Annotated in this window: 35 protein-coding genes (1 of these 35 running past the window's edge); 18 read left to right on the forward strand and 17 right to left on the reverse strand. The window is 62.0% G+C overall.

What is annotated here, in order from left to right:
* Nucleotides 1-222 precede the first annotated feature (222 nt).
* The 3 genes from AB5Z20_RS05905 to AB5Z20_RS05915 are packed head-to-tail and all read left to right on the forward strand — an operon-like array spanning nucleotide 223 to nucleotide 4,448.
* Nucleotides 223-729, forward strand: coding sequence for a MarR family winged helix-turn-helix transcriptional regulator (locus AB5Z20_RS05905; RefSeq protein WP_006235682.1), 507 nt, complete (start codon nucleotides 223-225; stop codon nucleotides 727-729).
* Nucleotides 722-2,536, forward strand: a complete 1,815-nt coding sequence (locus tag AB5Z20_RS05910; RefSeq protein ID WP_368156658.1) for an ABC transporter ATP-binding protein — start codon at nucleotides 722-724, stop codon at nucleotides 2,534-2,536. Before AB5Z20_RS05905 ends, AB5Z20_RS05910 begins: the two co-directional genes overlap by 8 nt.
* Nucleotides 2,529-4,448, forward strand: a complete 1,920-nt coding sequence (locus AB5Z20_RS05915) for an ABC transporter ATP-binding protein (RefSeq protein WP_215693947.1) — start codon at nucleotides 2,529-2,531, stop codon at nucleotides 4,446-4,448. The genes AB5Z20_RS05910 and AB5Z20_RS05915 overlap by 8 nt, the downstream gene beginning before the upstream one ends.
* 234 nt (nucleotides 4,449-4,682) lie before the next feature.
* On the opposite strand, the gene AB5Z20_RS05920 is transcribed toward AB5Z20_RS05915, so the two are convergent.
* Complete coding sequence (locus tag AB5Z20_RS05920) at nucleotides 4,683-5,561, reverse strand: LysR family transcriptional regulator (RefSeq protein WP_349090466.1); 879 nt, start codon at nucleotides 5,559-5,561, stop codon at nucleotides 4,683-4,685.
* Nucleotides 5,562-5,794: 233 nt separating this feature from the next.
* On the opposite strand from AB5Z20_RS05920, the gene AB5Z20_RS05925 reads away from it, so the two are divergent.
* From AB5Z20_RS05925 to AB5Z20_RS05940, 4 genes are all read left to right on the forward strand, one after another.
* A complete protein-coding gene (locus AB5Z20_RS05925; RefSeq protein ID WP_195246938.1) occupies nucleotides 5,795-6,676 on the forward strand; it encodes an SDR family NAD(P)-dependent oxidoreductase in 882 nt (293 codons plus the stop codon).
* A 66-nt stretch (nucleotides 6,677-6,742) separates the two neighbouring features.
* Nucleotides 6,743-7,999 (forward strand): MFS transporter, encoded by a 1,257-nt coding sequence (locus AB5Z20_RS05930; RefSeq protein WP_368156659.1) that lies wholly within the window; start codon nucleotides 6,743-6,745, stop codon nucleotides 7,997-7,999.
* A gap of 69 nt (nucleotides 8,000-8,068) precedes the next feature.
* Nucleotides 8,069-9,109, forward strand: a complete 1,041-nt coding sequence (locus AB5Z20_RS05935) for a Gfo/Idh/MocA family oxidoreductase (RefSeq protein ID WP_117655361.1) — start codon at nucleotides 8,069-8,071, stop codon at nucleotides 9,107-9,109.
* 411 nt (nucleotides 9,110-9,520) lie between these two features.
* Nucleotides 9,521-11,668, forward strand: coding sequence for a Tex family protein (locus AB5Z20_RS05940; protein ID WP_368156660.1), 2,148 nt, complete (start codon nucleotides 9,521-9,523; stop codon nucleotides 11,666-11,668).
* Nucleotides 11,669-12,050: 382 nt separating this feature from the next.
* On the opposite strand, the gene AB5Z20_RS05945 is transcribed toward AB5Z20_RS05940, so the two are convergent.
* Together AB5Z20_RS05945 and AB5Z20_RS05950 are read right to left on the reverse strand one after the other, a co-directional pair.
* Nucleotides 12,051-12,755: a transaldolase gene (locus AB5Z20_RS05945; protein WP_368156661.1), complete on the reverse strand. Its 705-nt coding sequence runs from the start codon at nucleotides 12,753-12,755 to the stop codon at nucleotides 12,051-12,053.
* A 193-nt stretch (nucleotides 12,756-12,948) separates the two neighbouring features.
* On the reverse strand, nucleotides 12,949-13,776 hold the full coding sequence (locus AB5Z20_RS05950; protein ID WP_368156662.1) for an HAD-IIB family hydrolase: 828 nt from the start codon (nucleotides 13,774-13,776) through the stop codon (nucleotides 12,949-12,951).
* 75 nt (nucleotides 13,777-13,851) lie between these two features.
* On the opposite strand from AB5Z20_RS05950, the gene rlmKL (AB5Z20_RS05955) reads away from it, so the two are divergent.
* Nucleotides 13,852-16,419 carry a bifunctional 23S rRNA (guanine(2069)-N(7))-methyltransferase RlmK/23S rRNA (guanine(2445)-N(2))-methyltransferase RlmL gene (gene rlmKL / locus AB5Z20_RS05955; RefSeq protein ID WP_368156663.1) on the forward strand — a complete coding sequence of 856 codons (2,568 nt, stop codon included), beginning with the start codon at nucleotides 13,852-13,854 and terminating at the stop codon, nucleotides 16,417-16,419.
* Nucleotides 16,420-16,513: 94 nt separating this feature from the next.
* Here rlmKL (AB5Z20_RS05955) and AB5Z20_RS05960 read toward each other — a convergent pair whose 3' ends face one another.
* The 5 genes from AB5Z20_RS05960 to AB5Z20_RS05980 all read right to left on the reverse strand — a co-directional run bounded on the left by AB5Z20_RS05960 (nucleotide 16,514) and on the right by AB5Z20_RS05980 (nucleotide 22,268).
* A complete protein-coding gene (locus AB5Z20_RS05960; protein WP_368156664.1) occupies nucleotides 16,514-17,227 on the reverse strand; it encodes a response regulator in 714 nt (237 codons plus the stop codon).
* Nucleotides 17,228-17,231: 4 nt separating this feature from the next.
* Nucleotides 17,232-18,857: a sensor histidine kinase gene (locus tag AB5Z20_RS05965; RefSeq protein ID WP_368156665.1), complete on the reverse strand. Its 1,626-nt coding sequence runs from the start codon at nucleotides 18,855-18,857 to the stop codon at nucleotides 17,232-17,234.
* Between the two features lie 111 nt (nucleotides 18,858-18,968).
* Nucleotides 18,969-19,163 carry a hypothetical protein gene (locus AB5Z20_RS05970; protein ID WP_368156666.1) on the reverse strand — a complete coding sequence of 65 codons (195 nt, stop codon included), beginning with the start codon at nucleotides 19,161-19,163 and terminating at the stop codon, nucleotides 18,969-18,971.
* Between the two features lie 69 nt (nucleotides 19,164-19,232).
* Nucleotides 19,233-21,260 (reverse strand): KUP/HAK/KT family potassium transporter, encoded by a 2,028-nt coding sequence (locus tag AB5Z20_RS05975; RefSeq protein ID WP_368156667.1) that lies wholly within the window; start codon nucleotides 21,258-21,260, stop codon nucleotides 19,233-19,235.
* Between the two features lie 159 nt (nucleotides 21,261-21,419).
* On the reverse strand, nucleotides 21,420-22,268 hold the full coding sequence (locus AB5Z20_RS05980) for a nitroreductase family protein (protein WP_368156668.1): 849 nt from the start codon (nucleotides 22,266-22,268) through the stop codon (nucleotides 21,420-21,422).
* Nucleotides 22,269-22,482: 214 nt separating this feature from the next.
* On the opposite strand from AB5Z20_RS05980, the gene AB5Z20_RS05985 reads away from it, so the two are divergent.
* Nucleotides 22,483-24,783, forward strand: a complete 2,301-nt coding sequence (locus AB5Z20_RS05985) for an LTA synthase family protein (RefSeq protein ID WP_368156669.1) — start codon at nucleotides 22,483-22,485, stop codon at nucleotides 24,781-24,783.
* Between the two features lie 470 nt (nucleotides 24,784-25,253).
* Here the strand turns inward: AB5Z20_RS05985 and AB5Z20_RS05990 are convergent, their stop codons facing one another.
* The gene (locus AB5Z20_RS05990; RefSeq protein WP_368156670.1) at nucleotides 25,254-29,192 is read right to left on the reverse strand and encodes a fibronectin type III domain-containing protein; all 3,939 of its coding nucleotides are present in this window, start codon (nucleotides 29,190-29,192) and stop codon (nucleotides 25,254-25,256) included.
* Nucleotides 29,193-30,881: 1,689 nt separating this feature from the next.
* Between AB5Z20_RS05990 and AB5Z20_RS05995 the strand changes: the two genes are divergently transcribed.
* Nucleotides 30,882-34,820: a fibronectin type III domain-containing protein gene (locus AB5Z20_RS05995; RefSeq protein ID WP_368156670.1), complete on the forward strand. Its 3,939-nt coding sequence runs from the start codon at nucleotides 30,882-30,884 to the stop codon at nucleotides 34,818-34,820.
* A gap of 470 nt (nucleotides 34,821-35,290) precedes the next feature.
* Here the strand turns inward: AB5Z20_RS05995 and AB5Z20_RS06000 are convergent, their stop codons facing one another.
* On the reverse strand, nucleotides 35,291-37,591 hold the full coding sequence (locus tag AB5Z20_RS06000; protein WP_368156669.1) for an LTA synthase family protein: 2,301 nt from the start codon (nucleotides 37,589-37,591) through the stop codon (nucleotides 35,291-35,293).
* A gap of 214 nt (nucleotides 37,592-37,805) precedes the next feature.
* Here AB5Z20_RS06000 and AB5Z20_RS06005 point away from each other — a divergent pair, with 214 nt between their 5' ends.
* The 5 genes from AB5Z20_RS06005 to AB5Z20_RS06025 all read left to right on the forward strand — a co-directional run bounded on the left by AB5Z20_RS06005 (nucleotide 37,806) and on the right by AB5Z20_RS06025 (nucleotide 43,560).
* Nucleotides 37,806-38,654: a nitroreductase family protein gene (locus tag AB5Z20_RS06005; RefSeq protein WP_368156668.1), complete on the forward strand. Its 849-nt coding sequence runs from the start codon at nucleotides 37,806-37,808 to the stop codon at nucleotides 38,652-38,654.
* A gap of 159 nt (nucleotides 38,655-38,813) precedes the next feature.
* Complete coding sequence (locus AB5Z20_RS06010; protein WP_368156667.1) at nucleotides 38,814-40,841, forward strand: KUP/HAK/KT family potassium transporter; 2,028 nt, start codon at nucleotides 38,814-38,816, stop codon at nucleotides 40,839-40,841.
* A 69-nt stretch (nucleotides 40,842-40,910) separates the two neighbouring features.
* Nucleotides 40,911-41,105, forward strand: coding sequence for a hypothetical protein (locus AB5Z20_RS06015; RefSeq protein WP_368156666.1), 195 nt, complete (start codon nucleotides 40,911-40,913; stop codon nucleotides 41,103-41,105).
* Between the two features lie 111 nt (nucleotides 41,106-41,216).
* The gene (locus AB5Z20_RS06020) at nucleotides 41,217-42,842 is read left to right on the forward strand and encodes a sensor histidine kinase (RefSeq protein WP_368156665.1); all 1,626 of its coding nucleotides are present in this window, start codon (nucleotides 41,217-41,219) and stop codon (nucleotides 42,840-42,842) included.
* 4 nt (nucleotides 42,843-42,846) lie between these two features.
* The gene (locus AB5Z20_RS06025; protein ID WP_368156664.1) at nucleotides 42,847-43,560 is read left to right on the forward strand and encodes a response regulator; all 714 of its coding nucleotides are present in this window, start codon (nucleotides 42,847-42,849) and stop codon (nucleotides 43,558-43,560) included.
* Nucleotides 43,561-43,654: 94 nt separating this feature from the next.
* Here AB5Z20_RS06025 and rlmKL (AB5Z20_RS06030) read toward each other — a convergent pair whose 3' ends face one another.
* On the reverse strand, nucleotides 43,655-46,222 hold the full coding sequence (gene rlmKL / locus AB5Z20_RS06030) for a bifunctional 23S rRNA (guanine(2069)-N(7))-methyltransferase RlmK/23S rRNA (guanine(2445)-N(2))-methyltransferase RlmL (RefSeq protein ID WP_368156663.1): 2,568 nt from the start codon (nucleotides 46,220-46,222) through the stop codon (nucleotides 43,655-43,657).
* A gap of 75 nt (nucleotides 46,223-46,297) precedes the next feature.
* Here rlmKL (AB5Z20_RS06030) and AB5Z20_RS06035 point away from each other — a divergent pair, with 75 nt between their 5' ends.
* Together AB5Z20_RS06035 and AB5Z20_RS06040 are read left to right on the forward strand one after the other, a co-directional pair.
* Complete coding sequence (locus AB5Z20_RS06035) at nucleotides 46,298-47,125, forward strand: HAD-IIB family hydrolase (RefSeq protein ID WP_368156662.1); 828 nt, start codon at nucleotides 46,298-46,300, stop codon at nucleotides 47,123-47,125.
* Between the two features lie 193 nt (nucleotides 47,126-47,318).
* Entirely contained in the window at nucleotides 47,319-48,023 is a 705-nt protein-coding gene (locus AB5Z20_RS06040) for a transaldolase (protein ID WP_368156661.1), read from the forward strand.
* Nucleotides 48,024-48,405: 382 nt separating this feature from the next.
* On the opposite strand, the gene AB5Z20_RS06045 is transcribed toward AB5Z20_RS06040, so the two are convergent.
* The 4 genes from AB5Z20_RS06045 to AB5Z20_RS06060 form a co-directional block, all read right to left on the reverse strand.
* The gene (locus AB5Z20_RS06045; protein WP_368156660.1) at nucleotides 48,406-50,553 is read right to left on the reverse strand and encodes a Tex family protein; all 2,148 of its coding nucleotides are present in this window, start codon (nucleotides 50,551-50,553) and stop codon (nucleotides 48,406-48,408) included.
* Between the two features lie 411 nt (nucleotides 50,554-50,964).
* The gene (locus tag AB5Z20_RS06050; RefSeq protein ID WP_117655361.1) at nucleotides 50,965-52,005 is read right to left on the reverse strand and encodes a Gfo/Idh/MocA family oxidoreductase; all 1,041 of its coding nucleotides are present in this window, start codon (nucleotides 52,003-52,005) and stop codon (nucleotides 50,965-50,967) included.
* Nucleotides 52,006-52,074: 69 nt separating this feature from the next.
* Entirely contained in the window at nucleotides 52,075-53,331 is a 1,257-nt protein-coding gene (locus AB5Z20_RS06055; RefSeq protein WP_368156659.1) for an MFS transporter, read from the reverse strand.
* Nucleotides 53,332-53,397: 66 nt separating this feature from the next.
* Nucleotides 53,398-54,279 carry an SDR family NAD(P)-dependent oxidoreductase gene (locus AB5Z20_RS06060; RefSeq protein WP_195246938.1) on the reverse strand — a complete coding sequence of 294 codons (882 nt, stop codon included), beginning with the start codon at nucleotides 54,277-54,279 and terminating at the stop codon, nucleotides 53,398-53,400.
* A 233-nt stretch (nucleotides 54,280-54,512) separates the two neighbouring features.
* Between AB5Z20_RS06060 and AB5Z20_RS06065 the strand changes: the two genes are divergently transcribed.
* Nucleotides 54,513-55,391 (forward strand): LysR family transcriptional regulator, encoded by an 879-nt coding sequence (locus tag AB5Z20_RS06065; RefSeq protein ID WP_349090466.1) that lies wholly within the window; start codon nucleotides 54,513-54,515, stop codon nucleotides 55,389-55,391.
* Between the two features lie 234 nt (nucleotides 55,392-55,625).
* On the opposite strand, the gene AB5Z20_RS06070 is transcribed toward AB5Z20_RS06065, so the two are convergent.
* Both AB5Z20_RS06070 and AB5Z20_RS06075 read right to left on the reverse strand, forming a co-directional pair.
* On the reverse strand, nucleotides 55,626-57,545 hold the full coding sequence (locus tag AB5Z20_RS06070; protein WP_215693947.1) for an ABC transporter ATP-binding protein: 1,920 nt from the start codon (nucleotides 57,543-57,545) through the stop codon (nucleotides 55,626-55,628).
* On the reverse strand, nucleotides 57,538-57,671 hold the 3' portion of the coding sequence (locus AB5Z20_RS06075) for an ABC transporter ATP-binding protein (RefSeq protein WP_368156658.1). Its footprint extends 1,681 nt past the window's final position; 134 of the gene's 1,815 nt are visible here — the last part of the coding sequence; the start codon falls outside the window, past its right edge — the gene reads right to left on this strand; it ends in the stop codon at nucleotides 57,538-57,540. The genes AB5Z20_RS06070 and AB5Z20_RS06075 overlap by 8 nt, the downstream gene beginning before the upstream one ends.

A 57,671-nucleotide genomic window follows, 5' to 3' on the forward strand; every position in this document is an offset into this window, starting at 1 on the left:
AGGTGCCTTGAAACAAGGCGGCATTGACCTTCTGGTCATGCCGCCGAAGTTGAAAGGCAGATTGCCGCTCTGGCGGGTTTGCAGCGTCGAGCGGTTACGGCGTTTGGCAAAACGCCGTAACTTAATAAGTTTGGTACCTTGACATTGATTTCTCACGCTCCTAAATTGGTTAGGCACAAAACAATTCCACTACCTAACTAAAGAAAGGAGCAACACTAATTCATGTGCGATGAACCTCTTAACCTTTGTTCGCACGAGCCCGGCGGTGACCCGTCGCAACCGGTAGACATACCCGAAGCGGTCAGCGCCGAAGACAAACTCGCCAAGCGCATCCTGAGCGGCCTGGGTTTTTGCGGCCATTACATGCATTTTCATGGCGGAGGCGTGTCCGGCAAGGCGCCCATCATCTGCCTGCTGGCCAAGCAGCCCGGCGGCGAGATGTCGCAGCAGGAACTCGGCATGCACTTTGACCTCAAGCCGGGGTCGCTTTCCGAGATCCTGTCCAAGCTCGAGGTCAACGGCCTCATCGAGCGCAGCCGTAACCCCAAGGATCGACGGCAACTCACCATTCGCCTGACCGAAACCGGCCGGGAAAACGCCCGCATCGACCAGGCGGCCCGCATCCGCTTTAGAGAACGGGCCTTTAGTGCCCTCACTCACGACGAGCGCGAGCAGCTCGCCGAAATGCTCGAGAAAATCCGTGTAACCTGGGAGGAACTGGATGATTAAAACCCTCATGGGCAGCATCCGCGACTATATGAAAGTCGCTGTTGCCACGCCATTGCTCGTGCTTGGCGAGGTGCTCTGCGAGATGCTGATTCCATTTATCACCGCCAACCTGATCGACGCCATCAAAGACGGCACCACCGTAGCCGAGATGCTTCCCACCGCAGGCTTTTTGGTGCTCATCGCGCTGACGTCGCTTGCTTTTGGCGCCGCTGCCGGCGTCACCTGCAGCCATGCGAGCTGCGGCTTCGCCAAGAACCTGCGTCACGACCTGTTCTACAAGATCCAGACGTTCAGCTTTGCCAACATCGATGAGTTCTCGAGCTCCTCGCTCGTCACGCGCCTGACCACCGACATCAACAACGTGCAGCAGGCCTTTATGATGATTATCCGTATCGCCGTGCGCGCGCCGCTGGTATTGATCTTCGCCTTTACCATGGCGTTTATCATGGGCGGCAGCGTCGCCATGGTCTACCTGGTCATCATTCCGCTACTGGGCTTTGGACTGTTCTTTATCATCTTTAAGGTGCGCCCCATCTTCTCGCGCGTGTTCCACAAGTACGACGCACTTAACGAGTCTGTCGAGGAAAACGTCACCGGCATGCGCGTGGTCAAGAGCTATGTGCGCGAAGACTTTGAGAAGGAGAAGTTCGCGACCGCCGCGCGCGACGTCCAGATGGACTTCACCCGCGCCGAGAAACTGCTGGCCTTTAACAACCCCATGATGAACATCTGCGTCAACGGCGCGTTTGTCGTCATCATCTACCTGGGCTCCAAGCTCATCATCACGAGCCAGGGCACGCTGTTCGATGTGGGCCAGCTCTCCTCGATCTTTACCTATGGTTTCCAGATCCTTATGAGCCTGATGCAGCTGTCGATGATCTTTGTCATGGTGACCATGGCCGACGAATCGGCGCACCGCATTACCGAGGTGTTGGCCGCCGAGCCCACGATCGCCAATCCCGCCGAGCCCGTGCTCGAGGTTGTCGACGGTTCCATCGACTTTGACCACGTGAGCTTTAAGTATTCCGCGCATGCGAAGCGCCAGGCGCTCGACGATATCGACCTGCACATTAAGAGCGGCGAGACCATCGGCATCATCGGCGGCACTGGCTCGGCCAAGTCCACGCTTGTAAACCTCATCGCCCGCCTGTACGACGCCACCGAAGGCACCGTGCGCGTGGGCGGCATGGACGTGCGCGACTACGACCTGGACGCCCTGCGCCACCAGGTCGCCATGGTGCTACAGAAAAACGTGCTGTTTAGCGGCACCATCGCCGAAAATCTGCGCTGGGGCGACCCGAATGCCACCGACGAGGAGGTCCGCGAGGCGGCACATCTGGCCTGCGCCGATGAGTTTGTCGACGGTTTCCCCAAGGGCTACGACACCTGGATCGAGCAGGGCGGCTCCAATGTTTCCGGCGGTCAGAAGCAGCGCCTGTGCATTGCGCGTGCCCTGCTGCGTCGCCCCAAGATCTTGATCCTGGACGACTCCACCAGCGCCGTCGACACCAAGACCGACGCCAAGATTCGCGCAGGGCTGGCAAGCTATCTGCCTAACACGACCAAGCTCATCATCGCCCAGCGCATTAGCTCCGTGCAGGACGCAGACCGCATCATCGTCATGGAAGGTGGCCGCATCGCGCAAATCGGCAACCATGACGAGCTGCTTAAGACAAGCGAGATCTACCGCGAGACCTTTACCTCGCAAAACAAGATGTCTGCCGAGGGCGAAGGGGCCGTCGAGGCCGACACCGAGGCATCCGCAACGCAAGCTCAGACCCAGGAAGGAGGCGAGGCACATGAGTAAGGCAACGACCGCCGAGCGCGCGCTCAACCGCAAGGGCGGCACCATGTCGCGCCTCATCAAGACGCTCTTTGGCTTCTACCCCGTGCTTTTGCCCCTCGTCGTCGTCGGCGTGGTGCTCTGCGCCATCATCAACTCCATCGGCGCGACCTTCCTTCAGAGCGCCCTGCAGATTATTAGCGAATCGTGGCAGTCGGGCGATTGGGAAGCCGCACAGCCCAAGATCGCACAGCTCGTGACTACCCTCGCCTGCATCTACGGCGTCGGCATCCTGTCTTCGCTCTTCTGGAACCGCGCCATGGCCATCGTCACGCAGGGCTCGCTCGAGAAGCTGCGCGAGAAGATGTTCAACCGCATGCAGGACCTGCCGATTCGCTACTTCGACACGCACCAGCGCGGCGACATCATGAGCCACTACACCAACGACATCGACACGCTGCGCCAGATGATCAGCCAGTCGCTGCCCAACCTGCTCATGACGACCATCGTCATCGTCACGGTATTCTTTATCATGCTGTACTACAGCGTGTGGATGTGCCTGGTCATTGTGGCCGGCGTCGTCTTTATGACCTTTATGACCAAGCTGCTCGGCTCCAACTCCGCGCGTTTCTTTATTGCGCAGCAGTCCGAGCTCGGCGTGGTCGAGGGCCATATCGAGGAAGTCATGAACGGCCAGAAGGTTGTCAAGGCATTCTGCCACGAGTCTGCCGCCGAGGCTGATTTTGACGAGCGCAACGAAAAGCTCTTCGAGGTCTCGCAGAAGGCCAACATGTACGCCAACATCCTCATGCCTATCCTTATGAACCTGGGCAACCTGCTCTACGTGCTGGTCGCACTGGCAGGCGGCATTTTCCTGGCGCTGGGCGTGCCCAACCTGAGCATCTCGGGCATGACGCTGTCCATCGCCGTCGTGGTGCCGTTCCTCAACATGACCAAGCAGTTCTGCGGACAGATCGGTCAGATCTCGCAGCAGATCAACGCCGTGGTCATGGGCCTCGCCGGCGCCGACCGCATCTTTGAGCTCATCGACGAGGAGCCCGAGGCCGACGAAGGCTACGTGACGCTCGTCAACGCGCAGGTGAACCCCGATACCTGGCAGCTCGAGGAGGCCGACCACCACACCGGCATGTGGGCGTGGAAGCATCCGCACCGCGCGACCGGCGAGATCGAGTACGTACCGCTGCGCGGCGACCTGGTCATGGACAACGTCGACTTTGGCTACACGCCCGACCACGAGGTGCTGCACGGCGTGTCCGTGTTTGCTAAGCCGGGCCAGAAGGTCGCGTTTGTCGGTGCCACCGGTGCCGGCAAGACGACCATCACCAACCTCATCAACCGTTTCTATGACATCGCCGATGGCAAGATCCGCTACGACGGCATCAACGTCAACAAGATCCGCAAGGCCGATCTGCGCCGCTCGCTGGGCGTGGTGCTGCAGGACGTGAACCTGTTCACCGGCACCGTGATGGATAACATCCGCTACGGCAACCTGGACGCCACCGACGAGGAGTGCATCGCGGCGGCCAAGCTCGCGGGCGCGGACGACTTTATCACCCGCCTGCCCGACGGCTACGACACGATGCTCACCGGCAACGGCGCGCAGCTGTCGCAGGGCCAGCGCCAGCTGATTTCGATCGCACGCGCCGCCGTCGCCGATCCGCCGGCGATGATTCTGGACGAGGCCACGAGCTCCATCGACACCCGCACCGAGGCCATCGTGCAAGCGGGCATGGACAAGCTCATGGAGGGTCGCACGACGTTTGTCATCGCGCACCGCCTGTCCACCGTGCGCAACTCCGACGCGATCATCTGTCTGGACCACGGCCGCATCATCGAGCGCGGCAACCACGACGAGCTGATCGCCAAGCGCGGGTATTACTACCAGCTCTACACCGGAGCGTTTGAGCTGGAGTAGCTCAAAACAGCCCCAACGCTCCCAACGGAGTTCCCCGAGGGAGACGGGGTGTTTACTCCGTGCTCAAACATTCTCGCTTCGCTGCGAAACTGCGCGCGGAGCAAACACCCCGTCTCCCTCGGGGAACTCCTACGCGCAGCCTTTTCTCGCAGCCTAAAAAGAAGTGGTGAGGCCCTGGCCGTTTGGCCAGGGCCTCATTTTGTAAGGAGTCAAAAAAGTCCCGTTCCAGGTGAGCTACTTGAGGAGTTGGGCCATGGCGTTCACGAATTTTTGGACTTGGAGGGTGGGCTCGAGCGGGTAGTGCAGAAAGACCGGTACCTCGCGACCGCACAGGAACGGCACGCCCACAAAGGCCGGGTGCACCCCCGACCACGCTCCGCAGGTGAGCACCGCGTCACCCTTTTCCTCCGCCTCGTTAAAGAGCGCAAAGTCGAAGCTATCCACGTCGATCACGTCCACGCCGCCGTCGGCCAACAGGTCGATGCGCAGGCTGTCCATGGCGTCGTTGCCGTGGCGGAGCACGCGCAGGCGCATGCCCTCCAAGTCGGCGACCGTAATGCGTGTCTTGCGCGCCAGCGGGCTCGTGCGCGGCACGTCGATATAAAACGGCACGTTGACGATGCGGAGCTTTTGGCAGGTGTCGCCCCAGCGCGGGGTCGAAAAACTCGACTGCACCACATCGACCTCGCGGCCCAAGCTGCGCATGACGGATTCGCGCTCGTCGTAGAGGTCGCTTACCGGCGCGATCTCAAATCGCAACGATGGCTCCAGCTCGTGGATGCCCGTCCACATCGACAGCGTTTGGCGCCCCGGGCACATCATCGACACGCCCAGGCGCACGGCACCGCCATCGCCCGCCGCGCGTCGGGCACGGCGCAGCGCGTCCTCGGACTGCCGCATGATCGAGCGTGCGTCGTCCACCAGCAGAGCGCCCGCCGGCGTCACCTTGACGCCCGAGTGCGAGCGCTCGAACAACGTGACGCCAAACTCGGCCTCGAAGCCCGACACCTGCTTGACGAGCGCCGGAGTCGACACACGCAATTTTGCCGCCGCACGCGAGAAGCTTCCCAGCTCCGCGGCGGCCGATATGGCCTCGAGTCGTCGATCGTACACGTCAATCTCCCGTTTTCGCGCCCGTGACCGCATGGGGCCACAGGGGGTTGTTTTCGCAGGTCACGCGCTCAATTGAGAATAAACTGCATCGCACAGTGTAAACCTACGGTTAACGCTATTCTAACAAATATGCAATTCACCTGCGCAAATGCAAAGCATACGATAACCAGCGAAAACCACGTGGGTCGGTTAATGGGAGCGACCCACCGGGAGGCACAAGAAGGGAAGTTCCTATGAGCAACTGGCTTAAGCTCGAGGGCGATGTCTGCGCCGTGACTGGCGCACTCGGCGGTATGGGCGTCGAGATCTGCCGCGAGTTCGCCCGCAACGGCGCCAATGTCGTCCTGCTCGACCTGGACGAGGAAAAGGTCAAGGCCGCAGCCGCCGACCTCGCCGCCGAGTTTGGCATCCACGCCGAGGGCTACAAGATGAACGCCACCGACGAGGCCGAGGTTCAGGCCGCCGTCGATGCCACCATCGCCGACTTCGGCCACGTCGACGTTCTCGTCAACACCGCCGGTATCCTGCGCTTCGCAGCCATGGAAGACCTGCCGCTCTCCGACTGGAACGAGGTCATCAACGTCAACCTCACCGGTTACTTCATCACCTCGCAGCGCTTTGGCCGTGAGATGATCAAGGCCGGCCAGGGTCGCCTGGTGCACATCTCGACCGTTGCCAGCCACTCCCCCGAAACGTTCTCGGGCGTGTACAGCTCCACCAAGGCGGGCGTCAACATGATGTCCAAGATGCTGGCTGCCGAATGGGGCCCCTACGGCGTGCGCTCCAACTGCGTCGAGCCCTGCTTCGTCAAGACCCCGATGTCGGCCAACTTCTATGCCGACCCCGAGGTAGAGAAGAGCCGCAGCCGTCTGATCGCCACGCGTCGCATCGGCGAGGTCAGCGATATCGCCAACGCCGTCATGTTTCTGGCGTCCAAGCGCTCGGACTTTACCACCGGCGACGCCATCAAGGTCGACGGCGGCTTCTCCAACATGATGGGCGACCTCACCGCCAAGCCCGGCGGCCGTCGCGCATACGCCGACAACTACCTTAAGAACAAGGGTGTCGAGCTCTGGTCCGATGAGTCCGGCGTCGCCAAGCCGACTGACCAGTAAACCAACCTAACAGGGAGGCCCCGCGGACACGCCCGCCCCTCCCCCGTATCGATGAGAAAGAGTCCAATGGCTTCCACCAACTCCAACAAGGGTCGCGCCGTCGTGCTTTCCGCCGCGTGCGTCACCATGTTCTTCATCAGCTCCATCGCGCTGTATTCCGTCGTGAGCAAGAACCTGCTCGCCGTCTACCCCGAGTGGTCGAGCGCCCTTACCTGGGCGTTCCCGGTCTTCCAGACCATCATGGCCGTGACGGGCATCTTCGCCGGCCGCATCTCCGACAAGATCGGTCCGCGCAACGTCGTGATCGCTGCCGCCGTGTGCTACGGCCTGGGCTGGTTCATGTCCGGCACCGTCACCGAGCCGTGGCAGTTCTACCTGTGGTTCTCGCTCGTCGCCGCCATCGGCAACGGTCTGGGCTACAACCCGGCGCTCACCACCGGCCAAAAGTGGTTCATTGACAAGAAGGGGCTCGCCTCCGGCATCACCCTGGCCGCTTCGACCGCCGGCCCCGCCGTGCTGTCCCCGGTGCTCGCCTCGCTGCTCATCCCGAGCCTGGGCATCTTTGGCGCCCTCAAGGCACTCGGCGTCATCTTCTTTGTGACGATCGCCGCCTCCGCCCTGTTCCTGAAGGCCCCCGAGGCCGGTTGGCTGCCCGAGGGCTTCGAGGCCCCCAAGGGCGGCGCGCATGCCGGCACCTTCGGCGACCTCACCCCGGGCGAGATGGTCAAGGCCCCGCGCTTCTGGGTCCTCATCGTCACCTTCGCCTTTGCCGCCACCGCGGGCACCCTGCTCGTGGGCAAGGTTGCCTCCATCGCCGCCGTCCAGCTTTTCGCCGACCCCACGAGCGCCGCGGCCGTCGCCCTCGGCGGTGTAGTGGTCTCCGTCAACACCTGCGCCAACCTGGTTGGTCGTCTGTCCTTTGGCCAGATCATCGACAAGCTCGGCGCCTATAAGTCGCTGCTCATCAGCCTTGTCGTCACCATCGTCGCACTCGTCATCATGTCGATGAGCTTTACGCAGAGTATGTTCTTTGTGGCGCTCGCCCTGCTCGGCTTTAGCTTTGGCGCCCTGCTCGTCATCTACCCGCCGCTCACCGGTGGCGCCTTCGGCACCAGCAACATCGGCGTCAACTACGGCATCATGTTTTTGGGTTACGCCGCCTCCACCTGGATCAGCCAGCCCATCACCGCCGTGCTGTATCACGCCGAGGCCGGCAGCGCCGCCTACCAGCAGTCCTTCTACGGCGCCATCGTGATCGCCGCCATCGCCGTCGTGCTCACCGTCTACATGATGGTCTCCGACAGCAAGAAGAAGTCCGCTTAGTAATTGCCAATGCGACAAAGGGACTGCCCCTTTGTCGCATTCCACCGCCACCAGTATTAAGGAGTCGAAATGTCTGAGCTCAACCCCGTCCGCATTGCCGTTATCGGCGCCGGCGCCATGGGCCGCAACCACATCCGCTTTGTCACCGAGGAGCCCGAGGCCGAGCTCGTCGCCATCGCCGACGCCTTTGAGGGCGCCCGCGCCACGGCCGAGGCCGCCGGCGTGCCGTTTTATACCGATCCCGCCCAGATGATGGACGAGGTCAAGCCCGAGGCCGTCATCATCGCCACGCCCAACGACCTACACCTGGGCGTTGCCCGCGAGGCTGTGAAGCGCAACATCGTGCCGCTGGTCGAAAAGCCGATCTCCAACGACCTGGAGGATGCCCAGGCCTTCGCCGCCGAGGCCGAGACCGCCGGCGTGCCCGTGCTCGTGGGTCAGCACCGTCGCCACAACCCCTTCGTCAACAAGGCCAAGGAGATCATCGAGTCCGGCGAGCTGGGCAAGCTCACCGTGTCGAGCTTCCACTACATGATCTATAAGAATGACGAGTACTTCGATGTCGAGTGGCGCCGCAAGAAGGGTGCCGGCCCGATCCTGGTCAACCTGGTGCACGACGTCGACCTGCTCCGTTACCTGCTGGGCGAGCCCGTTGCTGTCCAGGGTATGCAGTCCAGCGCCGCCCGCGGTTTTGAGACCGAGGACTCCGCCGTGGTCAACGTCCGTTTTGCCGATGGCGCGCTTGCGAGCATGACCATCTCCGACGCCACCGCCAGCCCCTGGAACTGGGAGGCCACCGCTCGCGAGGATCCGCAGTACCGCCCCTTCGACGCCGACGCCTACTTTATTGGCGGAACCTTGGGTGCCCTTTCGCTGCCCCGCCTGCACCAGTTCTCCTACGACGGAGCCTCCAACTGGCACAAGCCGCTGCAGATGGAGATTCCGGCCGTCGACCCGGCGCTGCCGCACAAGATGCAGCTCAAGCACTTTGTGAAGGTCGTTCGCCGCGAGGTCGAGCCCGTCGTGACCCCCGCCGACAACGTTAAGACGCTCACGCTGCTTAACGCCATCAAGGAGGCCGCCGAGACCGGCCAGCTTGTCGAGCTGTAATGCCTTAAGAGCGGCCGCGGCAGAAACCCCATGCCGAACCCCTCGGTCCGCCACAAATATGCCCCTCTTCTTTGCCCCGCGAGCAGCCTCCTGCCCGCGGGGCTTTTTGCTACCTTAACGACGATTTTTCTGGGGCGGGGGCTATTTTGCACCTCGGCTTGATTCGTTCGCCACCAAATGGGCCTATCTACTACGTTTAACCGATTACCCTCAACCATGCCGAATTTCGCGAAATTAAAACCGCAGGTAGACGGCTTGCGTATTCTCGGAAAACCGGGGGATGGTCGACCCATACGGTTCAAACGTAGTAGATAGGCCGTTTTCGTGACGCAGCCCCAAAACAGTCTTTTGGGACGGGTGGTATCCTTGGTAGCTCTGCGCTGCAAACGTACCTCAAACGCAAGGAGTCCCATGGATCTTATCGCCCAGCTCGCCGGCGAGCTCAACCTCAAGGCCGCCAACGTCGAGGCAGCCGTCAAGCTCATCGACGAGGGCAACACCATCCCCTTTATCTCGCGCTACCGCAAGGAAGCCACGGGCGGCATGGACGACGTCGCCCTGCGCGCACTCGACGAGCGCCTGTCCTACCTGCGCAATCTTGAGCAGCGCAAAGAGGACGTCATTCTGCTCATCGACGCCCAGGGCAAGCTCACGCCCGAACTCGAGCAGCAGATTCGCGAGGCCACGCAGCTGCAGCGTGTCGAGGACCTCTACAAGCCCTACCGCAAAAAGCGCATGACCCGCGCGCAGAAGGCCCGCGAGGCAGGCCTGGAGCCGCTCGCCAACATGATCATCATGCAGGCCTCGACCAAGGGCAGCGCGCTCGACGCCGCCGCGGCATACGTCAACGAGGGGGCCGGCTTCGACACGCCCGAGAAGGCGCTCGCCGGCGCCGCCGACATCGTGGCCGAGACGGTAGCCGAGGACCCCGAGAACGTCGCCGACCTGCGCGCCTTTACGCAAAACACCGCCGACATCGTCGTCGAGGCCACCGACCCCGCCGAGAAGACTCCCTACGAGCCCTACTACAACTTCGACGAGCCGCTGCGCCGTATACCCAACCACCGCGTGCTGGCTATCGACCGCGGTGAGCGCGAGGGCAAGCTCCGCGTGCGCGTGAACGTCGACGGCACTGCTGCCACGGCACGCCTCGGCAGCCGCTGGCCCCGTCGCCAGGGCGTGTTTGCGCCCGTCTTTGACGCCGCTATCGCCGACGGCTACAAGCGCCTCATGGCCCCCTCGCTGGAGCGCGAGGCCCGCGCCAAACTCACTGTCCGTGCACAGACCGAGGCCATCAACGTCTTTGCCAAGAATCTCGAGGGCCTGCTCTCGGCACGCCCCGTCCGTGGCGCCCGCGTGCTCGCGCTCGACCCGGGCTACCGCACCGGCTGCAAGGTCGCCGTCATGGACGAGACCGGCAAGCTACTCGACCACGGCGTGGTCTACCCCACCAAGCCGCGCCACGACGTCGCCGGCACCAAGCGCGAGCTCGCTCGCCTCGTCAAAAAGGACGGTGTCAACACCATCGTCATCGGCAACGGCACCGCTAGCCGCGAGACCGAGGAAGTAGTCTCGGAGTTCATTGCCGAGCAGGCGCCCAGCCTTCGCTACACCATCGTCAACGAAGCCGGCGCGTCGGTGTACTCCGCCTCCGAACTCGCAAGCCAGGAGTATCCCGACCTGGACGTCACCGTGCGCGGCGCCATGAGCCTGGGCCGCCGTCTGCAAGACCCGCTGGCAGAGCTCGTCAAGATTCCGCCCCAGTCCATCGGCGTTGGCCAGTACCAGCACGACCTTGACCAGGCAGAGCTTTCGCGCACCCTGGGCCACGTGGTGGAGGACGTCGTCAACCGCGTGGGCGTCGACGTAAACACCGCGAGCGCGAGCCTGCTGGGATACGTATCGGGCATCACGCCGAGCGTGGCCAAGAGCATCGTGGCCTACCGCGAGGAAAACGGCGCCTTTACCGATCGCCGCCAGCTCAAGAAGGTCCCCAAGCTGGGACCCAAGGCATATCTCAACGCCGCGGGCTTCCTGCGCATCAGCGGCGGCAGGAACCCGCTCGACGCGACAAGCGTCCACCCCGAGAGCTACGAGGTGGCCACGTCCGTCTTGGAGCGCGCAGGCGTTAAAGCCAGCGAGCTCAGCCGTGGCGGCGTGCCCGACATTGAGCGCCGTCTGGGCAGCATCTCGGCGCTGGCAAGCGACCTGGACTGCGGCACCCTCACGCTCATCGACATCGTCAACGAGCTCAAGAAGCCCGGCCGCGACCCGCGCGACGACGCGCCCGAGGTGGTCTTTAGCCGCTCGGCACTTTCTATCGATGACCTGGAGCCCGGCATGGAACTCAAGGGCACGGTGCGCAACGTCGTAGACTTTGGCGCCTTCGTCGACGTCGGCGTGCACCAGGACGGCCTCGTGCACATCTCCAAGCTGGCTAACCGCTTCGTCAAGCACCCGAGCGACGTGGTACGCGTCGGCGACACGGTAAAGGTGTGGGTGGAAAAGGTCGATCGCGACCGCAAGAAGATCTCGCTCACCATGGTGCAGGGGAAGTAAACCACCTAAAGCAAGGGTCCCCCCTCTCGCGACGTGCAAAATCGCGAGTATTCTGCAATTTCCGCCGCCCCGAACGCCCCTCAGAGGCAATAAAGTCAAAAACAGCCCCCGTTTTAGCGTCGTCAGAGCCAAAACGGGGGCTGTTCCGTGCTTCAGCTAGCTGATAAAAACCTTTACCTTGCTGAATACTCTCGATTTTGCACGTCGCAGGCGGGGGTACCTTTGTCCACGGCAGGATATGGAAGCCAAACACCAACCTACTAGCAAGTTCGTGTCGGCAGCCCCGGCCTTTCCTTTGCCTAGCGCGACCCTCGCGAAGCGCGTGAGCGATAGGGAAAGGAAAGGCCGGGGCGAACAACCCTCGGCGCAGCCAGCGTTCGCGTTACGGCAGGATATGGAAGCCGAGCGAGGCGATATCCTTGGCAAAGCCGCGCACGGTGTCGAGCGAGACCTCGTAGTGGTCACGGCCGATGTTCTTGCGCTTGGCCAGGATGCTGTTGGGCACCGTGATGATCTGGCAACCGCAAGCTTCGGCCTGGTAGATGTTGATGAGCTCGCGCGTGGACGCCCACAGGACCTCGCAGTTGGGCTTGACGGCGGCCTTCTTGACCGACTCCGTCACAAACGGAATGGGATCGACGCCGGTATCGGCGATACGGCCGGCAAAGAGCGAGATGATGGACGGCGTCTCGGCGTCAACGGCCTCGACCATCTCGTCGACCTGCTCGGGCGTAAAGATGGTGGTGACGTTGACCTTGATGCCATCGGCCGAAAGCTTGCGGACCAGCTCGGCGGTGGACTCGCCCTTGGTGGTCACGCACGGAATCTTGACGTAGACGTTGTCGGCCCAGGTAGCGATCTCGCGAGCCTCGACCTCCATGGTCTCGACGTCATCGGCAAAGACCTCAAACGAGACGGACACATCGGTGATGTGGGTCAGGACCTCCTTGGCAAACGCGCGGTAGTCCGTCACGCCGCCCTTCTTCATAAGGGACGGGTTGGTCGTGAAACCCTGAACGTTGCCGTTCTCGTACATGTCGAGCATGCCCTCGAGGTTTGCACCGTCAGCGAACACCTTGATTGCCATCTGCCTGATTCCTTTCGTTTGCATGCGGCCGATAAACTGCTAAACACTTTACCTATGTTTATCAAGGCGTGAGCTGCGGGTTTTTATCTTCTCGGCGAACGGTATAAACACCTCAGTGTTTGGATTGATAAATCGATTGAGCATGCAAAAGCAGAAAGTCGCAGTTCGAGCAAACGTCAGAACGCGGGATTCATTAGATGAGGCCGAAATGCTGCATCGCTGTGACGGTACCGTCGTGCGCGACATCGTCGGTCACGTAGTCGGCGACCGCCTTGACCTCGGGCATGGCGTTGCCCATGGCCACGGCTGTCTCGACGGCAGCGAGCATGCCCAGGTCGTTGCCCGAATCGCCAAAGCCAAAGGTGCGCGCATTTCCCTCGCGGCCCAGATACGCCAGTGCTCGCGCCACGCCCACGCCCTTGTCAATGCCCTTGGGGCTCAGCTCGCGATTCTGACCACCGGTATCGCACAGCTCAAACTCGCAATCGATAAAGCCGTCATCGTTGGCTACGCGAGCCAAACTGGGCGCAGTGAGGCCTACCTTGCCCACGCGCAGACTGCCGTCGACGCGCATCTCCTCGGTGCTGTGCGCCACAGAAGTGCCGATCAGAGACGACTGCTCAACACCCGCGGGTTCCAGGGCAAAAGTAGCCACGTTGGTCTCGAAAAAGGCCTCAATCCCTGCCGCGGCCATACGGCGTGCAAGCTCCTCGATAACGTCCTCGCCAAAGCAGTCCTCGTGTACCACGCGTCCCTCGACCTCGAGCGTGGCTCCCGCCATGGCAACGATGCCCGCGGGGTCGAGCGCACGCAGGCTATCGGCGATAAGCCACAGGGGGCGGCCCGTGCAGATAAATGCCTTGTGCCCTGCATCGCGCAGTGCACGGAACGCCTCAACCACCGTCTGCGAGGGGTGAACCGCCGAAAAGTCCTTATCGGTCATATCGTCGGGATCGAACGACGTCAGCGTGCCGTCCACGTCAAAAAAGAGGACGGCGGAATCGGGGCACGCATCAATCATATGGGTTCCTTTCGAGGATAAGGGCAAACGAAGCATCCATCATATAATGGAGCGACGCAACCAGAGAGGTCACCCATGGAATTTTACGCAAGCTGCCCCGAGGGCTTTGAGTCCGCACTCGCCGATGAGCTTAAACGCCTCGGGCTTTCGCATGTCCGCCGCCTGAAGGGCCGCGCTACGTTTGAGGGCGAGCTTGAGCAGGGCTATCGCGCGTGCCTGTGGTCGCGCCTGGCGAGCCGCGTGTTCGTGGTAGTCGGGCGCTTTGAGGCGCAGGATGCCGATGAGCTGTACGATAGCGTTTACGACATCGCCTGGGAGAGCATCGTCCGCCCCGGCGCCACCATCGCCATCACAGCCCGCGGCGTGACCGAGCAGCTGCGCAACACGCGCTTCTCGGCCCTGCGCGCCAAGGACGCGCTGTGCGACCGCCTGGCCGAGACCACGGGACGTCGCGCCGATGTCGACGCCGCCGACCCCGATGTTCACCTACTGCTTTCGCTGCGCCAGCGCCGCGCGAGCATAAGCCTGGACCTTTCGGGCGACCCGCTGTTCAAGCGCCTGCCGCCCGCCGCGACCCGCGCCGGCGAGGGCGCGCACGTGCTGCGCCCCGACTACGCCGCCCTGGTGCTGGCGCAGGTCGGCTGGACTGCACTGTGCGAGCGCGAGCTGACGGCCGATGATTACGAAAACGAAGCGCTGCCTACGCTGATCGACGCCTCGTGCGCCGGCGGCGGTCTGCTGCTGGAGGCCGTGAATATTCTGACCGACCGCGCCCCGGGCGCCGCACGCGAGCGCTGGGGCTTTGAGGGCTGGCAGCTGCACGACGCCGCTCTGTGGGAGCAGTTGCTTACCGAGGCACGCGAGCGCGAGACGGCAGCACGCGAGCGCCAGGCACGCATCGTGGCCGCGGATGTTGACCCCGCCGCCCGCAAGACCGCCGAGCGCATGGTCAAGTGCGCCGGCTACAAGCGCTTTGTCGATTTTTGCGCCGCCAAGTCCGCCGCCGTGCTGGACCATGCGGGCGCCGTCGCCGGCGCCGCCGTGGTCGCAGACACCACCGAGACCCCGCTTTCGCTCATGCACGACGCCATGACGCTGGTCGGTGAGCTGCGCCGCGCGCCCGAGCTTGCCGCGGCGCAGCTCGCCGCGCTCACCCGCGACGGATTGCTGGCCCGCGCGCTCCACGCCGAGCCCGAGTGCGCGATCGCCGTCATGCCCAACAACGAGGAGGCGACCGTCGAAGTCTGGCCCTCGCTCGACCACGCCGCCGCGGCGTTTGAGGCTTCGACCAGTGCGGATGCCGAGGCCGAGGTTGCGGATGCCAACGAAGTCAACGACAACGCCGCCAACACCCCCATGCCCGAACCTGCCGCCACGCTCGACCTGGGCGACGGCAAGCCGCTGCCCGTGCTCATCCCCGAGTCGGAGCAGTTCGCCAACCGTCTGCGCAAGAACGCCCGCCTGCGTCGCAAGTGGGCCAAGCGCGAGGGCGTGAGCTGCTACCGCGTCTACGATGCCGACCTACCCGATTACTCCGCCGCCATCGACCTGTACGAGGGCTGTCCGCAGACGCCGGGCCGCTGGCTCGTCATCGCCGAATACGCCGCGCCCAAGACCATCGACCCCGCACTGGCCCAGGCCCGCATGCTCGACATCTTGGCCATCGCACCGCGCATCCTGGATGTTCCGGCCGAGCACGTGCACGCCAAGGCCCGCATGCGCTCACGCGGCGGCTCGCAGTACGGCAAGCAGGGCGCCGGCAAGGGCGGCTCGAGCGAGCGCGCTAACATCGCACGTCGCCGTCTGCCGCTCATCGAAGAGGGCGGCCTTACCTTTGCCGTCAACTTTGACGACTATCTGGATGTGGGCATCTTCCTGGATCACCGCGTCACCCGCAACCTGGTGCGCGAACATGCCAAGCAGGCGCGCCGCTTCCTCAACCTGTTCGCCTACACCGGCACTGCCACCTGCTACGCAGCCGATGGCGGCGTCGAGGAGACCGTGACGGTCGATCTTTCCAACACCTACCTGGACTGGGCCGAGCGCAATATGCGTCAGAACGGCTTTGTGGGGCCGCAGCATCACTTTGTGCGCGACGACGTGCTCGCCTGGATTCGTGACCAGCGCCAGACGCGCAACCGCTGGGACCTGATCTTTGTCGACCCGCCCACGTTCTCGAACTCGTCCAAGATGGGCCGTCGCACCTGGGATGTCCAGCGCGACCATGTCGAGCTTTTGGCCGGCGTATCGCGCCTGCTCGCACAGGGTGGACATGCCATCTTTAGCTGCAACCTGCGTGGCTTCCGTCCCGAGACGCGCAAGCTCGCGCGCGCGGGCGTGGTGCTGGAGGACATTACGGCGCAGACCATCCCCGAGGATTTCGCGCGCAACCAGAAGGTGCATCATTGCTATATCGTGCGCCGCCTGCCCATCGAGGACGCCATGGCCGAGGTCGGCTTTAGCGCCGAGGAAATTGCCGAGCGAACCGAGGAGCTGCGTAACCCCGAGGCCCGCAAGCCTCGTGCAACGGCGCCCGCGCACGCACAGGCCGGCGACCGAGGGCCGCACGGCAACGGCAAACCCTCCCCCGCCGGCAAGCCCAAAAAGAAGAAGTTCTACGCCAGCAAGCCCAAGGGCAAATAACAAAGTTGCGGTGGAATACGGACTGTTTTGCCTGGAATGAGGCAAATTAAGACCGTATTTCACCGCAACTCATATTGGGATGGTGGCTGGCGATCTAGCCTTGGGTGACCAATCGGTAACCGATACCCACATGCGTTTGAATATAGCGCGGATGCGCGGGGTCGGACTCGATCTTCTTGCGCAGCGTGCCCATAAAGACACGCAGGCTCGCCAGGTCGCTCTTAGTTGCCGTGCCCCAAATCTCGTGCAGGATAAACTGGTGCGTCAGCACTTTGTCGGCGTTATGCGCCAGCAGGCACAGGAGCTTGTACTCGATCGGCGTCAGATGCAGCTCCTCGCCATCCATCGTGGCGATGCCGGCATCAAAATCGATATGCAGCTCACCGGTATCGAACGAGCCCTCGGAGGCAACGCCGCCCGTTTGCGCATACGAGAGACGCCTGAGCGTCGTGCGAATGCGCGCGAGCAGCTCCTCGACCGAAAACGGCTTGGTCAGGTAGTCGTCGGCGCCGGCATCGAGCGCGCGAATCTTGTCCGCGTCCTCGCTGCGCGCCGAGACCACAATGATCGGCATGCCCGACCATGTACGCACCGACTCCACCACCTTGACGCCGTCCATATCGGGCAGGCCCAAATCGAGAAGCACGATGCTCGGCGTCTGCGATGAGGCGGCGGCGATGGCGGCATGGGCGGTCTCCACGGCCATATGACGCAAGCCGTGCGCCTCGAGCGCAGCAACGATAAGGTTGCGAACAGCTGGGTCGTCCTCAACGACCAAGATGAGCGGTTTTACGGCAGAGTTCGGCACGGCGCTACTCCTTATCAAACGAAACGTCAGCGACGGGAAGCTCAATCGTAAAGACCGAGCCGTGCGGGTCCGCCGCGGCAACCTCTATGCTACCGCCATGCGCTAACGCAATGGAGCGGCAGAGCGAAAGTCCCAGGCCCACGCTGCGGTGGCTGTCGGCCAAACCGTGGTTGGCGGTGTAGAACGACTCAAAGATCCGCTCGCGATCCTCGGGCGTGATGCCCGGGCCGTCATCGGCCACTGAGCACGTCACGTGCCCATCGTCAACGCCAATCGAAATCACGATATGCGAGCCTGCGGGCGTATAGGTGATGGCATTGTTCACCAGATTGACCACCAGCTGCACCATCAGGCGCGCATCGACGTTAACGAGCGCCGGCTCGTCGCACGCCACCACCTTAAGGTCGTGCTCGCGCACGGCCGGACTTACGTGGCGCAGCGCCTCCTCGACGATATCATCCATGAGCTCGAGCGTAGTCGACAGATGCATGCCGCCGCCCTCGAGCTTGGTGATGGCGAGCAGGTTCTCGACGGTAGCGTTGAGCCATTGCGCATCCGAGCGAATGGACAGGAGCAGGCCGCGGCGCGTCTGGGCGTCGAGCACGGCGGTGCCGGTCGAGCCCTGGTCGAGCAGCACGTCGGCATTACCCGAAATACTGGTGAGCGGTGTGCGCAGGTCGTGCGAGATGGAGCGCAGCAGGTTGGCGCGCAGCTGCTCGTTTTTGGCGAGCACCGCCGCCTCCTCGCGGGCCTCCATGGCGCGGGCGCGATCGAGTGCCAGCTCGCCTTCGCTCACGATGGCATCGGCAAGTGTCCGTTCCTCGTGCGTCAGCACGTCGGGCTCGGCAACGATAGCCAGCACGCCCACCACCGAGGCGGGGTCGCCCGAGCGCACGAAGCCGTCGCCCGAGCGCACAGTCAGGTATATACCGTAGAACGCCGAGCCGCCAAACGTGGCGTCGAGCGGCATCCCCACATAGGCGGACGCCGAGAGCCGCGGCGGCATCTGCGGCGCCAGCTCGTGCACCGGGGCGGCATCGCCCACGGCCGTGTACGTCGCACGCGGCAGTAGGTCATCGCCCTCGGCATCGGCGCTGTACCACACAACCGGACGGCCCGAAAGACGCGCCAGCTGCGTGGCCATGGCGTGAACGATCTGATGCTGATCGGCGCACCGCTGCAGCATGCGGTTGGTCTCGAGCACCATATGCGTGCGGCGGTCGCTGGCGGCAGCCTGTGCCAAGGCGCGGCGCAGGGCCAACGCAATCGAGCTCGACACAAGCGAGACCACGAACATGATGAAGAACATGCCGGGATAGACGCGGTCGATAAGCGACAGCGAGTAGCGCGGGTCGATAAACAAGAAGTTGTAGAGCGCCACGGCGGCAGCCGAGCTCAGCAAGCAATACAGGCGACTCCAAGTAAAGAATGCGCACAGCTGAACGGCGAACACATAGACGATCATGATGCTCGGCGCGAGACCCGGATGGTCGAGCAGCGCGCCCACAATCGTCGCCGCGACCAGCAGCCCCACCGATACGCAGGCGTCATACAGAGGGCCGCGGCGTGTCAGCGTTGTGCGCCGCCACCAAAAGCTATCGGCAATATCGCCGTCCGTACGGACGTCCATCAGCGCCCCGCCCCTCTCTCAAAAACAAAACCACCACAAAGGGACAGGCACCTTTGTGGTGGTTTTCCCTCGTGGTGGTTCCAAGTGTATAGCCTTTGCAACCTGCGGTCGTTAGACAAACAGCACGTGCGCGAGCAGTGCGCACACGCACACCGCTCCAAATACCAGTGCCACGATCGAAATCACGCGATCGGCCATGTCCATGTTGGCACGATTCGTAAAGAACCGATCTTCGGCGGCATCGGCGCGTGCCTCACGCACCATCTCGGCAGCAAGATCGCAACCGTCAAGCACCTTTGCATCCATGGTTTCCTCCCAGGACTCAATCCCCATCAATACAAGCCCGCCCGTTCGCAGACAAACCTCGAGCGTCGACTACGGGCGCTCGTTGGGGGCCAGGCGCTGCATCTTGTTCACGGCTTTGAACTTGGTGAACAGCGGCACGTACTCAAAGCTCACGTTGGAGTTCTCCAGGCCGTACCAACGCGCAGGCGTGCCGGCGGCGCGACGGATGATGTACTTGAGCGTGATGGCCGTACGCTCGCTGGGCTCCACATCGCTTTCGGGCGCCAGAAGCTTACGGATCAGGACGAACTTGAACGTGCCGATGTTACCCGGATCCTTGTAGACCGAGTAGTCATGCGTCTGCGGCGGCAACTCGCCGGTGGCAGCCAGGTCCTGAACAACCTGACGCAGGTAGGCATTGACGCGCTGGTTGATCTTGTAGCCCAGGTACAGATGCACGCGGAACACGTAGTCGGTGCCGAACGTCTCGACCGAATAGGCAAAGGTGTGCGGTTCGTCCATGGTCTCGACATTCACAAACCACCAGGCGCGGGCGCGCTTGGGATGCTTGTCCAAGATCGAATAGACGATATCGCGGTCGATGTAGTCGGTATGGGTGTCCTTGGTCAGGTACACGACGTTGTCGCTCATGCGCTCGTAACGGTCGTCGTCGCGCAGGCGCTTGAGCTGCGGCAGGTAGCTGCGCAGCGGCAGCAGCGTAAACTGGCGCTGCTCGACCGCCGTGCCGTTGTACCAGCACACCATAATGCCCATGATGAGCATGGCCATCAAAATGGTGAAATAGCCACCGTGGAAGAACTTGGTAAGCGAGCTCACAAAGAAGAAGCCCTCGAGCATGAGGAAGAACGCAACGAAGATATACGGGGCAATCTTAAGGCCGCGATCAACATGCAAGTAGAAGAAGAGCAGCAGCGTCGTGCACATCATGGTCAGGGTAATCGCCAAGCCGTAGGCGGCCTCCATGTGCGCCGAGCTCTGGAACAGCAGCACCACGATGACGCAGCCCACAAGCATGACGTTGTTGACCATGGGAATATAGAGCTGGCCCTTGGTCTCGGCAGGATAGAAGACCTGCATGTGCGGCATGAGGTCCAGGCGACTGGCCTCGGACACCAGCGAGAATGCGCCGGTGATGAGCGCCTGCGAGGCAATGATGGCCGCGACGGTGGAAAGGCCGACGGCAAAGGGACGCAGGCCCGGGGTGAGCATCTGGTAGAACGGGTTGAGGTCGGCAACGCCCATGAGCTCGGGGTTGGCAGCGTTGTTCATAAGCCAAGCGCCCTGGCCCATATAGGAAAGCAGCAGGCAGCACTTAACGAACGGCCAGGTGGCGTAGATATTGCCGCGACCCACATGGCCCATGTCGGAGTAGAGCGCCTCGGCACCGGTGGTGGCAAGGAAGCAGCTGCCCAAGATCATGATGCCCGCATGGTTGTTGGGACTCAACAAAAAGCCGATGCCGCGCAGCGGGTTGAGGCACAGCAGCACCGCGGGGTGCTGGAAGACAAAGAACAGACCCGTACCGCCCAGGAACAGAAACCACAGCGTCATGATGGGGCCAAAGGCACGGCCGATCTTGGCCGTGCCGATGCGCTGCACCAAGAAGAGCACAATGATGATGGCAAGCGTGATGGCCACGACGCGGCCCTGATCGTCGCCCAGCACGGCATGGACTGCCGGGATGGTGCGCAGGCCCTCGATGGCCGTGGTAACGGTAACGGCAGGTGTCAGGATGCCGTCGGCGAGCAGCGCGGCGCCACCCAGCATGGCGGGGATGATGAGCCACTTGCCGCAACGCTTGACCAGGCTGTACAGGGCAAAGATACCGCCCTCGCCGTGGTTGTCGGCGCGCAGCGAGATCAGCACGTACTTGACGGTCGTCAGCAGCGTGACCGTCCACACGACAAGGGAGAGCGCGCCGAGCACGAACTCCTCCGTGACGCTTCCGATGCCGCCGTTGCCGGCAACGAGCGCCTTGGTTACATACATGGGGCTGGTGCCGATATCGCCGTACACCACGCCCAGCGTGACGAGCATCGCCGAGATGCTCACAGGAATCGCAGCGTGCGAGGCTGCCTCCTTGGCCTTTTGTTCCATAAGCCGGTTTCCTCCCAACTTTAATGTTCGAAGGGATTATAGATAATCGGCCCATGTTTGAATGGCACTGTTTTCCCAGCTAGATAAACATTTATACGGCCTTTAGGCCACCGCGGCGATATGGAATGTGACAAAGGGACGGTCCCTTTGTCACATCCGTCATTTTCCGAGCCAATTTTTGAACCACCACTCCATGGAGCGGCTCATCTCGGCCATAAAGGGACTGGTGTGCTTGCGGGTATAGATATCCGCGACGCGCTCCCCCACCTCGCGGGCGTGCGGACGGAACATCGCGTCCATCTCGTCCACCTGCGCGTCCATGGTCGCGGCATCCGCACGGCAGTAGCGCTCCTCGTGCACCAGGTTCACCACGGGGTGTGCGATCGCCGGACGCTCCTTACGGGGCGTGCCGATGATGAGCATCGATAGCGGCATGGTATAGGGCGGCAGATCGAGCAGCTCGGCAACTTCCTCGGCATTCTCGACGATATCACCGATATAGCAGCTCCCCAGGCCCAGGGCCTCGGCGGCAACCACGGCGTTTTGCGCGGCGATCACGGCATCCTGAGCCGCGATGGCAAAGTCGCCCAAACCCGGCGCGCGGCGGGGCGCCTTGCCCGTGCGCTCGACAAACTCGGGCTCAAAGCAGCCCACGTGCTCAAACAGATCGATCCACTTGGCATAATCGACCACAAATATAAGTGCCCAGGGCGCCTTGGCAATCATGGGCTGGTGATCGCACAGGTCGGCGAGGCGGTCCAGCGTAGCCTGCTCGCGAATGCTTACGATGGAATACATCATCATGGCGCCCGCCGACGGCGCGCGACTCGCCGCATGCAAAATTGCCGCCCGCTGCTCGTCGGTCACCGCCACGGGACGGTCGTCGTCATCACGCGCGAAGGCACGCGTGGAGGAACGGTGCTCCAACGTGTCCAGCACCGCATTGCCCGTGGTCTCGACCGGATAGCCACACGTATCCACAGCCTTGGTGCAAACCTGCTCGTTCATCGCCTCATCCTCGCTAATTCTTTAAGAAGCCTTTACGTTTCCGTGTAATTCCCGTCCATTATCGCGCAGGTCGCCACTACATTGCGCCACACCGCCACACGTGCGCGTTAATATGGCTGGTCGTTGTGCGCAGACACCAATTGCAGCGCATATCTTGGTAACAATCGGGTAAACCCCCGCTTTCGTAGGTTTTAAGTTTGTGAGGAGTCTCAGCATGTTCGCTGCCGCCATCTCGCTCGTCGGTCTTGCGGCGACCGTCTACCTTGTCTTGCGCGAGGCCAAGGCCATTCGCGCTCAGTCGGGCACCGTTGCCAAAAGCGCTCTTGGGTGGAGCGTCGCCTTCGGCCTGTTCCAGGTCTTTTTGACCGTTTGGGGCGCCATTGGCCTCGTCGCCCAAAACGAGCCGCTCGCCTTTGTGATGCTCATCCTGACCAACGCCATCCTCACCGGCTGCGCTTGGGCCAGCATCGCACGCGACCGCATCGCCCCGCGCGTCTTTGCGTTCGCCGCGCCCGACGCCCCCGCCCCCACCGGCAAGCTCGCCCGTCTGCGCGGCGCCTTTGTGGGCAAGCCACTCGTCGCCGCCGTCCTGTGTCTGCTGCTCGCCGGCGTCTTTGCGCTGCTGGGCATGGAAGTCTCGTCCAACCACGACTTTACCTGGGTCTACCCCCTGTGCATCCTGCTCGAGTGGGCCATCATCACCGTGCTCATGACCGGCTTGTTCTTCCTGTTCCAGCGCCACGGCGCAGCTCCGGCCGTCCTGGCCTTCGCCCTCTTTATCCTGGGCATTGCCGAGTTCTTCGTCATCACGTTTAAATCCATGCCCATCCAGCCGGGCGACCTTTCGGCCATCTCCACCGCCGCCGCGGTCGCCGGCACCGGCTACACCTTCTCGATCTCACTGTTCTGCGTGCTGTCCATGGGCTTTACCGCCATCGCCATGCTGCTGTGCGAGTACGCCGGCCTGGTGGCACCGCACCGTCAGAAGGGCGCCGCCAACGCCAAGCGCATGCTGCTCACCAACCTGCTCGTGGCGGTGCTGTGCCTGGGCGGCGTGACCGCGCATGTCACGCTCATCGACTACTACAACACCCTCGGCATCACCGTCTACACCTGGCGCCCGCTCGAGAGCTACTGGCGCGAGGGCTACCTGCCCGCTTTCATTAGCGCAGCGCAGTCCATCAAGCCGCCCAAACCCGCCGACTACTCCGTCGACGATGCCAAGGCCACGCTCAAAAAGTACGCCAAGGCCTACGACAAGTCCGACGCCGCCAAGAGTGACGAGCGCACCGTCGCAAAGGAGCAGTTCGACAGCGAGAAGCCCACGGTCATCGCCATCATGAACGAGACCTTCTCGGATCTGTCGATCTACCAGAACATGCGCGCCGGCTACGAGGGTCCGCAGTACTTTAAGAACCTGTCCAACTGCCTCAGCCGCGGCAAGCTCTACGTGAGCGCCTACGGCGGCGGCACCGCCAATACCGAGTTTGAGTTTATGACCGGCAACTCCATGGCCAACCTGGGCTCGGGCGTGTACCCCTACACCATCTACAACATGGAAACGACCGGGAATCTGGCAGAGCAGTTCAAGTCGCTCGGCTATTCCACCACCGCCATGCACCCCAACCACGCGACCAACTGGAACCGCGAGAACGTGTACAAGGACTTTGGCTTTGACCAGTTCCTGTCCATCAACGATTTCCAGGGCGCCGATACCCTGCGCGGTATGGTGACCGACCAGGCGACCTACGACAAGATTCTTGAGCTGCTCGACCAGAACGCCGATCCGCAGTTTATCTTCGACGTGACCATGCAGAACCACTCGGGCTACGACACGGGCCTGCTGCCGGCCGACAAGCAAATGCACCTGAACATCGACACGACCGACCTGGACGCTAAGACCGTCGAGGACGGCACGCTCTCCGATGTCGACGAGTATGTCTCGTGCATCGAGCAGTCCGACCAGGCGCTTCGCTACTTCCTCAACGCCCTGAGCAAGCTCGACCGTAAGGTAGTCGTGGTGTTCTGGGGCGACCACCAGCCGTTCTTCCCGTCCAAGTTCAACGACAAGTGGTTTACCGGCGAGGACGATGCCACGCACCAGGAACGTCTGTGGCAGACCGACTACATCATCTGGGCCAACTACGACGTTGCCGGCTGCGACCAGACGAGCGAGGTCGACGACCTGTCCACCAACTACCTGTCCACCCAGCTGATGCAGCTGATCGGTGCCCCGCTTTCCGACTATCAGAAGGCGCACATGACGCTGCGCGAGTCGCTGCCCGCCATCAACTCGGTGGGCTACGAGGACGCCAGCCTGCGCTGGGCGCTCTCCTCCAACGTCACCGGTGACGACGCCGCCGCGGCAGCCGCCACCAAGGCGCGCGAGGATTACGCCAAGATGCAGTACTACGAGATGTTCCGCGACGGCAAGAACGTGTACACCGAGCACTTCCAGACCGAGGCCAACGAGACCGACCCCAACCTGGCGCCGGGCACGACCAAGATCAAGTAGCTGCTAGCTGCGAGTTCATAACTGAAACGTCTGTCCGGGCGGAGGTATGTAAGGTTCCCTGCTCGGACAGTCCTGCGCAAGACGGAGGCCACATTAAGTGGCCTCCTTTGCGTGCGGAACTCGCGATGAACCTTACATACCTCCGCCCGGACAGACGCCCTGTTGTTGGAGCGTGGCTTGTCTTGGGTGTATCGCCGAACATATATAAGTTGAAGGCCACGTTATGTGGCCTTCTTTGTTTGCGGAAAGTGTGTCCCGGAATTCTTGTCTGGAATGGGATGCAGTTTCCGCTTGGGACCCGATTGGGAAAGTGTGTCCCACTATTCAGCTGGATTCCGGGATGTATTCCGTTCCGGGCGCTAATTGTGGGATGCAGTTTCCGCTTGCGGAGTCTCCACTCAACAGAAAACCCGGGTGGCCTGTTTTTTGGCTACCCGGGTTTTTGGGTTGTCGATATGTTCGACTGGCTACTAGTGGGTCTTGCGGCGCTTGATCAGCATGATGAGGGCTATCACTACGAGCGTTGCTCCCGCTGCTGCTGCGGTGGCGACTAGGGCGAATGTTTGGTCGCCGGTGTTTGCGAGGTTCTTCGCTGTGGTCGTAGTCTTGACCTTGGTGTCGGTCTTAGCTCCGTTGTCGGACTTGGGCTTGTCCGGGTTCGTCGGGGTCTCAGGAGTCTCGGGGTCCTTTGAGCCTTCGGAATCGGTTGGGCCGGCGGTGTTTACCAGCGTATGGTCCAGGAACTTCTTGGCGCCCGCACTTGCCTGTGAGAACAGGCGGCGCGTGCGGATCGGGGTGGCGTTCACCGTTGTGGGCGCCGTCTCCTCGGCCTCGATATTCACGAGCGTCGTGCCGGTGTCGAGGCCCACGTCGTTGTATCCCACGTGGCAGTAATACTGCGCACCGTCATCGTCTGCGGTCAGGTCAATCTCGAGCTTTGAGGCCGTTCCAGCCGCGAGGTTGCCATCGGCACCCACGAGCTTAAACTCTGTCTCGCCGCGGCCCTTGCGGTACCACATATAGGTCGGTGCCAGCCCTGTTTCGCTATCGTCGGCACCGAGTTGCTTCACATGGCCAATCGCCGAGAGCGTCAGGTGGCTTCCCGCCGTGCGCTCAACCGAAGAGTCGTATCCAAGATCCGGCCCCTCCGCAGCATCCGCCGCAGGTCCGCTCACGGTCATCGTCATGCCATCGGGCATGGTCTTGACCGTGATGATTGCCGAGCGAATACCTGTTTCGGTCGTGGATCCATTCTTAACGGCGGCGATGGCGAATCGATACTCCGTATTGGGCTGCAGCCCATCCCACTTGAGCGAGGTCTGCGTGTTGTCGGCAATCTTCCAGCTATTGACGACCGCATCCGCCGCATTGCTCTGCAGCATGCCCACGCCGTAGCTAAAGCCACTCTTGTTTGCGAGTACATCGTCCCAGCTAAACGTAACGCTGGTCGAATCGACGGCGTTTGCCGTAAAGCCCGTCACGGCCGGCGCGTCGGGCATCTCGACGTCCTTAACGTCATAGCCCACGATCCAGAACTGGTCGGTGTCCTTGGTGCCGAGCTTGTCGCCCGAGTCTGCCTCGAACTTGTCGACGTCCACCGCGTTGACGCCCAGACGCCACACAAAACCGTACTTGCCCTGCGCGGCCTCGGGCAGGTTGTCGACGGTGCCGCCGTATTCGGTCGATTCACTCGAGGAGTTACCCGTAGTAAAGCCGGCGTTGGCACCAAAGCACAGGCCGCCAAACAACTCGTGCTTTGCGAGCTTCGCGCCCATGACAACGCTGCCGTTCAGCGTCAAGCCGAGCTCGAGCTCCTGCTCCTTGCCCTCCTCGACTTCGATGGTCTGCTCAATGCTCGCCCCCGACTGCGCGGCGGCGCCGTTAAACCCATCGTGCGTGTAGGCGCGCGTTACGCCAGGCTTGCCCAGGCCAAAGGAATCCCCAACGGGAGTCTCGCCGTTGAGCGTCGTTTGATAGGTTCCGGGTTCTCCCGACCGGTTGGTCAAAAAGTAGCTGAGCGGCGTCATATTGTGCTGTTTGGCAATGCGGTCATAGGCCTCGACATTAACGACCGAGGTCTGCGCGCCGAGCGACACGGGCGCCGCCATCACGCCCTTGCCACCAGTTTCCTCATTTTCGATCTCATACTCGTAATAGACCATCGGAATCGTGTAGAGCACGGCCTTGTCACCCTCGCCGGCATGCGACTCATAGCTTACGCTTGCGCTGACCGTGCGCTCGCTCCGGTAGTCATAGCATCCCTCGGCGGCAAAATCGACTGAAGCATTCATCGCGACCAGGGGCGGACCGGTCTGCACCTCGACGGCAACGCCCAACTCGGCGCCAATGGTATAGCCCTGGGATGTCCCCGTGCCCTTTTCCTCTCCGTATGACGTGCCGCCCAACACCAGATAGCCGTATGCCTGCTCCAGATCCTCAACATAGGGCGCATCCTGCAGCACGGCAAGCACGCGCGGGTTGGTATAGACCTTGTAGCGGTCCTTGTACGTGATCTTGACGCTGTCGTTGTCGACATCGGGCAGCGCGAGCGAGATAAATGTGCCGTAGGTAGTGCCGCGACGGTTGCTCTCGCTAATCACCTGCTCCTCGCCGCGGCGCACCTTTCCGTTCTCGTCGAGCGAAAAATGCGAGGCGGTCATCCAATAGTAGTCATCGTTCTTGCGCAGGTCCTCGTCGCGGTGTTTGCCCACCACAGCGATAAAGCTCTCGTTATAGCGGTCCGAACCCGAGACGCTGCCCGCTTTGACGTCGCTGATCCACACCTGCTCTATACCCTTGTGGTCATGCTTGTTGCTGCTGTTGTATTGCTGACCGCTCATGCTCATGGTTCCGACCATGGACCCCAAGCCCTGAGCCCCGCTCTGTGCCGTGTTGCAGGCAAAGTCGCGGAACACATCGCCGCCCACGAGCACCTCGTCGACCGCCAGCTGCTCGGACAGGCCGTCAAGGTTGGCAGTGGCAAGGGCAATAGGCGCCAAGGTGCACGGATAGCGCTTATCCTGAGCGCTATCCTTCCATGCGCTGTTGGGCACATGCATCAGCCCATAGGAGGCGAGGAGCCCGTCTCTGTATTCCTTGCAATCGGAAATCTTGAACTCACCAGACTCCGAGTCAAAATACGCGTAGCGGTACAGCGCGCCGTACAGCCCCTTGCTGCCGTCAGAAGCGCCGTAATCAAAAGCGCTGCGTTGCCAGTCATAGCCCGCAAGAATAAGGCCCGTGACGGTTTCACCCGTCTTCTTTCCTTCTTCATCGTAGGCGGCAAACGTGCCGAACGTCGCATTCGCAGCGACCATGGTCTTGCCGTTCGCGGAGAGGGAGATTGCGCCCGCGTCGCCCAGAGCATCGACATGGACGAGCGCACCCTTGGATGCATCCCACGAAAACAGCTCGCAATGCGTCGACTTATCAATATTCTTCTTGCCGTAGGGTGCCGAGACCACGATGGCGAGGTCATCGCAAAAATCGCGATCGAGGTCGCCGGCCGCTAGCGAAACGACAGGAGCTGACTGAAGCTGCGTCCAGGAGTCGTTCCCGCCCTTGTTGTGCGTGGTGTAGTCCGCGGCGTTACCGGCATCGATCTTGACGACGCTTTGCTTCCAGTTGCCGCCCTCCAAGTCATACATGTCGACTACAGCCTTGCGCACGCCGTTCTCGTCGACATAGCAGCCCGCGTAGACAAAAAGCTCGTCGACGCCGTCGCCATCGACATCGCCCGCCTCGACATCAAAGACGGCGTCGTGCTCTTGCAGGTAACCGGCATCCAGGTACTTAAAACGGCCTTCGTACATCATATTAGTGTTGACCGTCACCGGCAGGTGTGTGTCGAGAGTGCGCGTACGCCCGTTGCTAAACGAGTAGAGGACCAGCTCAACCTTTCCGGCGTATGACTTGCCGTCAATCGTCGTGGAGGAACTGTCGCCGTAGGCACGGAGCTCGGCAACGCGGCTCTTTTTGCCCGTGCTGGCGTCGCTGCAGAACTCAACACTCGTGGCGTGAATGCCCGAGAAACCGTTGTTGTCGTTGGCGAGTACTGTTGAGGACTCATTGTTGCTTAGGTACGACCAGGTGCCGCCACCGTAGTCGCTATGCTTGTAGAGATCGCTGTTCGTATCGAAGTTGTTGACGTTTTGCCAGAACTTTGCGGCGCCCCACACACTTCCATAGCCATCGGTGAGTTTGCTGCTGCCGCCAATGTCACCGCGCTCGACGTTCTCGAGCTTGTCGCGCAGAGTGTAGCGATTGCCATGGCTACCGTTAGCTGCCATATAGACCTCGCTGCGCGTGGCAAACGTCGTGGGGGTATCAGTGGAATAGGGGCCAACGGTATCGGCCGGAATGTCCTCGCTCGTGCCCAGACCCAGGGCTTGATAATCCTGCTCGGTCATATCGGTGATTGCGGGCGCGTCTGCCGCCTAGGCAACCTGGGGCGTGGCCGTGAAGCAGGCGACGCTCGTGGCGACCAACGCAGCAAGCGCCGCCGTCCCAACAAGCGGGATTTTCGACAGCCTACGGATACGGGGGTGTGGAACGTACATGAGGGACCTCGCTTTATTCGAGTGGAGTGGACTCATTTTTGCAAATGATACATCCGATGCCCGATATCACGTGTCTCATTTTCGCCAACGGCGTGTCTCATTTTTGAGAATCCGAGATGCCACGGAAATCTTATCCCAGCTCAAAGGCCATTTCTGGGATGTATTTTCCGTCGAGTGCCTCATCGGGAAACTGCATCCCATTTCAAGCGTCGATTCTGGGACGCATTTTCCCCTTAGACCCTCAACCGGAAACCGCATCCCACTTTGAGCGCAAATTCCGGGATGCATTTTCCGCTTGAGCCTCATTGGGAAACGGCGTCCCACTTTGAGGGCTGATTGTGGGATGCATTTTCCGGTTTTGCTCTCATTGGGAAAATGCATCCCGTTTCTTGACCGAATAATGGGACGCAATTTCCCGTTGGAGCGCCTTTGGGAAAGTGTGTCCCACTTCGACCGCCCAGAGTGGGATGCACTTTCCGCAAAGCACCTCAACGGGAAACTACGTCCCATTCCAAAGGCAAATTCCGGGACGCATTTTTCGAAAGCCTGCCCATCCGGAAAGCCCGTCCCACTTTGGACGCATCCGGACACGGAACCATCGACCTATCAGGCCTCCCATCAATAAAGAGGCGTCCTCCCGGACGGCGGGGCACGAAGTTCCCTGCTCTACAGTCCTGCGCAAGACGAAGGCCACATTAAGTGGCCTTCTTTGCGTGCGGAACTCGCGATGAACTTCGTGCCCCGCCGTCCGGGAGGACGCCTCTTTATTGATGGGAGGCCTGATAGGTCGATGGTTCCGTGTCCGGATGCGTCCAAAGTGGGACGGGCTTTCCGGATGGGCAGGCTTTCGAAAAATGCGTCCCGGAATTTGCCTTTGGAATGGGACGTAGTTTCCCGTTGAGGTGCTTTGCGGAAAGTGCATCCCACTCTGGGCGGTCGAAGTGGGACACACTTTCCCAAAGGCGCTCCAACGGGAAATTGCGTCCCATTATTCGGTCAAGAAACGGGATGCATTTTCCCAATGAGAGCAAAACCGGAAAATGCATCCCACAATCAGCCCTCAAAGTGGGACGCCGTTTCCCAATGAGGCTCAAGCGGAAAATGCATCCCGGAATTTGCGCTCAAAGTGGGATGCGGTTTCCGGTTGAGGGTCTAAGGGGAAAATGCGTCCCAGAATCGACGCTTGAAATGGGATGCAGTTTCCCGATGAGGCACTCGACGGAAAATACATCCCAGAAATGGCCTTTGAGCTGGGATAAGATTTCCGTGGCATCTCGGATTCTCAAAAATGAGACACGCCGTTGGCGAAAATGAGACACGTGATATCGGGCATCGGATGTATCATTTGCAAAAATGAGTCCACTCCACTCGAATAAAGCGAGGTCCCTCATGTACGTTCCACACCCCCGTATCCGTAGGCTGTCGAAAATCCCGCTTGTTGGGACGGCGGCGCTTGCTGCGTTGGTCGCCACGAGCGTCGCCTGCTTCACGGCCACGCCCCAGGTTGCCTAGGCGGCAGACGCGCCCGCAATCACCGATATGACCGAGCAGGATTATCAAGCCCTGGGTCTGGGCACGAGCGAGGACATTCCGGCCGATACCGTTGGCCCCTATTCCACTGATACCCCCACGACGTTTGCCACGCGCAGCGAGGTCTATATGGCAGCTAACGGTAGCCATGGCAATCGCTACACTCTGCGCGACAAGCTCGAGAACGTCGAGCGCGGTGACATTGGCGGCAGCAGCAAACTCACCGATGGCTATGGAAGTGTGTGGGGCGCCGCAAAGTTCTGGCAAAACGTCAACAACTTCGATACGAACAGCGATCTCTACAAGCATAGCGACTACGGTGGCGGCACCTGGTCGTACCTAAGCAACAATGAGTCCTCAACAGTACTCGCCAACGACAACAACGGTTTCTCGGGCATTCACGCCACGAGTGTTGAGTTCTGCAGCGACGCCAGCACGGGCAAAAAGAGCCGCGTTGCCGAGCTCCGTGCCTACGGCGACAGTTCCTCCACGACGATTGACGGCAAGTCATACGCCGGAAAGGTTGAGCTGGTCCTCTACTCGTTTAGCAACGGGCGTACGCGCACTCTCGACACACACCTGCCGGTGACGGTCAACACTAATATGATGTACGAAGGCCGTTTTAAGTACCTGGATGCCGGTTACCTGCAAGAGCACGACGCCGTCTTTGATGTCGAGGCGGGCGATGTCGATGGCGACGGCGTCGACGAGCTTTTTGTCTACGCGGGCTGCTATGTCGACGAGAACGGCGTGCGCAAGGCTGTAGTCGACATGTATGACTTGGAGGGCGGCAACTGGAAGCAAAGCGTCGTCAAGATCGATGCCGGTAACGCCGCGGACTACACCACGCACAACAAGGGCGGGAACGACTCCTGGACGCAGCTTCAGTCAGCTCCTGTCGTTTCGCTAGCGGCCGGCGACCTCGATCGCGATTTTTGCGATGACCTCGCCATCGTGGTCTCGGCACCCTACGGCAAGAAGAATATTGATAAGTCGACGCATTGCGAGCTGTTTTCGTGGGATGCATCCAAGGGTGCGCTCGTCCATGTCGATGCTCTGGGCGACGCGGGCGCAATCTCCCTCTCCGCGAACGGCAAGACCATGGTCGCTGCGAATGCGACGTTCGGCACGTTTGCCGCCTACGATGAAGAAGGAAAGAAGACGGGTGAAACCGTCACGGGCCTTATTCTTGCGGGCTATGACTGGCAACGCAGCGCTTTTGATTACGGCGCTTCTGACGGCAGCAAGGGGCTGTACGGCGCGCTGTACCGCTACGCGTATTTTGACTCGGAGTCTGGTGAGTTCAAGATTTCCGATTGCAAGGAATACAGAGACGGGCTCCTCGCCTCCTATGGGCTGATGCATGTGCCCAACAGCGCATGGAAGGATAGCGCTCAGGATAAGCGCTATCCGTGCACCTTGGCGCCTATTGCCCTTGCCACTGCCAACCTTGACGGCCTGTCCGAGCAGCTGGCGGTCGACGAGGTGCTCGTGGGCGGCGATGTGTTCCGCGACTTTGCCTGCAACACGGCACAGAGCGGGGCTCAGGGCTTGGGGTCCATGGTCGGAACCATGAGCATGAGCGGTCAGCAATACAACAGCAGCAACAAGCATGACCACAAGGGTATAGAGCAGGTGTGGATCAGCGACGTCAAAGCGGGCAGCGTCTCGGGTTCGGACCGCTATAACGAGAGCTTTATCGCTGTGGTGGGCAAACACCGCGACGAGGACCTGCGCAAGAACGATGACTACTATTGGATGACCGCCTCGCATTTTTCGCTCGACGAGAACGGAAAGGTGCGCCGCGGCGAGGAGCAGGTGATTAGCGAGAGCAACCGTCGCGGCACTACCTACGGCACATTTATCTCGCTCGCGCTGCCCGATGTCGACAACGACAGCGTCAAGATCACGTACAAGGACCGCTACAAGGTCTATACCAACCCGCGCGTGCTTGCCGTGCTGCAGGATGCGCCCTATGTTGAGGATCTGGAGCAGGCATACGGCTATCTGGTGTTGGGCGGCACGTCATACGGAGAGGAAAAGGGCACGGGGACATCCCAGGGCTATACCATTGGCGCCGAGTTGGGCGTTGCCGTCGAGGTGCAGACCGGTCCGCCCCTGGTCGCGATGAATGCTTCAGTCGATTTTGCCGCCGAGGGATGCTATGACTACCGGAGCGAGCGCACGGTCAGCGCAAGCGTAAGCTATGAGTCGCATGCCGGCGAGGGTGACAAGGCCGTGCTCTACACGATTCCGATGGTCTATTACGAGTATGAGATCGAAAATGAGGAAACTGGTGGCAAGGGCGTGATGGCGGCGCCCGTGTCGCTCGGCGCGCAGACCTCGGTCGTTAATGTCGAGGCCTATGACCGCATTGCCAAACAGCACAATATGACGCCGCTCAGCTACTTTTTGACCAACCGGTCGGGAGAACCCGGAACCTATCAAACGACGCTCAACGGCGAGACTCCCGTTGGGGATTCCTTTGGCCTGGGCAAGCCTGGCGTAACGCGCGCCTACACGCACGATGGGTTTAACGGCGCCGCCGCGCAGTCGGGGGCGAGCATTGAGCAGACCATCGAAGTCGAGGAGGGCAAGGAGCAGGAGCTCGAGCTCGGCTTGACGCTGAACGGCAGCGTTGTCATGGGCGCGAAGCTCGCAAAGCACGAGTTGTTTGGCGGCCTGTGCTTTGGTGCCAACGCCGGCTTTACTACGGGTAACTCCTCGAGTGAATCGACCGAATACGGCGGCACCGTCGACAACCTGCCCGAGGCCGCGCAGGGCAAGTACGGTTTTGTGTGGCGTCTGGGCGTCAACGCGGTGGACGTCGACAAGTTCGAGGCAGACTCGGGCGACAAGCTCGGCACCAAGGACACCGACCAGTTCTGGATCGTGGGCTATGACGTTAAGGACGTCGAGATGCCCGACGCGCCGGCCGTGACGGGCTTTACGGCAAACGCCGTCGATTCGACCAGCGTTACGTTTAGCTGGGACGATGTACTCGCAAACAAGAGTGGCTTTAGCTACGGCGTGGGCATGCTGCAGAGCAATGCGGCGGATGCGGTCGTCAATAGCTGGAAGATTGCCGACAACACGCAGACCTCGCTCAAGTGGGATGGGCTGCAGCCCAATACGGAGTATCGATTCGCCATCGCCGCCGTTAAGAATGGATCCACGACCGAAACAGGTATTCGCTCGGCAATCATCACGGTCAAGACCATGCCCGATGGCATGACGATGACCGTGAGCGGACCTGCGGCGGATGCTGCGGAGGGGCCGGATCTTGGATACGACTCTTCGGTTGAGCGCACGGCGGGAAGCCACCTGACGCTCTCGGCGATTGGCCATGTGAAGCAACTCGGTGCCGACGATAGCGAAACAGGGCTGGCACCGACCTATATGTGGTACCGCAAGGGCCGCGGCGAGACAGAGTTTAAGCTCGTGGGTGCCGATGGCAACCTCGCGGCTGGAACGGCCTCAAAGCTCGAGATTGACCTGACCGCAGACGATGACGGTGCGCAGTATTACTGCCACGTGGGATACAACGACGTGGGCCTCGACACCGGCACGACGCTCGTGAATATCGAGGCCGAGGAGACGGCGCCCACAACGGTGAACGCCACCCCGATCCGCACGCGCCGCCTGTTCTCACAGGCAAGTGCGGGCGCCAAGAAGTTCCTGGACCATACGCTGGTAAACACCGCCGGCCCAACCGATTCCGAAGGCTCAAAGGACCCCGAGACTCCTGAGACCCCGACGAACCCGGACAAGCCCAAGTCCGACAACGGAGCTAAGACCGACACCAAGGTCAAGACTACGACCACAGCGAAGAACCTCGCAAACACCGGCGACCAAACATTCGCCCTAGTCGCCACCGCAGCAGCAGCGGGAGCAACGCTCGTAGTGATAGCCCTCATCATGCTGATCAAGCGCCGCAAGACCCACTAGTAGCCAGTCGAACATATCGACAACCCAAAAACCCGGGTAGCCAAAAAACAGGCCACCCGGGTTTTCTGTTGAGTGGAGACTCCGCAAGCGGAAACTGCATCCCACAATTAGCGCCCGGAACGGAATACATCCCGGAATCCAGCTGAATAGTGGGACACACTTTCCCAATCGGGTCCCAAGCGGAAACTGCATCCCATTCCAGACAAGAATTCCGGGACACACTTTCCGCAAACAAAGAAGGCCACATAACGTGGCCTTCAACTTATATATGTTCGGCGATACACCCAAGACAAGCCACGCTCCAACAACAGGGCGTCTGTCCGGGCGGAGGTATGTAAGGTTCATCGCGAGTTCCGCACGCAAAGGAGGCCACTTAATGTGGCCTCCGTCTTGCGCAGGACTGTCCGAGCAGGGAACCTTACATACCTCCGCCCGGACAGACGTTTCAGTTATGAACTCGCAGCTAGCAGCTACTTGATCTTGGTCGTGCCCGGCGCCAGGTTGGGGTCGGTCTCGTTGGCCTCGGTCTGGAAGTGCTCGGTGTACACGTTCTTGCCGTCGCGGAACATCTCGTAGTACTGCATCTTGGCGTAATCCTCGCGCGCCTTGGTGGCGGCTGCCGCGGCGGCGTCGTCACCGGTGACGTTGGAGGAGAGCGCCCAGCGCAGGCTGGCGTCCTCGTAGCCCACCGAGTTGATGGCGGGCAGCGACTCGCGCAGCGTCATGTGCGCCTTCTGATAGTCGGAAAGCGGGGCACCGATCAGCTGCATCAGCTGGGTGGACAGGTAGTTGGTGGACAGGTCGTCGACCTCGCTCGTCTGGTCGCAGCCGGCAACGTCGTAGTTGGCCCAGATGATGTAGTCGGTCTGCCACAGACGTTCCTGGTGCGTGGCATCGTCCTCGCCGGTAAACCACTTGTCGTTGAACTTGGACGGGAAGAACGGCTGGTGGTCGCCCCAGAACACCACGACTACCTTACGGTCGAGCTTGCTCAGGGCGTTGAGGAAGTAGCGAAGCGCCTGGTCGGACTGCTCGATGCACGAGACATACTCGTCGACATCGGAGAGCGTGCCGTCCTCGACGGTCTTAGCGTCCAGGTCGGTCGTGTCGATGTTCAGGTGCATTTGCTTGTCGGCCGGCAGCAGGCCCGTGTCGTAGCCCGAGTGGTTCTGCATGGTCACGTCGAAGATAAACTGCGGATCGGCGTTCTGGTCGAGCAGCTCAAGAATCTTGTCGTAGGTCGCCTGGTCGGTCACCATACCGCGCAGGGTATCGGCGCCCTGGAAATCGTTGATGGACAGGAACTGGTCAAAGCCAAAGTCCTTGTACACGTTCTCGCGGTTCCAGTTGGTCGCGTGGTTGGGGTGCATGGCGGTGGTGGAATAGCCGAGCGACTTGAACTGCTCTGCCAGATTCCCGGTCGTTTCCATGTTGTAGATGGTGTAGGGGTACACGCCCGAGCCCAGGTTGGCCATGGAGTTGCCGGTCATAAACTCAAACTCGGTATTGGCGGTGCCGCCGCCGTAGGCGCTCACGTAGAGCTTGCCGCGGCTGAGGCAGTTGGACAGGTTCTTAAAGTACTGCGGACCCTCGTAGCCGGCGCGCATGTTCTGGTAGATCGACAGATCCGAGAAGGTCTCGTTCATGATGGCGATGACCGTGGGCTTCTCGCTGTCGAACTGCTCCTTTGCGACGGTGCGCTCGTCACTCTTGGCGGCGTCGGACTTGTCGTAGGCCTTGGCGTACTTTTTGAGCGTGGCCTTGGCATCGTCGACGGAGTAGTCGGCGGGTTTGGGCGGCTTGATGGACTGCGCTGCGCTAATGAAAGCGGGCAGGTAGCCCTCGCGCCAGTAGCTCTCGAGCGGGCGCCAGGTGTAGACGGTGATGCCGAGGGTGTTGTAGTAGTCGATGAGCGTGACATGCGCGGTCACGCCGCCCAGGCACAGCACCGCCACGAGCAGGTTGGTGAGCAGCATGCGCTTGGCGTTGGCGGCGCCCTTCTGACGGTGCGGTGCCACCAGGCCGGCGTACTCGCACAGCAGCATGGCGATGGCGGTAAAGCCCATGGACAGCACGCAGAACAGTGAGATCGAGAAGGTGTAGCCGGTGCCGGCGACCGCGGCGGCGGTGGAGATGGCCGAAAGGTCGCCCGGCTGGATGGGCATGGATTTAAACGTGATGACGAAGAACTCGGCAATGCCCAGGATAAAGAGGGCGAAGGCCAGGACGGCCGGAGCTGCGCCGTGGCGCTGGAACAGGAAGAACAAGCCGGTCATGAGCACGGTGATGATGGCCCACTCGAGCAGGATGCACAGGGGGTAGACCCAGGTAAAGTCGTGGTTGGACGAGACTTCCATGCCCAGCAGCGCAAAGACGCCGGCGAGCAGCAGACACAGGACGGCGGCGACGAGTGGCTTGCCCACAAAGGCGCCGCGCAGACGGGCGAGCTTGCCGGTGGGGGCGGGGGCGTCGGGCGCGGCGAACGCAAAGACGCGCGGGGCGATGCGGTCGCGTGCGATGCTGGCCCAAGCGCAGCCGGTGAGGATGGCGTTGGTCAGGATGAGCATCACAAAGGCGAGCGGCTCGTTTTGGGCGACGAGGCCAATGGCGCCCCAAACGGTCAAAAAGACCTGGAACAGGCCGAAGGCGACGCTCCACCCAAGAGCGCTTTTGGCAACGGTGCCCGACTGAGCGCGAATGGCCTTGGCCTCGCGCAAGACAAGGTAGACGGTCGCCGCAAGACCGACGAGCGAGATGGCGGCAGCGAACATGCTGAGACTCCTCACAAACTTAAAACCTACGAAAGCGGGGGTTTACCCGATTGTTACCAAGATATGCGCTGCAATTGGTGTCTGCGCACAACGACCAGCCATATTAACGCGCACGTGTGGCGGTGTGGCGCAATGTAGTGGCGACCTGCGCGATAATGGACGGGAATTACACGGAAACGTAAAGGCTTCTTAAAGAATTAGCGAGGATGAGGCGATGAACGAGCAGGTTTGCACCAAGGCTGTGGATACGTGTGGCTATCCGGTCGAGACCACGGGCAATGCGGTGCTGGACACGTTGGAGCACCGTTCCTCCACGCGTGCCTTCGCGCGTGATGACGACGACCGTCCCGTGGCGGTGACCGACGAGCAGCGGGCGGCAATTTTGCATGCGGCGAGTCGCGCGCCGTCGGCGGGCGCCATGATGATGTATTCCATCGTAAGCATTCGCGAGCAGGCTACGCTGGACCGCCTCGCCGACCTGTGCGATCACCAGCCCATGATTGCCAAGGCGCCCTGGGCACTTATATTTGTGGTCGATTATGCCAAGTGGATCGATCTGTTTGAGCACGTGGGCTGCTTTGAGCCCGAGTTTGTCGAGCGCACGGGCAAGGCGCCCCGCCGCGCGCCGGGTTTGGGCGACTTTGCCATCGCGGCTCAGGATGCCGTGATCGCCGCGCAAAACGCCGTGGTTGCCGCCGAGGCCCTGGGCCTGGGGAGCTGCTATATCGGTGATATCGTCGAGAATGCCGAGGAAGTTGCCGAGCTGCTCGATCTGCCGCCCTATACCATGCCGCTATCGATGCTCATCATCGGCACGCCCCGTAAGGAGCGTCCGGCGATCGCACACCCCGTGGTGAACCTGGTGCACGAGGAGCGCTACTGCCGTGCGGATGCCGCGACCATGGACGCGCAGGTGGACGAGATGGACGCGATGTTCCGTCCGCACGCCCGCGAGGTGGGGGAGCGCGTCGCGGATATCTATACCCGCAAGCACACCAGTCCCTTTATGGCCGAGATGAGCCGCTCCATGGAGTGGTGGTTCAAAAATTGGCTCGGAAAATGACGGATGTGACAAAGGGACCGTCCCTTTGTCACATTCCATATCGCCGCGGTGGCCTAAAGGCCGTATAAATGTTTATCTAGCTGGGAAAACAGTGCCATTCAAACATGGGCCGATTATCTATAATCCCTTCGAACATTAAAGTTGGGAGGAAACCGGCTTATGGAACAAAAGGCCAAGGAGGCAGCCTCGCACGCTGCGATTCCTGTGAGCATCTCGGCGATGCTCGTCACGCTGGGCGTGGTGTACGGCGATATCGGCACCAGCCCCATGTATGTAACCAAGGCGCTCGTTGCCGGCAACGGCGGCATCGGAAGCGTCACGGAGGAGTTCGTGCTCGGCGCGCTCTCCCTTGTCGTGTGGACGGTCACGCTGCTGACGACCGTCAAGTACGTGCTGATCTCGCTGCGCGCCGACAACCACGGCGAGGGCGGTATCTTTGCCCTGTACAGCCTGGTCAAGCGTTGCGGCAAGTGGCTCATCATCCCCGCCATGCTGGGTGGCGCCGCGCTGCTCGCCGACGGCATCCTGACACCTGCCGTTACCGTTACCACGGCCATCGAGGGCCTGCGCACCATCCCGGCAGTCCATGCCGTGCTGGGCGACGATCAGGGCCGCGTCGTGGCCATCACGCTTGCCATCATCATTGTGCTCTTCTTGGTGCAGCGCATCGGCACGGCCAAGATCGGCCGTGCCTTTGGCCCCATCATGACGCTGTGGTTTCTGTTCCTGGGCGGTACGGGTCTGTTCTTTGTCTTCCAGCACCCCGCGGTGCTGCTGTGCCTCAACCCGCTGCGCGGCATCGGCTTTTTGTTGAGTCCCAACAACCATGCGGGCATCATGATCTTGGGCAGCTGCTTCCTTGCCACCACCGGTGCCGAGGCGCTCTACTCCGACATGGGCCATGTGGGTCGCGGCAATATCTACGCCACCTGGCCGTTCGTTAAGTGCTGCCTGCTGCTTTCCTATATGGGCCAGGGCGCTTGGCTTATGAACAACGCTGCCAACCCCGAGCTCATGGGCGTTGCCGACCTCAACCCGTTCTACCAGATGCTCACCCCGGGCCTGCGTCCCTTTGCCGTCGGCCTTTCCACCGTCGCGGCCATCATTGCCTCGCAGGCGCTCATCACCGGCGCATTCTCGCTGGTGTCCGAGGCCAGTCGCCTGGACCTCATGCCGCACATGCAGGTCTTCTATCCTGCCGAGACCAAGGGCCAGCTCTATATTCCCATGGTCAACAACGTCATGCTTGTGGGCTGCGTCATCGTGGTGCTGCTGTTCCAGAGCTCGGCGCACATGGAGGCCGCCTACGGCTTGGCGATTACCCTGACCATGATGTGCACGACGCTGCTGCTCTTCTTCTACTTGCATGTTGATCGCGGCCTTAAGATTGCCCCGTATATCTTCGTTGCGTTCTTCCTCATGCTCGAGGGCTTCTTCTTTGTGAGCTCGCTTACCAAGTTCTTCCACGGTGGCTATTTCACCATTTTGATGGCCATGCTCATCATGGGCATTATGGTGTGCTGGTACAACGGCACGGCGGTCGAGCAGCGCCAGTTTACGCTGCTGCCGCTGCGCAGCTACCTGCCGCAGCTCAAGCGCCTGCGCGACGACGACCGTTACGAGCGCATGAGCGACAACGTCGTGTACCTGACCAAGGACACCCATACCGACTACATCGACCGCGATATCGTCTATTCGATCTTGGACAAGCATCCCAAGCGCGCCCGCGCCTGGTGGTTTGTGAATGTCGAGACCATGGACGAACCGCACACCTTTGCCTATTCGGTCGAGACGTTCGGCACCGACTACGTGTTCCGCGTGCATCTGTACCTGGGCTACAAGATCAACCAGCGCGTCAATGCCTACCTGCGTCAGGTTGTTCAGGACCTGGCTGCCACCGGCGAGTTGCCGCCGCAGACGCATGACTACTCGGTCTACAAGGATCCGGGTAACATCGGCACGTTCAAGTTCGTCCTGATCCGTAAGCTTCTGGCGCCCGAAAGCGATGTGGAGCCCAGCGAGCGTACGGCCATCACGCTCAAGTACATCATCCGTCGCGCCGCCGGCACGCCTGCGCGTTGGTACGGCCTGGAGAACTCCAACGTGAGCTTTGAGTACGTGCCGCTGTTCACCAAGTTCAAAGCCGTGAACAAGATGCAGCGCCTGGCCCCCAACGAGCGCCCGTAGTCGACGCTCGAGGTTTGTCTGCGAACGGGCGGGCTTGTATTGATGGGGATTGAGTCCTGGGAGGAAACCATGGATGCAAAGGTGCTTGACGGTTGCGATCTTGCTGCCGAGATGGTGCGTGAGGCACGCGCCGATGCCGCCGAAGATCGGTTCTTTACGAATCGTGCCAACATGGACATGGCCGATCGCGTGATTTCGATCGTGGCACTGGTATTTGGAGCGGTGTGCGTGTGCGCACTGCTCGCGCACGTGCTGTTTGTCTAACGACCGCAGGTTGCAAAGGCTATACACTTGGAACCACCACGAGGGAAAACCACCACAAAGGTGCCTGTCCCTTTGTGGTGGTTTTGTTTTTGAGAGAGGGGCGGGGCGCTGATGGACGTCCGTACGGACGGCGATATTGCCGATAGCTTTTGGTGGCGGCGCACAACGCTGACACGCCGCGGCCCTCTGTATGACGCCTGCGTATCGGTGGGGCTGCTGGTCGCGGCGACGATTGTGGGCGCGCTGCTCGACCATCCGGGTCTCGCGCCGAGCATCATGATCGTCTATGTGTTCGCCGTTCAGCTGTGCGCATTCTTTACTTGGAGTCGCCTGTATTGCTTGCTGAGCTCGGCTGCCGCCGTGGCGCTCTACAACTTCTTGTTTATCGACCCGCGCTACTCGCTGTCGCTTATCGACCGCGTCTATCCCGGCATGTTCTTCATCATGTTCGTGGTCTCGCTTGTGTCGAGCTCGATTGCGTTGGCCCTGCGCCGCGCCTTGGCACAGGCTGCCGCCAGCGACCGCCGCACGCATATGGTGCTCGAGACCAACCGCATGCTGCAGCGGTGCGCCGATCAGCATCAGATCGTTCACGCCATGGCCACGCAGCTGGCGCGTCTTTCGGGCCGTCCGGTTGTGTGGTACAGCGCCGATGCCGAGGGCGATGACCTACTGCCGCGTGCGACGTACACGGCCGTGGGCGATGCCGCCCCGGTGCACGAGCTGGCGCCGCAGATGCCGCCGCGGCTCTCGGCGTCCGCCTATGTGGGGATGCCGCTCGACGCCACGTTTGGCGGCTCGGCGTTCTACGGTATATACCTGACTGTGCGCTCGGGCGACGGCTTCGTGCGCTCGGGCGACCCCGCCTCGGTGGTGGGCGTGCTGGCTATCGTTGCCGAGCCCGACGTGCTGACGCACGAGGAACGGACACTTGCCGATGCCATCGTGAGCGAAGGCGAGCTGGCACTCGATCGCGCCCGCGCCATGGAGGCCCGCGAGGAGGCGGCGGTGCTCGCCAAAAACGAGCAGCTGCGCGCCAACCTGCTGCGCTCCATCTCGCACGACCTGCGCACACCGCTCACCAGTATTTCGGGTAATGCCGACGTGCTGCTCGACCAGGGCTCGACCGGCACCGCCGTGCTCGACGCCCAGACGCGCCGCGGCCTGCTCCTGTCCATTCGCTCGGATGCGCAATGGCTCAACGCTACCGTCGAGAACCTGCTCGCCATCACCAAGCTCGAGGGCGGCGGCATGCATCTGTCGACTACGCTCGAGCTCATGGATGATATCGTCGAGGAGGCGCTGCGCCACGTAAGTCCGGCCGTGCGCGAGCACGACCTTAAGGTGGTGGCGTGCGACGAGCCGGCGCTCGTTAACGTCGATGCGCGCCTGATGGTGCAGCTGGTGGTCAATCTGGTGAACAATGCCATCACCTATACGCCCGCAGGCTCGCATATCGTGATTTCGATTGGCGTTGACGATGGGCACGTGACGTGCTCAGTGGCCGATGACGGCCCGGGCATCACGCCCGAGGATCGCGAGCGGATCTTTGAGTCGTTCTACACCGCCAACCACGGTTTGGCCGACAGCCACCGCAGCGTGGGCCTGGGACTTTCGCTCTGCCGCTCCATTGCGTTAGCGCATGGCGGTAGCATAGAGGTTGCCGCGGCGGACCCGCACGGCTCGGTCTTTACGATTGAGCTTCCCGTCGCTGACGTTTCGTTTGATAAGGAGTAGCGCCGTGCCGAACTCTGCCGTAAAACCGCTCATCTTGGTCGTTGAGGACGACCCAGCTGTTCGCAACCTTATCGTTGCTGCGCTCGAGGCGCACGGCTTGCGTCATATGGCCGTGGAGACCGCCCATGCCGCCATCGCCGCCGCCTCATCGCAGACGCCGAGCATCGTGCTTCTCGATTTGGGCCTGCCCGATATGGACGGCGTCAAGGTGGTGGAGTCGGTGCGTACATGGTCGGGCATGCCGATCATTGTGGTCTCGGCGCGCAGCGAGGACGCGGACAAGATTCGCGCGCTCGATGCCGGCGCCGACGACTACCTGACCAAGCCGTTTTCGGTCGAGGAGCTGCTCGCGCGCATTCGCACGACGCTCAGGCGTCTCTCGTATGCGCAAACGGGCGGCGTTGCCTCCGAGGGCTCGTTCGATACCGGTGAGCTGCATATCGATTTTGATGCCGGCATCGCCACGATGGATGGCGAGGAGCTGCATCTGACGCCGATCGAGTACAAGCTCCTGTGCCTGCTGGCGCATAACGCCGACAAAGTGCTGACGCACCAGTTTATCCTGCACGAGATTTGGGGCACGGCAACTAAGAGCGACCTGGCGAGCCTGCGTGTCTTTATGGGCACGCTGCGCAAGAAGATCGAGTCCGACCCCGCGCATCCGCGCTATATTCAAACGCATGTGGGTATCGGTTACCGATTGGTCACCCAAGGCTAGATCGCCAGCCACCATCCCAATATGAGTTGCGGTGAAATACGGTCTTAATTTGCCTCATTCCAGGCAAAACAGTCCGTATTCCACCGCAACTTTGTTATTTGCCCTTGGGCTTGCTGGCGTAGAACTTCTTCTTTTTGGGCTTGCCGGCGGGGGAGGGTTTGCCGTTGCCGTGCGGCCCTCGGTCGCCGGCCTGTGCGTGCGCGGGCGCCGTTGCACGAGGCTTGCGGGCCTCGGGGTTACGCAGCTCCTCGGTTCGCTCGGCAATTTCCTCGGCGCTAAAGCCGACCTCGGCCATGGCGTCCTCGATGGGCAGGCGGCGCACGATATAGCAATGATGCACCTTCTGGTTGCGCGCGAAATCCTCGGGGATGGTCTGCGCCGTAATGTCCTCCAGCACCACGCCCGCGCGCGCGAGCTTGCGCGTCTCGGGACGGAAGCCACGCAGGTTGCAGCTAAAGATGGCATGTCCACCCTGTGCGAGCAGGCGCGATACGCCGGCCAAAAGCTCGACATGGTCGCGCTGGACATCCCAGGTGCGACGGCCCATCTTGGACGAGTTCGAGAACGTGGGCGGGTCGACAAAGATCAGGTCCCAGCGGTTGCGCGTCTGGCGCTGGTCACGAATCCAGGCGAGCACGTCGTCGCGCACAAAGTGATGCTGCGGCCCCACAAAGCCGTTCTGACGCATATTGCGCTCGGCCCAGTCCAGGTAGGTGTTGGAAAGATCGACCGTCACGGTCTCCTCGACGCCGCCATCGGCTGCGTAGCAGGTGGCAGTGCCGGTGTAGGCGAACAGGTTGAGGAAGCGGCGCGCCTGCTTGGCATGTTCGCGCACCAGGTTGCGGGTGACGCGGTGATCCAGGAAGATGCCCACATCCAGATAGTCGTCAAAGTTGACGGCAAAGGTAAGGCCGCCCTCTTCGATGAGCGGCAGACGGCGACGTGCGATGTTAGCGCGCTCGCTCGAGCCGCCCTTGCCGGCGCCCTGCTTGCCGTACTGCGAGCCGCCGCGTGAGCGCATGCGGGCCTTGGCGTGCACGTGCTCGGCCGGAACATCCAGGATGCGCGGTGCGATGGCCAAGATGTCGAGCATGCGGGCCTGGGCCAGTGCGGGGTCGATGGTCTTGGGCGCGGCGTATTCGGCGATGACGAGCCAGCGGCCCGGCGTCTGCGGACAGCCCTCGTACAGGTCGATGGCGGCGGAGTAATCGGGTAGGTCGGCATCGTAGACGCGGTAGCAGCTCACGCCCTCGCGCTTGGCCCACTTGCGACGCAGGCGGGCGTTCTTGCGCAGACGGTTGGCGAACTGCTCCGACTCGGGGATGAGCACGGGCAGCGGCTTGCCGTCGCCCAGGTCGAGCGTGGCGGCAGGTTCGGGCATGGGGGTGTTGGCGGCGTTGTCGTTGACTTCGTTGGCATCCGCAACCTCGGCCTCGGCATCCGCACTGGTCGAAGCCTCAAACGCCGCGGCGGCGTGGTCGAGCGAGGGCCAGACTTCGACGGTCGCCTCCTCGTTGTTGGGCATGACGGCGATCGCGCACTCGGGCTCGGCGTGGAGCGCGCGGGCCAGCAATCCGTCGCGGGTGAGCGCGGCGAGCTGCGCCGCGGCAAGCTCGGGCGCGCGGCGCAGCTCACCGACCAGCGTCATGGCGTCGTGCATGAGCGAAAGCGGGGTCTCGGTGGTGTCTGCGACCACGGCGGCGCCGGCGACGGCGCCCGCATGGTCCAGCACGGCGGCGGACTTGGCGGCGCAAAAATCGACAAAGCGCTTGTAGCCGGCGCACTTGACCATGCGCTCGGCGGTCTTGCGGGCGGCGGGGTCAACATCCGCGGCCACGATGCGTGCCTGGCGCTCGCGTGCTGCCGTCTCGCGCTCGCGTGCCTCGGTAAGCAACTGCTCCCACAGAGCGGCGTCGTGCAGCTGCCAGCCCTCAAAGCCCCAGCGCTCGCGTGCGGCGCCCGGGGCGCGGTCGGTCAGAATATTCACGGCCTCCAGCAGCAGACCGCCGCCGGCGCACGAGGCGTCGATCAGCGTAGGCAGCGCTTCGTTTTCGTAATCATCGGCCGTCAGCTCGCGCTCGCACAGTGCAGTCCAGCCGACCTGCGCCAGCACCAGGGCGGCGTAGTCGGGGCGCAGCACGTGCGCGCCCTCGCCGGCGCGGGTCGCGGCGGGCGGCAGGCGCTTGAACAGCGGGTCGCCCGAAAGGTCCAGGCTTATGCTCGCGCGGCGCTGGCGCAGCGAAAGCAGTAGGTGAACATCGGGGTCGGCGGCGTCGACATCGGCGCGACGTCCCGTGGTCTCGGCCAGGCGGTCGCACAGCGCGTCCTTGGCGCGCAGGGCCGAGAAGCGCGTGTTGCGCAGCTGCTCGGTCACGCCGCGGGCTGTGATGGCGATGGTGGCGCCGGGGCGGACGATGCTCTCCCAGGCGATGTCGTAAACGCTATCGTACAGCTCATCGGCATCCTGCGCCTCAAAGCGCCCGACTACCACGAACACGCGGCTCGCCAGGCGCGACCACAGGCACGCGCGATAGCCCTGCTCAAGCTCGCCCTCAAACGTAGCGCGGCCCTTCAGGCGGCGGACATGCGAAAGCCCGAGGCGTTTAAGCTCATCGGCGAGTGCGGACTCAAAGCCCTCGGGGCAGCTTGCGTAAAATTCCATGGGTGACCTCTCTGGTTGCGTCGCTCCATTATATGATGGATGCTTCGTTTGCCCTTATCCTCGAAAGGAACCCATATGATTGATGCGTGCCCCGATTCCGCCGTCCTCTTTTTTGACGTGGACGGCACGCTGACGTCGTTCGATCCCGACGATATGACCGATAAGGACTTTTCGGCGGTTCACCCCTCGCAGACGGTGGTTGAGGCGTTCCGTGCACTGCGCGATGCAGGGCACAAGGCATTTATCTGCACGGGCCGCCCCCTGTGGCTTATCGCCGATAGCCTGCGTGCGCTCGACCCCGCGGGCATCGTTGCCATGGCGGGAGCCACGCTCGAGGTCGAGGGACGCGTGGTACACGAGGACTGCTTTGGCGAGGACGTTATCGAGGAGCTTGCACGCCGTATGGCCGCGGCAGGGATTGAGGCCTTTTTCGAGACCAACGTGGCTACTTTTGCCCTGGAACCCGCGGGTGTTGAGCAGTCGTCTCTGATCGGCACTTCTGTGGCGCACAGCACCGAGGAGATGCGCGTCGACGGCAGTCTGCGCGTGGGCAAGGTAGGCCTCACTGCGCCCAGTTTGGCTCGCGTAGCCAACGATGACGGCTTTATCGATTGCGAGTTTGAGCTGTGCGATACCGGTGGTCAGAATCGCGAGCTGAGCCCCAAGGGCATTGACAAGGGCGTGGGCGTGGCGCGAGCACTGGCGTATCTGGGCCGCGAGGGAAATGCGCGCACCTTTGGCTTTGGCGATTCGGGCAACGACCTGGGCATGCTCGCTGCCGTCGAGACAGCCGTGGCCATGGGCAACGCCATGCCCGAGGTCAAGGCGGTCGCCGACTACGTGACCGACGATGTCGCGCACGACGGTACCGTCACAGCGATGCAGCATTTCGGCCTCATCTAATGAATCCCGCGTTCTGACGTTTGCTCGAACTGCGACTTTCTGCTTTTGCATGCTCAATCGATTTATCAATCCAAACACTGAGGTGTTTATACCGTTCGCCGAGAAGATAAAAACCCGCAGCTCACGCCTTGATAAACATAGGTAAAGTGTTTAGCAGTTTATCGGCCGCATGCAAACGAAAGGAATCAGGCAGATGGCAATCAAGGTGTTCGCTGACGGTGCAAACCTCGAGGGCATGCTCGACATGTACGAGAACGGCAACGTTCAGGGTTTCACGACCAACCCGTCCCTTATGAAGAAGGGCGGCGTGACGGACTACCGCGCGTTTGCCAAGGAGGTCCTGACCCACATCACCGATGTGTCCGTCTCGTTTGAGGTCTTTGCCGATGACGTCGAGACCATGGAGGTCGAGGCTCGCGAGATCGCTACCTGGGCCGACAACGTCTACGTCAAGATTCCGTGCGTGACCACCAAGGGCGAGTCCACCGCCGAGCTGGTCCGCAAGCTTTCGGCCGATGGCATCAAGGTCAACGTCACCACCATCTTTACGCCCGAGCAGGTCGACGAGATGGTCGAGGCCGTTGACGCCGAGACGCCGTCCATCATCTCGCTCTTTGCCGGCCGTATCGCCGATACCGGCGTCGATCCCATTCCGTTTGTGACGGAGTCGGTCAAGAAGGCCGCCGTCAAGCCCAACTGCGAGGTCCTGTGGGCGTCCACGCGCGAGCTCATCAACATCTACCAGGCCGAAGCTTGCGGTTGCCAGATCATCACGGTGCCCAACAGCATCCTGGCCAAGCGCAAGAACATCGGCCGTGACCACTACGAGGTCTCGCTCGACACCGTGCGCGGCTTTGCCAAGGATATCGCCTCGCTCGGCTTCCATATCCTGCCGTAACGCGAACGCTGGCTGCGCCGAGGGTTGTTCGCCCCGGCCTTTCCTTTCCCTATCGCTCACGCGCTTCGCGAGGGTCGCGCTAGGCAAAGGAAAGGCCGGGGCTGCCGACACGAACTTGCTAGTAGGTTGGTGTTTGGCTTCCATATCCTGCCGTGGACAAAGGTACCCCCGCCTGCGACGTGCAAAATCGAGAGTATTCAGCAAGGTAAAGGTTTTTATCAGCTAGCTGAAGCACGGAACAGCCCCCGTTTTGGCTCTGACGACGCTAAAACGGGGGCTGTTTTTGACTTTATTGCCTCTGAGGGGCGTTCGGGGCGGCGGAAATTGCAGAATACTCGCGATTTTGCACGTCGCGAGAGGGGGGACCCTTGCTTTAGGTGGTTTACTTCCCCTGCACCATGGTGAGCGAGATCTTCTTGCGGTCGCGATCGACCTTTTCCACCCACACCTTTACCGTGTCGCCGACGCGTACCACGTCGCTCGGGTGCTTGACGAAGCGGTTAGCCAGCTTGGAGATGTGCACGAGGCCGTCCTGGTGCACGCCGACGTCGACGAAGGCGCCAAAGTCTACGACGTTGCGCACCGTGCCCTTGAGTTCCATGCCGGGCTCCAGGTCATCGATAGAAAGTGCCGAGCGGCTAAAGACCACCTCGGGCGCGTCGTCGCGCGGGTCGCGGCCGGGCTTCTTGAGCTCGTTGACGATGTCGATGAGCGTGAGGGTGCCGCAGTCCAGGTCGCTTGCCAGCGCCGAGATGCTGCCCAGACGGCGCTCAATGTCGGGCACGCCGCCACGGCTGAGCTCGCTGGCTTTAACGCCTGCGCGCTCCAAGACGGACGTGGCCACCTCGTAGCTCTCGGGGTGGACGCTTGTCGCGTCGAGCGGGTTCCTGCCGCCGCTGATGCGCAGGAAGCCCGCGGCGTTGAGATATGCCTTGGGTCCCAGCTTGGGGACCTTCTTGAGCTGGCGGCGATCGGTAAAGGCGCCGTTTTCCTCGCGGTAGGCCACGATGCTCTTGGCCACGCTCGGCGTGATGCCCGATACGTATCCCAGCAGGCTCGCGCTCGCGGTGTTTACGTCGACGCCCACGCGGTTGACGACGTCCTCCACCACGTGGCCCAGGGTGCGCGAAAGCTCTGCCTGGTCAAGGTCGTGCTGGTACTGGCCAACGCCGATGGACTGGGGCGGAATCTTGACGAGCTCTGCCAGCGGGTCTTGCAGACGGCGGCCCAGGCTCATGGCGCCGCGCACGGTGACGTCCAGGTCGGGATACTCCTGGCTTGCGAGTTCGGAGGCGGAGTACACCGACGCGCCGGCTTCGTTGACGATGGTGTAGCGAAGGCTGGGCGCCTGCTCGGCAATGAACTCCGAGACTACTTCCTCGGTCTCGCGGCTAGCGGTGCCGTTGCCGATGACGATGGTGTTGACACCGTCCTTTTTGACGAGGCGAGCGAGCTCGCGCTTGGTGCCGGCGACGTCGTGGCGCGGCTTGGTGGGGTAGACCACGCCGTGGTCGAGTAGCTTGCCGGTCTCGTCCATGACGGCGACCTTGCAGCCGGTGCGGTAGCCCGGGTCGAGCGCGAGCACGCGGGCGCCACGGACGGGGCGTGCCGAGAGCAGGCCCTCGAGATTCTTGGCAAAGACGTTGATGGCCTCGGTCTGTGCACGGACAGTGAGTTTGGCGCGGGCCTCGCGCTCCAGCGAGGGGGCCATGAGGCGCTTGTAGCCGTCGGCGATAGCGGCGTCAAAGACGGGCGCAAACACGCCCTGGCGACGGGGCCAGCGGCTGCCGAGGCGTGCCGTGGCAGCAGTGCCGTCGACGTTCACGCGCACGCGGAGCTTGCCCTCGCGCTCACCGCGGTCGATAGCCAGCACGCGGTGGTTGGGTATACGGCGCAGCGGCTCGTCGAAGTTGTAGTAGGGCTCGTAGGGAGTCTTCTCGGCGGGGTCGGTGGCCTCGACGACGATGTCGGCGGTGTTTTGCGTAAAGGCGCGCAGGTCGGCGACGTTCTCGGGGTCCTCGGCTACCGTCTCGGCCACGATGTCGGCGGCGCCGGCGAGCGCCTTCTCGGGCGTGTCGAAGCCGGCCCCCTCGTTGACGTATGCCGCGGCGGCGTCGAGCGCGCTGCCCTTGGTCGAGGCCTGCATGATGATCATGTTGGCGAGCGGCTCCAGGCCTGCCTCGCGGGCCTTCTGCGCGCGGGTCATGCGCTTTTTGCGGTAGGGCTTGTAGAGGTCCTCGACACGCTGCAGCTGCGTGGCCTCGCGAATCTGCTGCTCGAGTTCGGGCGTGAGCTTGCCCTGGGCGTCGATGAGCAGAATGACGTCCTCTTTGCGCTGCTCAAGATTGCGCAGGTAGGACAGGCGCTCGTCGAGTGCGCGCAGGGCGACGTCGTCCATGCCGCCCGTGGCTTCCTTGCGGTAGCGCGAGATAAAGGGGATGGTGTTGCCCTCGTCGATGAGCTTGACGGCTGCCTCGACGTTGGCGGCCTTGAGGTTGAGCTCGCCGGCGAGCTGGGCGATAAGATCCATGGGACTCCTTGCGTTTGAGGTACGTTTGCAGCGCAGAGCTACCAAGGATACCACCCGTCCCAAAAGACTGTTTTGGGGCTGCGTCACGAAAACGGCCTATCTACTACGTTTGAACCGTATGGGTCGACCATCCCCCGGTTTTCCGAGAATACGCAAGCCGTCTACCTGCGGTTTTAATTTCGCGAAATTCGGCATGGTTGAGGGTAATCGGTTAAACGTAGTAGATAGGCCCATTTGGTGGCGAACGAATCAAGCCGAGGTGCAAAATAGCCCCCGCCCCAGAAAAATCGTCGTTAAGGTAGCAAAAAGCCCCGCGGGCAGGAGGCTGCTCGCGGGGCAAAGAAGAGGGGCATATTTGTGGCGGACCGAGGGGTTCGGCATGGGGTTTCTGCCGCGGCCGCTCTTAAGGCATTACAGCTCGACAAGCTGGCCGGTCTCGGCGGCCTCCTTGATGGCGTTAAGCAGCGTGAGCGTCTTAACGTTGTCGGCGGGGGTCACGACGGGCTCGACCTCGCGGCGAACGACCTTCACAAAGTGCTTGAGCTGCATCTTGTGCGGCAGCGCCGGGTCGACGGCCGGAATCTCCATCTGCAGCGGCTTGTGCCAGTTGGAGGCTCCGTCGTAGGAGAACTGGTGCAGGCGGGGCAGCGAAAGGGCACCCAAGGTTCCGCCAATAAAGTAGGCGTCGGCGTCGAAGGGGCGGTACTGCGGATCCTCGCGAGCGGTGGCCTCCCAGTTCCAGGGGCTGGCGGTGGCGTCGGAGATGGTCATGCTCGCAAGCGCGCCATCGGCAAAACGGACGTTGACCACGGCGGAGTCCTCGGTCTCAAAACCGCGGGCGGCGCTGGACTGCATACCCTGGACAGCAACGGGCTCGCCCAGCAGGTAACGGAGCAGGTCGACGTCGTGCACCAGGTTGACCAGGATCGGGCCGGCACCCTTCTTGCGGCGCCACTCGACATCGAAGTACTCGTCATTCTTATAGATCATGTAGTGGAAGCTCGACACGGTGAGCTTGCCCAGCTCGCCGGACTCGATGATCTCCTTGGCCTTGTTGACGAAGGGGTTGTGGCGACGGTGCTGACCCACGAGCACGGGCACGCCGGCGGTCTCGGCCTCGGCGGCGAAGGCCTGGGCATCCTCCAGGTCGTTGGAGATCGGCTTTTCGACCAGCGGCACGATGTTGCGCTTCACAGCCTCGCGGGCAACGCCCAGGTGTAGGTCGTTGGGCGTGGCGATGATGACGGCCTCGGGCTTGACCTCGTCCATCATCTGGGCGGGATCGGTATAAAACGGCACGCCGGCGGCCTCGGCCGTGGCGCGGGCGCCCTCAAAGGCGTCGGCGATGGCGACGAGCTCGGCCTCGGGCTCCTCGGTGACAAAGCGGATGTGGTTGCGGCCCATGGCGCCGGCGCCGATAACGGCAATGCGGACGGGGTTGAGCTCAGACATTTCGACTCCTTAATACTGGTGGCGGTGGAATGCGACAAAGGGGCAGTCCCTTTGTCGCATTGGCAATTACTAAGCGGACTTCTTCTTGCTGTCGGAGACCATCATGTAGACGGTGAGCACGACGGCGATGGCGGCGATCACGATGGCGCCGTAGAAGGACTGCTGGTAGGCGGCGCTGCCGGCCTCGGCGTGATACAGCACGGCGGTGATGGGCTGGCTGATCCAGGTGGAGGCGGCGTAACCCAAAAACATGATGCCGTAGTTGACGCCGATGTTGCTGGTGCCGAAGGCGCCACCGGTGAGCGGCGGGTAGATGACGAGCAGGGCGCCAAAGCTAAAGCCGAGCAGGGCGAGCGCCACAAAGAACATACTCTGCGTAAAGCTCATCGACATGATGACGAGTGCGACGATGGTGACGACAAGGCTGATGAGCAGCGACTTATAGGCGCCGAGCTTGTCGATGATCTGGCCAAAGGACAGACGACCAACCAGGTTGGCGCAGGTGTTGACGGAGACCACTACACCGCCGAGGGCGACGGCCGCGGCGCTCGTGGGGTCGGCGAAAAGCTGGACGGCGGCGATGGAGGCAACCTTGCCCACGAGCAGGGTGCCCGCGGTGGCGGCAAAGGCGAAGGTGACGATGAGGACCCAGAAGCGCGGGGCCTTGACCATCTCGCCCGGGGTGAGGTCGCCGAAGGTGCCGGCATGCGCGCCGCCCTTGGGGGCCTCGAAGCCCTCGGGCAGCCAACCGGCCTCGGGGGCCTTCAGGAACAGGGCGGAGGCGGCGATCGTCACAAAGAAGATGACGCCGAGTGCCTTGAGGGCGCCAAAGATGCCCAGGCTCGGGATGAGCAGCGAGGCGAGCACCGGGGACAGCACGGCGGGGCCGGCGGTCGAAGCGGCCAGGGTGATGCCGGAGGCGAGCCCCTTCTTGTCAATGAACCACTTTTGGCCGGTGGTGAGCGCCGGGTTGTAGCCCAGACCGTTGCCGATGGCGGCGACGAGCGAGAACCACAGGTAGAACTGCCACGGCTCGGTGACGGTGCCGGACATGAACCAGCCCAGGCCGTAGCACACGGCGGCAGCGATCACGACGTTGCGCGGACCGATCTTGTCGGAGATGCGGCCGGCGAAGATGCCCGTCACGGCCATGATGGTCTGGAAGACCGGGAACGCCCAGGTAAGGGCGCTCGACCACTCGGGGTAGACGGCGAGCAGGTTCTTGCTCACGACGGAATACAGCGCGATGGAGCTGATGAAGAACATGGTGACGCACGCGGCGGAAAGCACGACGGCGCGACCCTTGTTGGAGTTGGTGGAAGCCATTGGACTCTTTCTCATCGATACGGGGGAGGGGCGGGCGTGTCCGCGGGGCCTCCCTGTTAGGTTGGTTTACTGGTCAGTCGGCTTGGCGACGCCGGACTCATCGGACCAGAGCTCGACACCCTTGTTCTTAAGGTAGTTGTCGGCGTATGCGCGACGGCCGCCGGGCTTGGCGGTGAGGTCGCCCATCATGTTGGAGAAGCCGCCGTCGACCTTGATGGCGTCGCCGGTGGTAAAGTCCGAGCGCTTGGACGCCAGAAACATGACGGCGTTGGCGATATCGCTGACCTCGCCGATGCGACGCGTGGCGATCAGACGGCTGCGGCTCTTCTCTACCTCGGGGTCGGCATAGAAGTTGGCCGACATCGGGGTCTTGACGAAGCAGGGCTCGACGCAGTTGGAGCGCACGCCGTAGGGGCCCCATTCGGCAGCCAGCATCTTGGACATCATGTTGACGCCCGCCTTGGTGGAGCTGTACACGCCCGAGAACGTTTCGGGGGAGTGGCTGGCAACGGTCGAGATGTGCACCAGGCGACCCTGGCCGGCCTTGATCATCTCACGGCCAAAGCGCTGCGAGGTGATGAAGTAACCGGTGAGGTTGACGTTGATGACCTCGTTCCAGTCGGAGAGCGGCAGGTCTTCCATGGCTGCGAAGCGCAGGATACCGGCGGTGTTGACGAGAACGTCGACGTGGCCGAAGTCGGCGATGGTGGCATCGACGGCGGCCTGAACCTCGGCCTCGTCGGTGGCGTTCATCTTGTAGCCCTCGGCGTGGATGCCAAACTCGGCGGCGAGGTCGGCGGCTGCGGCCTTGACCTTTTCCTCGTCCAGGTCGAGCAGGACGACATTGGCGCCGTTGCGGGCGAACTCGCGGCAGATCTCGACGCCCATACCGCCGAGTGCGCCAGTCACGGCGCAGACATCGCCCTCGAGCTTAAGCCAGTTGCTCATAGGAACTTCCCTTCTTGTGCCTCCCGGTGGGTCGCTCCCATTAACCGACCCACGTGGTTTTCGCTGGTTATCGTATGCTTTGCATTTGCGCAGGTGAATTGCATATTTGTTAGAATAGCGTTAACCGTAGGTTTACACTGTGCGATGCAGTTTATTCTCAATTGAGCGCGTGACCTGCGAAAACAACCCCCTGTGGCCCCATGCGGTCACGGGCGCGAAAACGGGAGATTGACGTGTACGATCGACGACTCGAGGCCATATCGGCCGCCGCGGAGCTGGGAAGCTTCTCGCGTGCGGCGGCAAAATTGCGTGTGTCGACTCCGGCGCTCGTCAAGCAGGTGTCGGGCTTCGAGGCCGAGTTTGGCGTCACGTTGTTCGAGCGCTCGCACTCGGGCGTCAAGGTGACGCCGGCGGGCGCTCTGCTGGTGGACGACGCACGCTCGATCATGCGGCAGTCCGAGGACGCGCTGCGCCGTGCCCGACGCGCGGCGGGCGATGGCGGTGCCGTGCGCCTGGGCGTGTCGATGATGTGCCCGGGGCGCCAAACGCTGTCGATGTGGACGGGCATCCACGAGCTGGAGCCATCGTTGCGATTTGAGATCGCGCCGGTAAGCGACCTCTACGACGAGCGCGAATCCGTCATGCGCAGCTTGGGCCGCGAGGTCGATGTGGTGCAGTCGAGTTTTTCGACCCCGCGCTGGGGCGACACCTGCCAAAAGCTCCGCATCGTCAACGTGCCGTTTTATATCGACGTGCCGCGCACGAGCCCGCTGGCGCGCAAGACACGCATTACGGTCGCCGACTTGGAGGGCATGCGCCTGCGCGTGCTCCGCCACGGCAACGACGCCATGGACAGCCTGCGCATCGACCTGTTGGCCGACGGCGGCGTGGACGTGATCGACGTGGATAGCTTCGACTTTGCGCTCTTTAACGAGGCGGAGGAAAAGGGTGACGCGGTGCTCACCTGCGGAGCGTGGTCGGGGGTGCACCCGGCCTTTGTGGGCGTGCCGTTCCTGTGCGGTCGCGAGGTACCGGTCTTTCTGCACTACCCGCTCGAGCCCACCCTCCAAGTCCAAAAATTCGTGAACGCCATGGCCCAACTCCTCAAGTAGCTCACCTGGAACGGGACTTTTTTGACTCCTTACAAAATGAGGCCCTGGCCAAACGGCCAGGGCCTCACCACTTCTTTTTAGGCTGCGAGAAAAGGCTGCGCGTAGGAGTTCCCCGAGGGAGACGGGGTGTTTGCTCCGCGCGCAGTTTCGCAGCGAAGCGAGAATGTTTGAGCACGGAGTAAACACCCCGTCTCCCTCGGGGAACTCCGTTGGGAGCGTTGGGGCTGTTTTGAGCTACTCCAGCTCAAACGCTCCGGTGTAGAGCTGGTAGTAATACCCGCGCTTGGCGATCAGCTCGTCGTGGTTGCCGCGCTCGATGATGCGGCCGTGGTCCAGACAGATGATCGCGTCGGAGTTGCGCACGGTGGACAGGCGGTGCGCGATGACAAACGTCGTGCGACCCTCCATGAGCTTGTCCATGCCCGCTTGCACGATGGCCTCGGTGCGGGTGTCGATGGAGCTCGTGGCCTCGTCCAGAATCATCGCCGGCGGATCGGCGACGGCGGCGCGTGCGATCGAAATCAGCTGGCGCTGGCCCTGCGACAGCTGCGCGCCGTTGCCGGTGAGCATCGTGTCGTAGCCGTCGGGCAGGCGGGTGATAAAGTCGTCCGCGCCCGCGAGCTTGGCCGCCGCGATGCACTCCTCGTCGGTGGCGTCCAGGTTGCCGTAGCGGATGTTATCCATCACGGTGCCGGTGAACAGGTTCACGTCCTGCAGCACCACGCCCAGCGAGCGGCGCAGATCGGCCTTGCGGATCTTGTTGACGTTGATGCCGTCGTAGCGGATCTTGCCATCGGCGATGTCATAGAAACGGTTGATGAGGTTGGTGATGGTCGTCTTGCCGGCACCGGTGGCACCGACAAACGCGACCTTCTGGCCCGGCTTAGCAAACACGGACACGCCGTGCAGCACCTCGTGGTCGGGCGTGTAGCCAAAGTCGACGTTGTCCATGACCAGGTCGCCGCGCAGCGGTACGTACTCGATCTCGCCGGTCGCGCGGTGCGGATGCTTCCACGCCCACATGCCGGTGTGGTGGTCGGCCTCCTCGAGCTGCCAGGTATCGGGGTTCACCTGCGCGTTGACGAGCGTCACGTAGCCTTCGTCGGCCTCGGGCTCCTCGTCGATGAGCTCAAAGATGCGGTCGGCGCCGGCGAGGCCCATGACCACGGCGTTGATCTGCTGCGAGATCTGACCGATCTGTCCGCAGAACTGCTTGGTCATGTTGAGGAACGGCACCACGACGGCGATGGACAGCGTCATGCCCGAGATGCTCAGGTTGGGCACGCCCAGCGCCAGGAAAATGCCGCCTGCCAGTGCGACCAGCACGTAGAGCAGGTTGCCCAGGTTCATAAGGATAGGCATGAGGATGTTGGCGTACATGTTGGCCTTCTGCGAGACCTCGAAGAGCTTTTCGTTGCGCTCGTCAAAATCAGCCTCGGCGGCAGACTCGTGGCAGAATGCCTTGACAACCTTCTGGCCGTTCATGACTTCCTCGATATGGCCCTCGACCACGCCGAGCTCGGACTGCTGCGCAATAAAGAAACGCGCGGAGTTGGAGCCGAGCAGCTTGGTCATAAAGGTCATAAAGACGACGCCGGCCACAATGACCAGGCACATCCACACGCTGTAGTACAGCATGATAAAGAATACCGTGACGATGACGATGGTCGTCATGAGCAGGTTGGGCAGCGACTGGCTGATCATCTGGCGCAGCGTGTCGATGTCGTTGGTGTAGTGGCTCATGATGTCGCCGCGCTGGTGCGTGTCGAAGTAGCGAATCGGCAGGTCCTGCATGCGGTTGAACATCTTCTCGCGCAGCTTCTCGAGCGAGCCCTGCGTGACGATGGCCATGGCGCGGTTCCAGAAGAGCGAAGACAGGATGCCGACGCCGTAGATGCAGGCGAGGGTAGTCACGAGCTGTGCGATCTTGGGCTGTGCGGCTTCCCAATCGCCCGACTGCCACGATTCGCTAATAATCTGCAGGGCGCTCTGAAGGAAGGTCGCGCCGATGGAGTTGATGATGGCGCAGAGCACCACGCCGACGACGACGAGGGGCAAAAGCACGGGGTAGAAGCCAAAGAGCGTCTTGATGAGGCGCGACATGGTGCCGCCCTTGCGGTTGAGCGCGCGCTCGGCGGTCGTTGCCTTACTCATGTGCCTCGCCTCCTTCCTGGGTCTGAGCTTGCGTTGCGGATGCCTCGGTGTCGGCCTCGACGGCCCCTTCGCCCTCGGCAGACATCTTGTTTTGCGAGGTAAAGGTCTCGCGGTAGATCTCGCTTG

It is taken from the genome of Collinsella aerofaciens, from assembly GCF_040910245.1.
Classification (GTDB): Bacteria; Actinomycetota; Coriobacteriia; order Coriobacteriales; family Coriobacteriaceae; genus Collinsella.

Coding starts and splice junctions, on each gene's coding strand:
- AB5Z20_RS05905 (WP_006235682.1), top strand. CDS start 223: ATGTGCGATGAACCTCTTAACCTTTGTTCGCACGAGCCCGGCGGTGAC.
- AB5Z20_RS05910 (WP_368156658.1), top strand. CDS start 722: ATGATTAAAACCCTCATGGGCAGCATCCGCGACTATATGAAAGTCGCT.
- AB5Z20_RS05915 (WP_215693947.1), top strand. CDS start 2,529: ATGAGTAAGGCAACGACCGCCGAGCGCGCGCTCAACCGCAAGGGCGGC.
- AB5Z20_RS05925 (WP_195246938.1), top strand. CDS start 5,795: ATGAGCAACTGGCTTAAGCTCGAGGGCGATGTCTGCGCCGTGACTGGC.
- AB5Z20_RS05930 (WP_368156659.1), top strand. CDS start 6,743: ATGGCTTCCACCAACTCCAACAAGGGTCGCGCCGTCGTGCTTTCCGCC.
- AB5Z20_RS05935 (WP_117655361.1), top strand. CDS start 8,069: ATGTCTGAGCTCAACCCCGTCCGCATTGCCGTTATCGGCGCCGGCGCC.
- AB5Z20_RS05940 (WP_368156660.1), top strand. CDS start 9,521: ATGGATCTTATCGCCCAGCTCGCCGGCGAGCTCAACCTCAAGGCCGCC.
- AB5Z20_RS05945 (WP_368156661.1), bottom strand. CDS start 12,755: ATGGCAATCAAGGTGTTCGCTGACGGTGCAAACCTCGAGGGCATGCTC.
- AB5Z20_RS05950 (WP_368156662.1), bottom strand. CDS start 13,776: ATGATTGATGCGTGCCCCGATTCCGCCGTCCTCTTTTTTGACGTGGAC.
- rlmKL (WP_368156663.1), top strand. CDS start 13,852: ATGGAATTTTACGCAAGCTGCCCCGAGGGCTTTGAGTCCGCACTCGCC.
- AB5Z20_RS05965 (WP_368156665.1), bottom strand. CDS start 18,857: ATGGACGTCCGTACGGACGGCGATATTGCCGATAGCTTTTGGTGGCGG.
- AB5Z20_RS05970 (WP_368156666.1), bottom strand. CDS start 19,163: ATGGATGCAAAGGTGCTTGACGGTTGCGATCTTGCTGCCGAGATGGTG.
- AB5Z20_RS05975 (WP_368156667.1), bottom strand. CDS start 21,260: ATGGAACAAAAGGCCAAGGAGGCAGCCTCGCACGCTGCGATTCCTGTG.
- AB5Z20_RS05980 (WP_368156668.1), bottom strand. CDS start 22,268: ATGAACGAGCAGGTTTGCACCAAGGCTGTGGATACGTGTGGCTATCCG.
- AB5Z20_RS05985 (WP_368156669.1), top strand. CDS start 22,483: ATGTTCGCTGCCGCCATCTCGCTCGTCGGTCTTGCGGCGACCGTCTAC.
- AB5Z20_RS05990 (WP_368156670.1), bottom strand. CDS start 29,192: ATGACCGAGCAGGATTATCAAGCCCTGGGTCTGGGCACGAGCGAGGAC.
- AB5Z20_RS05995 (WP_368156670.1), top strand. CDS start 30,882: ATGACCGAGCAGGATTATCAAGCCCTGGGTCTGGGCACGAGCGAGGAC.
- AB5Z20_RS06000 (WP_368156669.1), bottom strand. CDS start 37,591: ATGTTCGCTGCCGCCATCTCGCTCGTCGGTCTTGCGGCGACCGTCTAC.
- AB5Z20_RS06005 (WP_368156668.1), top strand. CDS start 37,806: ATGAACGAGCAGGTTTGCACCAAGGCTGTGGATACGTGTGGCTATCCG.
- AB5Z20_RS06010 (WP_368156667.1), top strand. CDS start 38,814: ATGGAACAAAAGGCCAAGGAGGCAGCCTCGCACGCTGCGATTCCTGTG.
- AB5Z20_RS06015 (WP_368156666.1), top strand. CDS start 40,911: ATGGATGCAAAGGTGCTTGACGGTTGCGATCTTGCTGCCGAGATGGTG.
- AB5Z20_RS06020 (WP_368156665.1), top strand. CDS start 41,217: ATGGACGTCCGTACGGACGGCGATATTGCCGATAGCTTTTGGTGGCGG.
- rlmKL (WP_368156663.1), bottom strand. CDS start 46,222: ATGGAATTTTACGCAAGCTGCCCCGAGGGCTTTGAGTCCGCACTCGCC.
- AB5Z20_RS06035 (WP_368156662.1), top strand. CDS start 46,298: ATGATTGATGCGTGCCCCGATTCCGCCGTCCTCTTTTTTGACGTGGAC.
- AB5Z20_RS06040 (WP_368156661.1), top strand. CDS start 47,319: ATGGCAATCAAGGTGTTCGCTGACGGTGCAAACCTCGAGGGCATGCTC.
- AB5Z20_RS06045 (WP_368156660.1), bottom strand. CDS start 50,553: ATGGATCTTATCGCCCAGCTCGCCGGCGAGCTCAACCTCAAGGCCGCC.
- AB5Z20_RS06050 (WP_117655361.1), bottom strand. CDS start 52,005: ATGTCTGAGCTCAACCCCGTCCGCATTGCCGTTATCGGCGCCGGCGCC.
- AB5Z20_RS06055 (WP_368156659.1), bottom strand. CDS start 53,331: ATGGCTTCCACCAACTCCAACAAGGGTCGCGCCGTCGTGCTTTCCGCC.
- AB5Z20_RS06060 (WP_195246938.1), bottom strand. CDS start 54,279: ATGAGCAACTGGCTTAAGCTCGAGGGCGATGTCTGCGCCGTGACTGGC.
- AB5Z20_RS06070 (WP_215693947.1), bottom strand. CDS start 57,545: ATGAGTAAGGCAACGACCGCCGAGCGCGCGCTCAACCGCAAGGGCGGC.